Here is a 46,048-nt window from a genome sequence, read left to right on the forward strand (position 1 = left end):
ATAAACAAGTACCAGTAGTACAAAAAACAGAACCTTTAAAGTCATTATTTTTAACGATGGCCGTTTTACATTATTCATGTAGAATTGCATCGTCTTACGACATCGCTCCAGAAAGGAGGTGTTCCAGCCGCACCTTCCGGTACGGCTACCTTGTTACGACTTAGCCCCAATTACCAGTTTTACCCTAGGACGCTCCTTGCGGTTACGTACTTCAGGTACCCCCGGCTTTCATGGCTTGACGGGCGGTGTGTACAAGGCCCGGGAACGTATTCACCGCGCCATGGCTGATGCGCGATTACTAGCGAATCCAGCTTCACGAAGTCGGGTTGCAGACTTCGATCCGAACTGAGAGAGGTTTTTGGGATTAGCATCCTGTCGCCAGGTAGCTGCCTTCTGTACCCCCCATTGTAACACGTGTGTAGCCCCGGACGTAAGGGCCGTGCTGATTTGACGTCATCCCCACCTTCCTCACATCTTACGACGGCAGTCTCTCTAGAGTCCTCAGCATCACCTGTTAGTAACTAAAGATAAGGGTTGCGCTCGTTATGGCACTTAAGCCGACACCTCACGGCACGAGCTGACGACAACCATGCAGCACCTTCACATTTGCCTTGCGGCTAACCTGTTTCCAGATTATTCAAATGCAATTTAAGCCCGGGTAAGGTTCCTCGCGTATCATCGAATTAAACCACATGTTCCTCCGCTTGTGCGGGCCCCCGTCAATTCCTTTGAGTTTCACCGTTGCCGGCGTACTCCCCAGGTGGAATACTTAATGCTTTCGCTTGGCCGCTTACTGTATATCGCAAACAGCGAGTATTCATCGTTTACTGTGTGGACTACCAGGGTATCTAATCCTGTTTGATACCCACACTTTCGAGCATCAGTGTCAGTTGCAGTCTAGTGAGCTGCCTTCGCAATCGGAGTTCTTCGTGATATCTAAGCATTTCACCGCTACACCACGAATTCCGCCCACCTCTACTGTACTCAAGACTGCCAGTTTCAACTGCAATTTTACGGTTGAGCCGCAAACTTTCACAACTGACTTAACAATCCACCTACGCTCCCTTTAAACCCAATAAATCCGGATAACGCTCGGATCCTCCGTATTACCGCGGCTGCTGGCACGGAGTTAGCCGATCCTTATTCATATGGTACATACAAAATTCCACACGTGGAAAACTTTATTCCCATATAAAAGAAGTTTACAACCCATAGGGCAGTCATCCTTCACGCTACTTGGCTGGTTCAGACTCTCGTCCATTGACCAATATTCCTCACTGCTGCCTCCCGTAGGAGTTTGGACCGTGTCTCAGTTCCAATGTGGGGGACCTTCCTCTCAGAACCCCTATCCATCGTTGTCTTGGTGGGCCGTTACCCCGCCAACAAACTAATGGAACGCATCCCCATCGATAACCGAAATTCTTTAATAGTAAAACCATGCGGTTTTAATATACTATCGGATATTAATCTTTCTTTCGAAAGGCTATCCCCGAGTTATCGGCAGGTTGGATACGTGTTACTCACCCGTGCGCCGGTCGCCATCTTTAGTTTGCAAGCAAACTAAAATGCTGCCCCTCGACTTGCATGTGTTAAGCCTGTAGCTAGCGTTCATCCTGAGCCAGGATCAAACTCTTCATTGTAAAAGTATCTTTTTCATCTATTAAGATGTTTTTTGCTCTGTTCAGGATGCCGTAAATTTATTGACCTTATTCAAATACCTATTTTCTTCAAACGTATTGCTGCTCTCTCGGACAAGTATTGACGGTTCTATTTTTTTACTTGTACTACTTGTATTGTTTATCAATATTTCAAAGAACTTGCTGCTTTCGTTTCAAAAGCGGGTGCAAAGGTAAAGGCTTTATTTTTAACCACCAAACTTTTTCGGAAGTTTTTTTTATTTTTTTTCTTTTTACTCATTTCTCAGACTCTCTATGCGAAAGGGAAAGAATGTATAAAAGAAAAACAAAGGCCGTTTTCTTTGCGAATCGGACTGCAAAGATAAGAACTTTATTTATTATACTCCAAAACTTTTCGGAAGTTTTTTGTTCTTTTCTTTAAGCGCAATTTCGCTTTTTCACTATGTCAATTCTGCAAGGCTTTCTTCTCTTGGAAAGCGGATGCAAAAGTACACCCTTTTAGTATACAATCCAAATATATTAAACTCTTTTTTCTAAGTTTTTTTGAAAGAATCTGCTAAAGTGCTGAAGGATAATGATGTTGTAGAACATGATTTTTTATCATGAGTGGATTGGCGGCGGAAACGGTACACATGAGACACATTATTATATCACACGCGGGCGCGTAGGTGCACGCAAGAGAGAAAAAGATGCAGAAGAAAGAAATAACAAAATTACAGTCGAATTACAGCTGAGAAAAAGACAACAGGAAGAAAGAGACAAGAAGATGATATAGAAGGAAAACAAGAAAAAGAACGAAATGTAAAAAGAATACTAGGGATATACCACAAAGGGACATTACAAAAGGAGATTATTAAAGGGGTGGATTAAAGAGGATTATTAAAGAGGATGGATTAATTGGAATGGTTAATTGGGCATGACTAATAGAGTAATTAACAGGATATATAGAAAAATATTATAAAAGCAAGAGAATTTATTGTCAACCGTTAGAATACTTGTTCTAAGCAGTCTAACGGTTGACTATTCCATATAGATATGCCGGATAAATACTGAGTATACCGATCAGACTCTATATACAAAATCAGAATATCATTCTTTTTTAGGATTCTCGATCCGCAGGCTGACAAGTTCAACCCACTTCTTTATGCCCAAATCAAAGCCGCCTTTTTCTAATAGATGAAGAGCGCCCGCATAATGAAGGTAAATCCGGAAAAACCAGACGTGCCGCTTAACAAAAACGATGCGTTTCAAAAAGTACAAAAACGACGCGTACAAGAAAAACGGTGAGCGCGGTCCTATTCAGCATGATCAAAGCCCACCGTTTTTCTTTCACTTGAACCCTCTTTAAATGGCTTTAAAATATCATTTAAAAGCCATTGCAGATTCAAAATAATTTCCTATCTTTATGCAATTGTTAGGCTGCTATACCTGACACCTCATCCGGCTTCGTGTACAGCATCATGTCTGTATATTTAGCTTGATAGTTTACGCTTGCACTAAACTCCACTTTCCTGCATTCCTTGAATGGGCTGCCGACAAATGGGTTTCGGTCCATCCAGTCGCACAGTTCTAAAATGGAGGACTTGTTCGAGGTGAAGTACACGAACGAATGCCCTTTCAGAACGGTTAGTACATCCAGATAGTCAGCCAGACGCCAGAACATCTTGTAAGTACCCACCTCGGTGGAGAGGTACGGCGGATCAACCAGGAACACCACACCCGGAACATCTTTGTAACGTTTGAATACTTCCTTGTAGTCTTCGCTGGTTATAGTCAGTCCTTCCAGATAATCCTTTGCTTCGGGATAGTCTGTCTGCCGAATCCTATTGTAGATGGCTTCTTTCTTCATTCCTTCCAAACTGGTCACATATTTCATGGCGAACAACAAGGATGCGGAAACCGTGATATAATCCACGTAACCGTGCTCTTTTTCTTCCCTCTCAATACGAGCAAACATTTTATCGCGAACCTCCCCGGTTATACGTTTGTTTCTGGGTTCCCCTTCAGCTATCCGACGCAAATCGGATAACAGCACATTGGTGGCCGGGATATTTACAAGTCGGCAGCGGTAGTTGTCGAAGTCATTATACACAACGGTGGCATCAGGCCTGACACATTTGGTAATATGTGACAGCAGGCCCGAGCCGCCAAACAAGTCCACAAACACGGTGCTGTCCGGGAACTGTCCCAGCACCTTGATAAATTCCCTCGCAAACATGCGTTTCTGCCCCACGAAAGGAAGCGGGGCGGACAAATACATCTTTCTCATTTCATTCTGCTTTAAAACGGCCGCAAAGGTCCCCAGAATAAACGAAAAACAGCGGGAAACATGAACTGTTCCCGCTGCAAGACATATACAGCAAACTACACGTTCAACCCGAAGCGGACCGTCTCGTCACCGGCGATCAGCGCACGGGTGCCCGGGATATTATTCTCGTAGATATGTACATTGCCCAGATAGAGAGTGATCGACTTCAAGGGAAGTTCTATCTGCCGCGCCATCAGGTACAGGTGGTAAATATCGGAAGGTAGCCCGAGGTTTGCGTCACTGCTGCGCTGGTAGGCGGACAGAACCAGTTCACCGCCATCTAACTGGAACTGTACCAGACTCAAACAGGGTGCCTGGTTGCTCTCGGCACCGGTTTCGCCCAGAAAAAGCACGTAGTTCTTGCTGTTGCGCCTCTCCCGGTTAATTTTCGCTATCAACGGAGGCAGCTTCTCGAAATAGGTCGGGTAACTGTTCACCAGGATGGAGCCGCAATAGTCCCACCAGTTGATGCCGGCCTCCCGGTACTTCTCCACGTTGCGCTCACCCTGCATAAATAACTGCAACTCGCTGCGGAGCTTCTTGCGGGCGATATTATGCCCCTCGAATATGTCAAGCAGGTCCGCCGGTGTCAGTGACAGCTGCTCGTTCAGAAGGTATTGTATATTTCCCTTCTTGTTGGTCTGTGTTTTTCCCGTGGCAAGAATCTTGTCCAGAATACGGTAATACTTGTTCATAGCCATTTCCTCCTTCTAAATTTGAAACACCCTAAAGATAAGGGGAAACGGCACTCCCTACGACATAAAACAACCCGTTCACACTGCAAGCGTCTTGCAGTCGCTCTGGAATCGTTTCACCAAGGCATAAACCTTGCGTTCGCTCACCGAATACTTTTCGGACAATACGGCCACAGCATACGAGACTTTTTCACCTTGATCGAGTAGGCGGGTATAGTCCGCGTACAGGTCGATATACCGGGCATCTTCCAGACGGATGCCGGCCGCCTGAAGCCTTTTCAACAGCTCCCGGTTAAAGTTTAATATCTCAATCACTTTCATACAACAAAAAAATTATATCTTTGCATCGCCAATCATTTTTTAGACAACAAAAAAAACGTCAAACCGTGACAGAGGGTATTTGCCCCCGGTCGCGCGGTTTGGCGTTTCATGTTTATAAAAGTGATTGGCGTTACTTTTTAACAGGCCGGGGGCTTTTTTCTTATCCTCCCCCGAAGGATTTATTCCACCCGGTACTTCTCCGGATCAAAAGCGTCTTTCTTCCTCCAGCCGTCAGACAGCGTGTCCTGAACATGCTTCATGGCTTTCGTGTAGAAATCGGTCAGTTCCTCCAGTGTGACGAACTCCCGATATTGGGGAACCTCATCCGTACCGAACTTGAATGTCACGGGAAGCGTAGCACCACCAGTCTGTACGGCCAGATCATACGCTGCCTTATAATTGAACTGGTTTTCACTTGACAGCCATACCGGCATACCTTCATAGAGAAAACCGGAAAGTATCTCACGGTCAATTTGCTCATTACACCAGTCTGTAATGACGGACTTTATAGTATCCATGTGAGGTCTGCCGACAAAGCCTTCCTCCATGTAGGAGGCGGCTCCGTCCTCACGTTCCTGCACATCCCAGCGGATGCGCCATCTGTTGCGTGCCGGGCTCACGCACTCGATCAGTTTTATCCCGGATGTTCCTTCTACCCGTTTCATGTAAATATGTATTTAGTTCGACCCTTGCCGAAGGTTTCCGTCTTGATGGTGGTCTCGAACGGGAAGCCGTCGGGCATATCCTTCACTTGCAAGAGGATGTTCTTCATCTCCTCGCTGTTGGTAAAGAACTTTTTCGGTTCACCGTTCATCTCAATGGCCACGATACAGCGGTCCTCGCCCTGTTCGGTCTTGATGCCCGTCTCGAAGTCCTTCACCACAATCGGTAAGTTCACCAGCTCCCGGATGCTTACCACCACCCCGGGAAAACGTTTCTTGCCGTCCTCCGGCTTGTAGGAAACGTTCAAGTCTTTAAATGATCTCATGTCTTTGCCTGTTAATTTTTTAAACAACGTATGACAGTCGGCGTGCTTGGCCATCCCGTAGAACGACGCTATCAGCTCACGCCTCCTCCTTCTCGATTTTACCTCGTGCATTTTTCGGGCGAACTTCTGCTTGATGCGCTTGCGAAGGCGGACATGGTCCGCACCGAAAGTCACATACCCCAGAAAGTCGATGCCCTCGCCCGGCGGGAACACGCGCTCGTTCCCCTTCACCAGGAGACCGGCACACTCCATGCGCCCGTGGACGGCATCACGAATCTTCCACAGTTCCGCTTTCGTTTTACCCAGTACGACGCCGTCATCACAATAGCGGTAGAAATGACGCACGGCATACCTGTCCTTCAGATAATGGTCCAGATACACAGACAAAAGCAAATTGCCCAGCCCCTGCGAGCTGCGCAGGCCGATACTCAGACCTTCAGGCATCAGGCGGATAAAGCTCTCCAGCATGGTCACGAGCTTTGCGTCCTTGAACACCCGGCTGACGCAATACATCACAAAATCCTGCTTCACGCTCTCGTAGAATTTGGTGATGTCAAACTTGTAACAGTAACGTGTACCATCAGGGTCTTCGGCCATGTCACGGCGGACATACGCCAGGAGGTCGTGCATCCCCCGTCTCTTGATACTGGCGGAGGTGGTACGGATGAAACGTTTCCGCAGATGGCGGTCCACCACCGCCATGATGGCATGCACGGCGATGCGGTCCTTCATCGGGATCACCTGAATGCGGCGTAGCTTGCCGCCCTCGATGATCTCGCGTTCACGGTAGTCCTTCACGCGGAAAGTACCGGATGCGATCTGCGCGGCCAGCTCCTCCAACACCTCGGGCTTATGCGCGAGCAGATAGCACCCCTGGCGGCTGCGTTTACGCTTGCTGCCGCGAAGGACCTGCCGGAAGGAAGCCTCCATGTTGGAAGGCTCCACGATCTCCTCGATGATATACCCAACCCTGCGCATAAATTACTGTTTATTGCTTTTAATACGGGGCCTTCAATCCCCCGGGCCCGGCTTCTTCGAACCGTTTCCGGCCTACCAAACCCTACCCGACACTTTATTTTTCAGTTTTCCGGCCCTTACGGACCGCTGTTACTGCGGCTTGCCCCCCTCGGCACCACGGTGGGGACAAGTCCCCGGTGTTGTACGCCGATTAAAATTTCCTTTCGATTGTTGTTCAGACGAGAACCGATGTTCGTGTTCGTATTCGAGGAATCGTTGTTCGCATTCGACATCGAAACACCGCCATTCGGGTTCGCGTTGTTGTTGCCACGATAGACCACACGGCCTATGGGGAGGCGCCACCTTTCAAATGCAAAAGTACTATTTTCAAATTATTATTTAACAAACAGATACAAAACCTGACGTCAAAAAAATATTTTTCGACGGGCTGACGCCCGTAATGAACAGCGTTCCCCTGCTCGGGGAACACCGGATGTTTTGTCGCTTCGCTCCCGCTTTGACGCTTTACGCGGCCGATCATGCAACCTCGCTTATCGCTTTAAACGCCACGGCGCTCGACGCCTTAACGAGCCGGCCGCGGAAGGCCAGACGAGAACCGATGCTCGTGTACGTATTCGAGGAATCGTTGCTCGCATTCGACATCGAAACACCGCCATCCGGGTTCGCGCTGTAGCTGCCACGAAAGACCACACGGCTGGAGGCAGTGGATATGTAGTAGATGTCGCAGTAATTTGTCGAGGAGGAACCCGAAACGGAACCCACCGGAATCACGTCCATATATTTGCCATGCGCCACGGCGGTAATCCAGATACCGGAGCTCACGGAACCCTTAACCAGGCGGGTACTGCCGTCAGGCATCCAGATGCGCCACTTCCCGGAATTGCCCGTGTCATTAGGAAGATCCACGCCGTCCATCATGTCATATTTATGACCATAGATGTCCTCGTAGCCAAGGCAGCAAATATTATTCACCTGCGTAACCGTGGCCCCGCCGTAGTCATCCTTCTCACGGTACCACGCATACTGGTGGACGGAGTTTTCTATCAGGCTGTTCGTCACATTAGGGTTGATTGAGGAGGCTTCCTCGTAGCCGATCGTGTCCGTCATACCGCGGCTGGCAGTACCACCCGTAGTACGGTTGTTCGTGTGAGAGCCCGCGCCGCATTGTTCCTGGCTGTCACGACGACCGTACTTCGCGTAGAAAAGATTCGCGATGCGCGAGTGCATAAGGGCATCAATCTGCTGCATACCGCGCTGGACACTGTAATAGTGGAAATCAGCCCAGGTCATGCTCGCCGTAGTGCTCCCGCCGGTAATGCAGGCGCGAAGTTTGGAACCGACAACACTGCTGCCCACAACGGCACACAAGTGCTCGTCATTAGGCACCCATTCGGGTTCCATATCCTCGATCCTGTCACTGTTAGAAAGGACAACCTTATCGAACTCTGCCGTGTTCAGAATGGAGAAGTGAAGAGCAGTGGCACCCTCCGGAACATCGGCAATCAGGTACATACCGGCCTCGAACTTGTTGCTCAAGGTAGGGACGACGATTGAACTGATGACCGTGCCGGAATCGTCTGTGAAAATGCTTCCGACAAGGCTTGTACCGGGAACGCTCGGGAAACGCACACGCTTGTAACCGTCCACGTTCACCTTGCATACCGAATACGTACTGTCAGTACTGTAGCTGTTCGAAAGCGTATCCTTTCCGCTCATGATCTTACGACCGGAAAGATAACCGCCACTCGTGCCCTTAATGTCGTCAAGCGTAAGGACGTCAGCATCCGGAACGGAAGGCATGTTATCCGAACCGTTACTGCTGTAACAGGAGTAATGCTTGCCGTTCAGGTAATCATTGATACCCTTGCTCCAGAAGAAGGGCTCGTACATCATCCAGTCACCTTCAGTGCCGTCCAGTCTGGCAGCCGTGCCGTCGGCGTACTTGTTGCTGTCCGTGTCGTCCAGCGGGTAGTAGGTCATCTCACCGTCCAGGTTGTTCACCGTGGTATCAACGTTCGCCATGTTCACACCCCGCGTCGTCGCTTTTTTAGTCACTTTAGCAAGTACACGGTGACGCTGCTTCAGGATGGCGGAAATATGACCGCTCACCTCATACGCGTTGTCATACTTGTAGCCGGTACCGTTGTCAAGGTTGCTCACGTTCGCGTCATCCGATACCTCGTCGTCGAACTCGATCATCGTGTATTCCGGCTGCCGGATATTCAGTTCCGGGAAGTGCGCCTTCAGAGCGCTGTACGTATCGTCATCAATGTAGCGCGTGAGCTGTACCGTACCCACCAAGGCGCACGTGTCCGTAGTGTTGCCATCGGAATCCACACCGCCCATCCCGACAAACTTATCCAGCCACGTACCGTCATCCTCGCGGTCAATACCGGTTACTCTGATACGTTCCACACCCGTGCAACGGCCCAGCAGGGTTTCCCAGTCAATACCTGGACAACTGTCAAAGATGAAGGTCTTCACCTTGCTGTAGCTTTCCAATGTCAGCCCGCCGGTGGTCAGTCTGCCCAGATATTCCAGACGGAGGCTGGTCAGTGTACCGGGAAGGTGGAGCAGCGTCACGGGAGAACCCTTGGCTAGCACCACGCTCTGCACCTGCGTACCGCGGGCCTCAAGTTCTTCCAGCTTGGTCTGCGCACTCAAATCCAGCTCGGTACTGGTACTTCCCCCGGTTTTCGCCTGTGCCTGGTTACGAAGGTTGAGTTTACGTAGCTGCTTGCAGTTGCCGATGTTCAACCACCAGCCGGTACTGCCGTTGCCGAAACTTTGAAGGTTCAGTTCGCGCAGCACGGTACATTTGCCCAGGTCGAAAGCGTTTTTCAGGTGGTCGGCGGCCCCGCTCATATCCAGCACCTTCATACGGCTCGCGCCATAAACCCTCAAGGGATCGTTCACCGTATAGGCACCGGTGATGGAAAGGCTCGCAGCCGCATCTTTCTTGATGATGCCGGTATTCCCTATATTCGGGCTGTTGTTCGTACCGTAGCCGAAAGCATAAACCTCGTTGGCCGTAATCTTCAGCACGTCGGGGGTGTCAGCAGCCGTACGTGCCAGATAGAGGTCGATGTTGTCACTGGTGAAATTGCTCGTGCCGTACTTAGCATCCAGAAGGGCGAAACGATTACGCACGAAATATTCACGGTGCGCACGGTTACTGCCCTGAAGGGCGTAGATGAACGGCCACACCTTGCCGTACATCTCCTGCGTGGCGGGCAGGATGTACTTCAGCTCGCCGCTCTTGTTATAGGCACGGTCGCACCAGTTGCCCGCCTGCTCCACGTTCAGCATGTCCAGGACACGGCTGGTGGTAAGTACACCGCGAAGAGCCTGCGCCTGTGTCTTCAGGTCAGCGTCCAGGTTGGCCAGAACGAGGTTCCAAAGCCAGCTGTCACGGCCTTCAAAGGCATATTTCCCGGCCTCGGCGTCATAAGTGTCGCGGTCGGTGGTGTAGTCATACACCAGGAAACAGTCGTTACGTTTTCCCATCTGGGTATCACCGTCGTAGTAGGTGATGTACCATATCAGGCCGTCCCACGTGCGCAGCATCATGTTCTTCGCACGCTGGTCAACGGCAAGGAAATAGTCCGTCCAGAGGTAATACGTCAGCAGGAAAGCCTTGTCGAAATAGTCACTTATCTCGTCCCTGAACTTCTCGCTCTTAAAAGTGGAGAGGTCGGCGCTCGTCGCACCGTCCGGAACACACGAGCGTATCCATGCGTACAGCCGTTTCACGGCCGTACGCTGCGACTCGTCAAGGCCCGCCCATTTCACATCATCCGGAACGTTGGTCTCGGCACCGGCATCAAACACCTCCTCCAGATGAGCGTCACTTGTGGTCTTGAAAAGGCACATGGCCTCGGTATTGTTCAGCATTTCCAGAGTGAGGGGACAGGCAGGATCGTAACCCTCCACGCCACTAAGGCCGAACAGGTCGCCGCTCTTGCTTTTCTCGTTGTTGAAGTTGTATTGCCCCACATAGTTGTTCTCGCCGTCCTCCGCAGCCGCCACAAACATGTCGATAGGCACACCGTCGATAGCGGTACGCACGGTGACCGCGTTCAAATCGCTGCCGCCCGTCTCGTACTGGTAACGCTGCGGAGGGGTGAGAAGCCCCATCTCCTTCAGCACGTCGTTGAACAGTTTGGCACCGCCTGTGTTCAGCGACATGGACGAGTCGGAATAATCACTCTTCAGACAGATCAGGTTCATGGCGATGCCACCGGGACGGACGGGATATTTCTTTTCCGCCTGCTCCTTGCCGCCAACGGTGAAGCTAAGGTTCGTGCCGCCCTTGCTGATATAGATACGGATGTTCTTGCTCGGATATTTCGTGGAACTGGTACCCTGAATACGGATATAACAGTCACGAAGCACGAAGTCGTATTCGGATCCGAAAGGGGAGTAATAGAAGATATCCGCCGAAAAGTCCGTCTTCTTGTTGTTCTCGGCATACACGTCATCGAGCTTGTTCTGGCGCACGATACGCAGCACCCCCTTGCCCTTGGCACGCAGCTTGTCCATATCCACAGTGTCGGTATCACCCAGGATATCGTTCTCCTCATACAGCGCGATCATCTCCTCACCGTCCGCACTGTCCACCATCCGGTTCTCCAGTTCCTCGTCGTCACTCAACCGGCGGGTATAGATACGCACGCTCTTTACCTCCACGTCCGCCCCGGCGCTGTCAATGGTGATATATTTCGGATTGTCCTGGCGGAAGCTGAAGGCGTTGTCGTAGATGTCGGCACCGGTACGGTTGCCGTCCACATAAAGCTCCATCAGACGGCTCTCATTGCGGGTACCCACCATGAGGGCCACCTTGATCCACCGGTCTTCCACATAATTCGTGCCCAGCTTGATCTCACGCTCCACCAGCTCGTCGTCCTCGTTGGTATAGGACACTTTCTCACCGGTCTTGAAACTCGCTTCCGAAGGGGTGATATAAAGCCCCTTGCCACTGTCGAGACAGTCCACAACTGCGGTATCGCTGTCAGTGGGATTGCTTACCCGGAGGGTCAGTTCAATGGTCAGCCCCGTACTTTTCACATCGGTGGCAAAGGGCCGGTAGCCGATGACGGCTTTCGCACCGTTGGTCAGCTTCAGCGCCTCACCCGTCCAGCCGTTGCTGCTCCAGTCAAAACCCTCGAACGTGGTCTCCACGCCGTTCGACTCCCATGTTCCGGGGTTACTCTCCCCGTTGCTGCGGCCCGCCGCGTCAAGCTTGACCGCCAGGCCGTAGGTGGCCTCGCTGATATCGATACCGCTCTCACCCACGTCGATGCGCAAAGTGTACCCGGTCGGACCGGCTTTCAGGACAAGCGTCTGCGTGCCTTCCTCGGTAAACCGGTTACTGTAGGTCATCATGCTGCGGGGAGCGCTCACGGTACTGCTCTTGACGCCGTTTTTCCAGAACTCCACTTCAGCGGGCACACGGTCGGGATCATAGGCCACCCAGTCGAAAGTGAGCTTCTCGTAGCGGCCGGCTTCAAGGACCGGCTCCAGATGCTCGTCCCGTCCGAGGACATGCCCGTCGGCATGAATGAGCTTCAAACCGATGAAGGGCGCGCCGGTTCCGGCCTTCAGCAGGTCGATATGGATGCTCTCGCTTTTCAGCGTGAGGTCGTCAGTTTCCATCTCGGCCACCAGCTGGGCGGTATGCCGCCCCACGGACAGGCCGGTCATGGAAACCTCGAAACTGCCGTTCGTCGTGCCGCTGCGGGTGACCGTATGCGCGTTCTGCTGTACACCGTCCACGTACAGGCTGACGGTTTTCGTGCCGGTACCGCTCACGGCGTAGGGTATACTCGCGGAATCATAGGTACCGTAACCGCCGTTCTGGATGGTGGCCGCCAGGTTGTAACCGCAGGAAAGGGACAGGGTGACGCTCTTCACGCTCACGTACGCCTGCTTCTTCTGCGCCTTGCCCGTGGTGGGATCGGTAGTCTCGGCAATGACGTAGATATCGCTCGTACCCACCAGCAGGTATTTGGTCAGGTCAAGGGTATAGGTACCCTTGCTCACTTCCTTCAGCGAGGAGGAATAAGTGGTGGTCGTCCCGCGCTTCACCTGGATGGTGACGGTCGCTTTCTGTCCGGTACTGCTACCCTTGTCATCACCGCCGGCAACCTGGTGGTCATAGGTATAGGTAAGTTTCACCGCTCCGCCTTCCTTCACGGTTTTCTTGTCGGTCTCGGCAAGCAGCACGATCTTGGTGGTGGAGGACTCACCGCCGCCACCGCTGCCGGCCGGGATGTCAACGCTCGCGATCTCCGCCCCGCTCTTGTTGGTCAGCGCAAGGCGGACACTGCTCTCGTCGTCGCTCACTTCCGCGCTCATGCCGAACACGGTACCGGCTTCCACCTCCTGGAATTTGGCGGCGACGGTCTTGTTCTGGACGGGATTGGTACTGTCGGCATCCAGGCTCTCGTCCACTTCCAGCTTGTCGATGGTCAGATCCACGTTGCCCTCGCTGTCGGGAACTTTCTTCTCGCCGTTCACCGTCAGGCTCTTCATCGTTCCGGCACCGCCGAAGTCCTCCCAGCTCGCCTCCTGCTCCCAGCTCGACAGACTTGTCCCCACGAACTGTTTGGTCTCCCATTTGCCCTGCGAGACTTCATAGGTGATGCAACGGCCCTTGTAACGGTATTTCTCATCCACGGCACCGATCGCGGAGGAAAGGACATAATAACCGCTCTCCAAAGGGACTTCCGCCGTCACATTATACGTGTTACCGCCACCGCCCGTACCACCGGGAATATCAACGGAGGCAATCTCCGTCCCGGTCTTCCCCAGCAGGGTGAGTTTCACCGTGTCGTTCTCCTCATCAGGGACGACCGTCATGCCACCGACCAAACCGTCGTTCACACCGGCGGCGGCATCCTCCGCCTGTTTCGCAGCCGCGGATGCCGCTGCCGCGGCGGAATTTGCAGTTTCAGCAGCCTGATTGGCGGTACCGGCCGCATCAGACGCCATACCCGCAGCTTTATTCGCCAAAGCCGCAGCATTATCCGCTTTCGTGGCAGACGCATTCGCCGTGGCAGCGGCATCATCGGCCGGTTTACGCAAAAGGGTAAGCGGAGCACTCACCAGCTCACTGCCGCGAAGGGCGGGGAGACTTTTGATATTGTCAAGGGAGCTGACCTCCACAAGTTCATCAACGCTCTGGCTCTCGGCCTTGATAGCGTTCAGGATCTCCTGTTTTTCCGCATTTGTCATGGCTAATCCTCCATTACCCTTCTATCTGTTTCACTATTTGGGAATAACAGCCCGGAGTAAGACCGGTGACAGCTTCCTTTATCAAAACCGCATCCTCCGATGTCAGATCCACATCCGCATCGGAACCCATAATCCTCATGCAAAGACTGTAAGCATGTAATTTCTTTTCATTATCCGTCTGAATATTACCGCTCGGACGGAAACCGGTACCGTTGAACAGGCACTGGGAGACTATGACTCCCATACACTGGGGTTTCTTATCAATCAACAGCACGCTACCGTCGAAATCCTTAAAATACACATTAAAATTTACTTTCATATCCTTTATTTTTAGATATATGTCATCTTAACGACAATTCCATTAACAACCTCAAGGGTATAGTTATAAGTTATAAAATTACTCTTTACAGCCCACTGGAAGGTACCTGAAACACCCTTTCGGTAACTGTATGTCCCATCGCTGGCCAGGCTCCATCCCGTACCGTAATTGTTCGACAGGATATCACCACAATACACCGCCCCGTTCACATGCACACCACCGTCAAAATAGCCGGCATAAGTATTGGCTCTGATAGGATAGCTTTGACCAGAGGACTTGCTGGAGGCATAGATAGCGGCACCACCCAGATTCGAGCCTACGGCCTTGACACCGAACCGTCCCTGCGTGGCGGCATTAAAGGACACATCCACAATACCCTCCATGTCCGTTTGTGAGACACCAAGTTTCAGACTGCGGGAATCATTGCCGAAATAATCACCGGCTTTCCAGTACAACCGTCCGGAATCAATCGTAAAACCGCCGATTTTACCCTCATAGGCATACACTGTACCATAAATCTTGGCGTTGCGCGTCTCAATACTACCGTCTTCCAGAATCTTGAAATTATCATTAGCCGTAACAAGCCCCTCCAACGTGATATTATCGCCCTTGATTTTTACGCCGTCACCCCCAACACCTACAAGGGATTTCAAATTTCCATCACCGTCAATGGCATACAACCCGGAATATTTGGAAGTAACCATCAGGCCGGTCTCTTCCAGCAAGTTCTCGTCTTTGTCGAACACCGCCGCCGAAATCTTTACCAGACGCTCCGACTGCTCGAAAAGGGTTTTATAACGGTGTGTCAGGGATTCCACACGGTCGGTGCTCAATATGAGCATATACAGGTAAATATCACCGGTAAAACTCAATTTAAAATCACCTGTACCGTTCCAGAGTCCGCTACAGGTGTACTGTACGTACCCGTCGGTCGCGGACAGTTCTTCCTCCACCTCCATGCTGTTGAAATTGGCAAAGCCTGTCTTATCCACACCCACAAACTCCACACGCAGCGTGCCGGCCTTGGCACAGCGGTAAAAGAAAGTCAGGAACACTGGGACGGCTTCCTTCTCCCCACTGTCATTTTCAGGCATGGAGGGAATACTTTTCAGGTTCTCACGTTTCTGGAGGATGTACTTGTTACGAATCCGGACAACCGTACGGCCGTCATCCTCGGTCACGCTCGCGCTGTCACCCTTCCTCGTCAAGACGTTACCGTTCGCCCAGATCCACCGGTTGCCCACAAGGAAGAACACGGTCTCGTTCTCCGTGTTCCACTTCATAAGGCCGTCATCAAAGGCGGGGTTATTCAGGTAGCCGCGCTCGGTGGCGAAGTCATTCCGCAGGGCGGTGACGGAACTGACGATTTTCCCCTCGACTATCTCGAACTTCGTCTTGATATCCTCGCCCGTTACCAGAAGGAACGTACCACGCAGGTAGGCGTTGTCGCTGTACAGGCCATCACCGTGAGGCTGGTTGTCTGAAGGGAACCAGTCGTCACTGATACCGTCAAGGTTGCCCAGACGGGCACGCAGGCAGCCGGTGAAGTTCTTCGCCTTCACCACGTCCATCACGTCCACACGGGGCTGCCCGTCCTCGGTGGCGGAGATCAGGATCAGGTTCTGGCGCAACGGATTCTCCGTGTTGCCCATCAGCACGCACTCGTCACCAGACTCCGGAAGAGAAGCGCCGAACTCGTCCTCGCCCACGAGGATGGAACCACCCTCCACGCCGGCCACCTCAACCCAATAGCTTTTCAAATTCCCGCCGCTGAAGGTCTGGCAGCGCATGAGGTCATGGGCCACGAAAGTGTTCTCCTGCTCGAAGGTGATCCTCCAGTAACCGCCCTCAAGAACAGCGGTCTTTATTTTCCCGTTGGCGGCACTGACACAAAGCTGGCCGCCGACGCTGCGTACCTTCTCGATAAGCAGCTCCAATACTACCATGACCTGGCGTACCGTCAGTTTGTCGATGGTCAGATGGGACAAAGCGTCCTCCATCCACAGCTGCCACCCCTCACCGAAAAGACCGTCCACGAATTTCGGGCTGCGAAGGAACTCACGCACGACAAGGGTCAGCAGCCCGGCATTGCCCTTGTCATCAATACCCGCATTATCCTCCTGTCCGAAAGAGGCTCCCGCTTCGAAGGTGATCTTCCCCTTTGCACGGTCATTCTTTTTTTTGCTGATGTGTTCCGCCTGGCTTCTCCGCGCGGAAAAAAGATTGTTGTCCGTAGGCAGTGTCTTGTCCCAGCTACGGATAATGTCAGGAAGCGCGGCACCCTCCGCCTTTGACTTCGTATAGTTTTTCAGTTCCCCGATACTGTCATTCACCCGTTCAAACGCACCACTATGCAGGGCATCGCTGATCTCAATGTCCATCTCCCCGGGTTGGTTCACCTTCCGGGTAATTTTCGTGATGCGGCTGCTGCGATAACCGGTTTCGGGGAAATACTCCTCGCTTTCAAGTCTCACACGGCGGCCTACGGACAGGGAAACACCGTTCTCCTCAATCCACACATGGTCGGTCGGGGCCTTGTAAACGGCAAGATCCTGCCAGCATTCGGTATTGAACTGTTCCACCGCCGTAAGAAACTCCTCCTCGGCAAGCGGGTAATATTCGTCCGGCATACGGATATTCCAGAGAATATAACGGTCACCGGATTTCGGAATAAGTTTGCCGCCGGGGAGTTGCGTGTCATCATCATAGGGCCATATCGTAATAATCTCGAACTCACGGGTGGCACTGTTGAAATTCACCTCGAAATAGTGGTCCTCACCCTGCCCCAGTCCGGAAAGGTCACCGTCCTGGAACGATACACGTTTGGTCTCGTCGGGCAGCTCGTAATCGTTCGGATCGAAGTTCAGGCTGTCGTCCCTGAAATAATAGACCGTGAAAGGGTTGCCGTCGTCATCTTTCACATCTTCGCTGCGCACACTGCTGACAGCCCCGATCCTGCGGGGATAAATGCCGCTGAAGGCGTCTTGCTCGTAACGGTCATAGATGCCGTACTCCTCCGTATGTATCTCGACATATTGCCTGCCCCCCGGAAGCATCAGTCGGCTATGCCCGTATTTTGACGGATCTATGTTCCGCGTGCTGCCTACCGGGAACAACCGGGTATAAAAATTGTCGGTACCCGTCGTGTCGCGTTCGATTCCGGTCAGTCCCTTCCCGTAGCCCAGCGTTATTTCCTCGCCATGCTCACACCGGCACACGTTCACGGTCTGGCCTTCCACCCACCATTCAGCCTGCCCGCCGACCGCTTCGGCTATCTCTTTCAGGGCTTCGTTGCAGTACTTCCCCTCATAATCGATGACGATAAGGTCCGTACCGTCCACCCGCCCCACTTTCCAGTCGGTGGTGTGGTTCATTCCGTCATTGATACACTTCACGATCATGGCCACGTGTTCACGCGGAGTCGCTGTCAGCGTAAACACAGGCTCGGTGTTCCCGTCGGTGGTCTCCAGCACAAGAAAACGTCTCACCAGGCTCTCGATACCGTAAAACTTCAAATCATATACCCACTCCTGGCCACTCTTCTGCTTCGGGGTGTACCGTTCGGTCAGCCAGTAGCGCTCACCCTCAAAGTCCACCCGGTCATTCACGTCCAGGGCGATATATTCGTAATGCGTGAAAGAGAGTGTCAGGACATTGTCACCCTGCACCTCCTTCACCTGGGTGGAGCTGTCGCCCGCCTCGATATCGGTCCGTCTGTTGCCGTTGCTGTCATAGATGGTCAGCATGTCTGTATCTTGTTTAAACGTCGTTTGAATAGGGTTTGAATCACATTTATATGACCGGGACAGGTTCCCGGAACTTCACCTTGAACTTGCCGGCGTGCACGCCTTCCTTCCAGAGATAGGTCAGAGGCTGGAACTTGCTGCAATCCGTATATTTCACACGGAGAGTCAGGGCAAGTTGGGGAAAGGAAATCTCAAGCCACCCGTCACGGCCTTTCTTCAGGAAATTGATGAACTCGAAATACTTCTTCAGCCAGCCGGCCTGCGTTTTGCCAAACAGGGCGAAATGAAGCGTCACGTCACGGGCCTCGTTCCTGGGCGTCAGCACGGAGGAATATTTCTCCCCGTCCTCCTCCCGGATATTCACAGCCGTGTCCGTTTTCGTCTTGCTCGGGGTCAGGATGGCGGTCAGGTTATCCATCCCGCCGCGCTTGTCCTCAACGAGGAACACCCCGTATGTACTCCAGATGTCGGTACCGTTGACAAGTACCAGACCGCCTAATATCTTTTCCATATCATTTGCATTTTACTCCGTCACGATTGATTTTACGAATCTCTTCCTCTATTTTGCCAAGGTGCGACGCGCTCGTGCCGGTGTTCTCCTCGATACGGGCAAGATGCCCCTCGGCGGTGTTCATCTTGTCGATGACGCTCTCCATCTTCTCATCGATGCTCGACCAGTGTTGCAACCCGCTGGTGAACATGCCGTCCAGTTTTGTACCCTGGTCCTGTGTCATGGCTGAAAAACCGCCGGTTTTGGCGCTCTGGCTCGTACCGCCCGAGTTATCGTACCCGGTGGCCGCGGCAAGATTGTCACGAAGAGCGACGGCTTCCTCGACATACTTCATGTACTCGTCCTGGAGGGCCTTACGCTCGGCTTCTGTAAGGTCATTGTCTTCCATCGCCTTGCCGAATTTCTCCCACCAGCCTTTCAGCTTGTCGGAATACAGCTCACCGATCTTGTTTGACAGCATCGCACGCATGAAATACTCGGATATGTCCTCCGCCGCGGCTGCGGCATCATACTTCATATCCATCAGGTTATCCACGAAACTGCTGTACATGCTGTCGAAGGAAATACCGGTGAGACCTTCATACAGCTGGTCGGTAAGTTCCTCCAGCTTGCCCGCCTGGTCGATATAGTCATCCAGCTTCTCGGTCAGACGACCTCCATATCCGCCCTTGCCGGTATCCTGGATCTGCGTCCACATGTCCACGTTACTGCGCAACTTCTTCATCTCCTCCGGACTTAGGTTCCAGATGTCACCGTTCCAGCTACGCCCGATCTGACCGCTCAAACGGTCAATCTGTTCCTGTGAGAAACCGCCCCAGTAATAATTCCAGCTGTGATGCGAACCGTGATAGCCGGCCTGCGACATGGCCATGTCCAGATAGTTCGAGTTCGTCTCCTGCTGGAGCCTGTAGGCATCCCGGTAGGCGGCCACGGACTTTGTACCCTTGCTCGCCTTGATCTCCTCCGTCAGGTCCTCGATAGCCGTCTGCAAGGTCTCGTTGCGCTCGGTCAGCCGGTCGATGGTTTCCTGGACCTCTTTGGCATTGCTTGAAGTCGTCCAGGAGGAAAATCCGCCCCAGGTCAATGCGTCGAATATCTTGCCCACACCGGAAAGCAGCGATTTTCCGATAGTCACAAAAAGATCACCGGAAAGCATATCGTCAAGAATACCGCTCACGGCATTGAACACCGCGTCGAGCAGGCCACCGATGACCACACTCAAACCATCCTTGAAAAGGTCTATAATACTTACAATCCAGCCGACAACAGGCACATCCTCAAGTGTTTCGGAAACCTTTCCGAAAGCCTCGCCCAGTTTGCCGTCCACTTCCTTGGCACCTTTGCCGAGTGTGATCAGGCCATTATACGCCCCGCTGATACTGCCGGAGGCAATCTGCTGCAATCCGTCCCTCACATTCTCCATACTGGCCTTCAGACCGGAGGCAGTATTCGAGAGGGACTGCCGGGCACTGTCAGCCGTTTCCTGCAAGGCGTTTATATTCTCACTCGCGGCATCGGCATTGGCCTGCGCCGTTTCCAGGGCTTGCCGGGCGGACTCCTTCTCCTGTTCGGTTCCGGACTGTTGCGCCTCAATGTATGATTTCTGGGCGGCAATGAGTGCCGTATAGGTGTCCGCATACACCGCCTGTGCCTCCTTCAGGTCTGAAAGGGCTTTCTGGTAGGCAGTAACCTCGGCACCCAGTTTCTTGAAACTGACCTTGCCGGAACCGCCCAAAGCCCTCTCCATCTGCTGGACGGCAGAGACAAGCGCGTCCTGGCTGGCATGGTCGGCATTTCGGAACTCGTCAGTGAGCATGTATTTTCTGGCATCCGCCAATACAGGCTTTATCATATCGGAAAACATCCCGCCGAATTCACCGAAGACAGTACCCCAGTCAATACGGGCTTTCAGTTCCTGCACTTCGATGCCGGCAAGTTTGCTGTCACGTTCAACACCGAGAGAGAGCTTCTCGCTGCCGGATGTCGTCTTTTGTATCTTTTCCGCATATTCGGTCGCGATGGCGAGTTTCTGCTGCTGGAAGGTGCCGTAGGCCTGCAAATATTCCTGCATCACTCCGAACTCTTCCCGATAAGCTTCCGCTATTTTTTTCTGTCGGCCGGACTCGTTCAGCTCACGGGCCTTGTCTATTTCGGACTGCTGATCTTCCGACAGCGAACCGGACTGCCCCGCTTTCGCGTTGTCACGTTTCCAACCGGCTTCCTGCTTGGCTATTTCATCCTTGCGTGCCTGGTATTCATTGTCTATCTGGCGCAGCTTCTTCTCCAGCCCCTCGGTCATCATCTCAATCTCCGCCTCGTCATTCTTCCTTTGCAGCCCGGCGAGTTCCTGGCCCAGCTTTTCAGAAACCTGTTTGCGGCGTTGGGCTTCTTTCTCCGCCTTGTCCGCCTTCTTCCGTTCGGCCTCGGAATCCTTATCCTCACCGGGCTTGACCTTGTCGTACTCCTTTTTGGCGGTATCGACGGCATCCTTCAGTTCTTTCGCCTTCTTCTCAAACTCCTCACGGGAAAGGCTGTTGGACGTTTCCTGAAGAAAGGCGTTATAAGCCTTGAGCGCGTCCTGGTATTTCTCTTTTGCCGCAGCCACCCAGTCAGTGCTTGAATCCGTGGGCAGGTTACGCCGGTTTTGTTCCGAAACCAGTTTGTTCAGCTGATACTTCAGTTCGTCACGGGAATAAGTTCCGGTAAGATTTTCGTCACCCTGCGTAATCTTTCCGTGTTCCTTCTCCTGGACAGACATCCGGGCAAGCAGGGTTCTACGTTGCTTTATCTGCTGTGCAAGGGTCTCGTTACTCACACCGGTCAGGTTTTCGAAATAGGCATTTACCTCGTCCTTGCGGATTTGTCCGTTCAGGCTCTTGCGTTTTCCGTACAGATTCTGAAGCTCTGCCTCCTCATCCCTTGAACGTGCGGATTTCTGGACATATCGGGCTCTTTGCCGCCCGTAGCTGTCCTGGTAATATTCGGTTGCCAACCGGGTCTTGCCTTCAAGTTCTTTTATCCTGTCATCCACACGTTTCAATTCATTGGCGGGATTGGATATGGACTCACCGGCTTCCAATCGGGCTATCTCTTCCTTGATTTTCTTGATATTCTTCAGTTTCTCATACTCGGTGTCGTATTTGGAGAATATATCCGGATATTTCTGTTCCAGCTTGTTTAGCGCCTCACGCCGGGCATCCGTGGACACGGCTTCATCCCCGGCAATGGAACACAGCTCCTCTATTTTGCGCCTGTGCTCTTCCTCGGCCTCTATGGTTTTCTGCTTCTGCTGCTGATACCTTTCCTCGGATTCCTGCAAACGTTCGGTTTCCGTCTTCATGGAGATCAGTGCCACGGCAACACCGGCAAGCAGGGTCGCAACCAGCACATAGGGATTGGAAAGCATGGTCCGGTTGAGCATCTTCTGCGCTTTCTCAACCAGCAGGAGCCAGTTGTAATGCAACGCCTCCGCAGCCACCGCCCAGCCTTTCACGGCCGTGACTGTCATGACGGCGGTCCGGTACACACCATACGTGCCGACAAGCCCGAGCAGGATACGACCGAAACGTTCGTAATGCTCCACCATGTAGGAAACACCGGAAAGCGTGGTGTTGATGACACCTTCCGACTGTTGCCCGATTTCATTGAACATCATTGAAACGGCATCCTCTATATTGGAGATCTGTCCGGTTATCGTTTTGGATTGTGCCTCCATCAGACCACCGAATTTTCCGCCCTCGTCCGTCAGGCTCTCTATGACCTTCTGCACTTCGGGAAAACCGACCTTGCCTTCCTCCACAAGCTCCTTCACCTTGCTTTCAGCCACGCCGAACTGCTTGGCCAGTTCGGCGATCATAGGGATGCCCCGGCCGGTGAACTGGTTCAGGTCCTGTGTATAAAGCCGTCCCTGGGACATGGTGGTGCCGTAAAGATAGACCAGATCGTTCAAAGGGATGGAAAGTCCGGCAGCGATGTCACCCAAGCGGATCAGCGTCTCGTTCACTTTCTCCGCTCCAAACCCGTAGGCAAGAAGCTGCTTGGCACCCTGCGCGACATCCTCCAGGCCGAAAGGAGTGGTCGCGGCCGTATGTACCAACTGCTGCATCAGGGTGTCGGCCTTCTCCGCACTGCCGAGCATGGTCTGAAACGACACCTCCAGCTGCTGGAACTCGCCGCGTACCTTGGTGATGTTCGACACCAGCTCCTTGATAGTAAAGGCGGCCGCCAGCTTGCCGACGGTGTTGTTCAACAGGGAACCGCTCCTGTCAAGTTCCCGGATCTGTCTGTTGGCGGACGATGCCTGCTGGGACATCCGCTCGATCTTGCCCACGGCCTTGTCAAGACGGGCGCTCAAATGGTCCACCATAAGGAATTCTATTTGTACCGGTTTCATCTATTTTAGCTTGCTTTGAAAAAATCCTACTATTCCATCCGCTTCATCCTCGGCGCTCCGCTCATCCGCAGGACCGGAAGATCCGGACTTGTCACGGACATACCGGGGAGCGTCACTAAGCATCATGATCAGGGTCTGGTAATTCACCTTGTTCAGTATATAGTCCACGCTCCAGCCGGTGGCACTGGCAATCTGCCACACAAAACCGAAAGGGCTATGGGAGCCTTCATAACGGCTCTTTAACTCCCCTTCTTTCTTTGGCTCAGTCTCAAGCTCATCGGATTCGTCCGCTCGGCTGATCTGATAATAGGTATAAAAGGGTCGGTACCCATCAGGCTGACAAAACGCTTGATCGCACCCACCAGATAACGCTGTTCCATGAAGTTCCTTATGAGCCATGCCACCGGGCGCAAAAGCACGCAGCGGCTGAAAGGGCCACGACAAAGGGTATAGGCCACCATACGGCTCACCGCCTTGCCGTGAGAGGCCAGAAACTGCATTTCCTCCTCCTTGCTGAACCCCCACATCTCCTCACTGGTGATCCCCATCGACAAATATGTCCGGGCAAAAAGAATCTGACCGGACATATAAGGCCGCCTCATGGTCACGCGCAGCTCCAGCGGGGATTTCCTGAAAGGGATATGAAACGCTTTCAGCGGGACGCTCACACCGATATCCAGCAGCGCATCCGCACCCTCACGCTGGATCTGCTTGATGACAGCTTCGTCCATACGCTACTCCTCGGCCGGGTTAGTGGAAGCAGCAGCGGCAGATTCAGCAGGAGGCAGTTTATACTGTTTCCACTCTTCCGGGATAGAATCCGTATTGAATACGCCATGGGGCTGGGAGCCGTCTTCCGGCATGGCCACTTCCAGCGTGCATTCGATTTTCGCCGTTTCTGTCAGGGTCAGCTTGCCGCCGAGATTGGAAAGTAGCGTGCCATTGGGAATCAGGATGCTCTGCCCCGAAACAAGGGCTATTTCCCACGGACCGGTCAGCAACACGGCTGCCGTCGGGGCCGTCCAACCAATCGGGGTTTTCTTTTCCGAGTCCTCTTCCTTGTAGTGCATGGTACCACCCAGCAAGCTATGCAGGTTTTCGTAGTTCAGCTGGATAACGTTGAACGTGGGGGCGATGCTGCCATTCGACTGGGGAATGATAAGCACCGGGGTTCCCGGCACCTGCTCCGCCTCGATTTTGGCGGATTCGGGTTTCTGCCCGCCCATGTCAAACGAATTCTTCTCTATGTAACCCACCACAAAGTCCTTGTATTTCACGGCACCGACGCCGTACATGAAATTCTTATTCATTGTTTCTTGATTTTGAAAGTTAATACTATGCCGGCAACACATCCGGTTATAAAAGCGGCCAGCGCTATTTTAACGGGACTAAAGCGACGTTCAAATTCCGTTTCAACTGTGAATGAGTCCTCATGTGTCTCATTACGGATACGGGTCAGTTCCTCCTCATAACACAGTACCAGCCGCTGGAGGCTGTCGCAGGATGCCTCCGCTATGATATTGCCGGCCGCATCGCTCTTCACCGTCAGGCCCGCCTGCCCGTTCCTGGAATGGTAGGACGAACCGGAGGGAAGTTTACGGAGGCTGTCCGGAGGGATCGTCAGGCTCACCGCCGATTTCGGAATCCCCGCCATCAACAACCCCCGCCTCACGTTTGACACGTTGTCGGCGCTTGACGACAGGCTGCTGTTCCGGTTCACCTCCGTCCTGCTCTTTCGAGTACTCGCGCATCCCGTAAAGAACAGGACAATCATCATGATGCCTGCAACTGTTGGCAGTATCAATGGCTTTCCGGAGGCGTGCCATTTCACGCCGGGTCGCCTGCAAAGCTTTCCTGTTTTCATTCAGTTCCTCTTTTAAGGGTTCTACAATATTCTCGATCAGGATACGGGTGGCATGTTCGGTATTGTCAATCCGTACCGTCTCGGCTTCGGCGGTAGCCTTCTCCGCTTTCGCCCTCGCTTCCCTGACCGTTGATTTCAGGGTGATGATGGCTATTATCGTGGCTACCAGACCACCGCCCAGCACCAGATTCATGACAGCACTGAAGTCCATACGCACACTGGTCTTTCAGGTCAAAGCCTATTTACCGGCATCCTTACCCGCGAACAGTCCGATGAGCCACTGGACAAATCCCGTATCGGCAACACCATTGGACACAAGGGACGCACCGAACCCGTAACACAACGCGATATACCACGTGGCATCAGCGACAAAGCCCGCATCCAGCCACCATAAAAGCATGGCGGCCACAATGCCCACACACCAGCTGACAATCTGTGTCGCCAAGCCCTGCATTTTTGGAAACAGAGCCTTGATCCCTTCCGTGAGCAACACCACGCCACCGACAAAACCGGCAAAGGTGGTGATCATCGCGCTATAATCGACTTCCGGTACTGTACCGGTCTGGGCAAAAGTTGCTGACACGAATCCGAGTATCAGCACAAAGAATAAAAGAAATCTTTTCATGTTGTTGTTGATTTATTGAGTTATACCTATTTGTTTAAGCCATCTCTGTACATCAAAACTGGGGCAGGCTTTGGCCGCCAGTTCATTGTGACCGACGATTCTCACATCGGGAAAACGACGATGGAAATCCTTCACGTACTTCTCAAGCGCCTTTTTCTGCCAGGAGGTACGGGTGTCCGCAGGCGTTTTACCATCCTTTGCACACCCGCCGGCATAGACGATATGGCGGCTCACGGAATTGTAACCGGCCACGCCGTTGGTCACTTCCCACGGGTCCACATTCGCGTCCTCGTTATTGTTCACCAGGCGTTCCACTCCACCGTTCAGATGGAACAGGTCGGTATATCCGACCTGCTTCCAGCCGCGGCCGCCCTTTGAGACGGGGTTCGTATGCCAGGCGCGAATCTCCGCACCGCTTACCTCACGTCCTTCAGGAGTGGCCGTGCAATGGATGACAAGATACTTCAGCTTTCCCATCACTCACCGCCTTCCTCTTCATCAACGGCCGCCTGGGACAGTGCTATCTCCACCTTCTTCTCCGGATCGGCGTCCAGGCCCAGTACAAGTGTGCCGGATACCGCCTTGCCGCTACTGTTCACACCGGTGGTGACCGTCAGAAAGCCATCGGTACCGACTGCCGTGAAACCGGCAGGAATGGAAACCACGCTGTAATCACCGGAGGCAGTGACCTTCACCTCCTTGCTCTCACCGGCGGCCTTGAAAGAAAGAGCGGCCGGATCGGCAGAAATGCTGCGTTCCACTACCTTGAACACCGGAGTCTCACGGGTGTCAAGCACCACGAACTCCTCGCCGAAGGCGATTTCCGTGTCGGCCTTCATAAGCAGCTTGAAGAAGTACAGCTCGCTGGAGTTCATCCACTTGTCAATCTGGATCACCTCCTCATCGTCCTGGAGGTTCACACCGGCAAAAAGGTTGCCGTCAGCGCTCATCGAGCAGAGCGTGGCTACGATAAGGCCATCAGGCCAGGAATTCAGCGTCTCGATGGTGATACCCTTGTAACGCTTCTTGTTGATGTCCGTCTCGCTCGTGTTCTTGTACTCGCGTTCGGTCAGCTCGTCATCGTACTTGTCGAAGTCGTCAATACTCATCAGGATACGCAGGTTCGGATTCTCACGCAGGGCTTTTGGAATAGCCTTGCGGACAGCCTTCAACTTGCCGATCATGGAAGTATCGGAAGGAGCCGGAACCACGATCACATCCGGATCTTTAGCCGCCTGGGTCAGGATACCGTTGAAAAGGTGGTCGTCGTCCGAACCGAACTCGCCGTTCAGGTAATGCCAGCCCAGCTCGAACTTCACACTCTTGCTAAGTTCATCCAGAAGCGTGTTCTGCGCTTCGGGGGGAAGTTCGGCAAACACGAGGTTGCCCTTCGGCTGCCACTTGCGCCAAACATGCTCGAAGGCACGGGGATTGAAAGTCGTGAACGCCATGAAGTCCTCCGGATCCAGTGATTTCTCCGAGTAATTGAAATTGCCTTTCGAGTCTTCCAAAGTCGGGTTCTCCTTACGCTTCTGGAGCATCTTGCCGGTCTTGATACGCGGCAGGCTGATTTTTTTCTCCACACCGGGGATCACCATGATCAGACCTTTTTCTACAAGGTCATTCCCGGTGGTGGCCAGGACCAGTATTTTCTCCAGTACCTCGCCGTTGTAATTCGTGTTTCTTACTACTATTGCCATGGCAAATGTTTTTATTTATGGTTCAACTTGTCCTTAATCTCGCTCATGCGCTTGTTCCAGGGGCTTTCACCCGTCGGATTCACACGAAGGTCGGTCATGACACTACGTTTGGGGGAAAGCTTCTCCAATGCCTTTTCCCCGTTCTCCCGGTCTTTTGCCAGAAGGTTCTCATAGATGGGGCGGGTGGCGGCATCGATACGGCCGTCCTGTTCCGCATCATCAAGCAGTTTCTTACGCGCGGCAGCGTCATCCGCATCCGCCTTGTCCTGGAACACCTTCAGTTCGCCCTTCAGGCGGGTGACCTCGGCATCAAGGGCCGGGACTTTGCCAGCCTCCGTTTCCAGCAGTCCGATTTCACGCAGGAAATCGTCATCCGTCGCACAGTTCTTGAACCGCGGACGTCTCTTGAGTTCGTCTAAATTCATGCTATTCTCGTTTTGTGGCTTGTGCAGCCGGTTATTGAATATTTGAAATACTTGTTCGGGGGTACTGTCCTCCGGTACCGGGTCAGCGTCATAAATACCGTCGATAAGCCCCAGCGCCAGCGCCTCGTCGGCACGCAGCCAGTGATCCTTGCCGTCAAAATACATCGCGCGGATTTCCTCCTTGTCCTTGCCCATACGGGTGGCATACATCTCGCAAAGGGTATCCTCAAGCGCCTCGATCTCACGGATGCAGTCCTTCATCTCATCCTTGTTGCCGTAACAGCCGCCCTGGACACTGTGAAGCATCAGACGGGCATAACGGCTCATCTGCACGGGCTTGCCGCAAAGGGCGATGACGGAGGCCATGCTGGCGGCGATGCCGTCCACGTAGATGGTAATGTCGGCCTTGCTGTTCTTCAAGGCATTGAAAATGGCGATGCCCGAATAAACCTCGCCGCCGTTGCTGTTGATACGCACGTCCACCTTCCCGGTCAGGGCTTCCGCTTCCAGAAGTTCACGGGCAATATCACCGCTGCGCACGTTATCATCGTACTCACCGATGTCACCGTAAAGAAGGATGCAACAGGCATCGGTTCCGGGTATCATATTGAAAAATCTACTCATGTCACTATCGTTTTGGCAGGTCCTTCCCTGCAAAGTTTACGGTGCGAAATTAGGGGGATTAAAAGCCTTTTTCAAACCGCGTTTTCATCATGGAGACTTTAAAGGATTGCCATGACGCTTTAAAATGTCATCATGCGGAGCGCGTTTTTTTTCGCTCCTTTTCCTTATCAATTTTGCACGTAAAAAAGGAGGTAATATGGCCGAACTTACAAACGAGCAGAAAAAGGCATGGGCGAAAACGCTCTACACCCGCGAAACGCTCACGCAGACGGAAATAGCCGAGCGTGTGGGGGTTTCACGGGTGACTGTGAACAACTGGATAGGCAAAGGAAACTGGGAGCAGCTGAAGGCTTCCATAACCATCACACGGGAGGAGCAGCTGAAGAACCTGTACCGGCAGCTGGCGGAACTCAACAACGCCATCATGGGAAAGCCGGAAGGGGAACGGTTCCCGAACGCCGCGGAAGCGGACACCATTTCCAAACTGTCGAACGCCATCAAGAAACTGGAAACAGAAGTGGGGCTGGCGGACATCATCTCCGTGTTCTCCGACCTGCTCAAATGGGTGCGGACCTACGATTCCACGCAGGCGAAGGAGATCACCCCGCTTCTGGACGCGTTTGTCAAATCAAAATTATCCTGACATGGCAAAGAAAAGACTCACAACACAGGACAGGCTCGCGCTGGACAGCTGGAACGAGCTGGTGGCATCCGTGCGAGAACATTCGGACATCAACCCCACGGACACGGAAACGGAAATCAGGCAGAGGCGGGAAAGGCTGGAGAAGAACGACGAGGAGTGGTTCAAATACTACTTCGCCATGTATTGCACCTGCGAATCCGCCGCCTTCCATAAAAAAGCCACCGGACGGCTGATGAGGAACAAACGCTGGTACGAGGTAAGGGCCTGGTCACGCGAGCTGGCGAAATCCGCACGCTCCATGATGGAGATATCCAAACTGGCACTGACAAAAAAGATACGCAACGTGCTGCTGATCTCCAACTCGGCTGACAATGCGGAAAGGCTACTGCTGCCGTTCATGGCGAACTTCGAAGAGAACCAGCGGATCATACAGGACTACGGACAGCAGAAAAAACCGGGAGCGTGGGAAACCGGGGAATTCACCTGCATGTGCGGGTGCTCCTTCCGCGCCATCGGAGCCGGGCAATCACCGCGCGGTACACGTAACAAGAACTTCCGCCCGGACTTCATCCTGGTGGACGATATAGACACCGACGAGGAGTGCCGGAATCCGGAACGGATCAAAACCAAATGGAAATGGCTGGAGGAGGCGCTGATACCGACCATGTCCGTATCGGGAAACTACCGCATCCTGTTCAACGGGAACATCATCGCGCCGGACTGCTGCATCAAAAGGGCCATCGAAAAGGCCACCGAACTGAAAGCGAAAGGAATCGGGCACGTGGATATCATCAACATCCGGGGAAAGGACGGACTGTCCGTATGGCCCGAAAAGAACTCCGAGGAGGATATCGACCTCTTCCTTTCACTGGTGAGCGCGGCGGCGGCACAGAAAGAGTTCTTCAACAACCCGGTGGTGGACGGCGGCGTGTTCGCGGAAATCACCTACGGGAAAGTGCCGGCACTCTCCAGGTTCAAGTTCCTGGTGATATACGGGGACCCCGCACCGGGAGAGAACAAGACGAAAAAAAGTTCCACCAAAACGGTGTGCCTGCTCGGGAAACTCGCGGGAAGGCTTTATCTGATAAAAACGTTCCTGGACAGGGGGCTGAACGCGGAATTTGTAGAGTGGTACATCAAGCTGCTGGAGTTCGTGGGCGGAAAAACCACCGTGTACTGTTACATGGAGAACAACAAATTACAGGATCCTTTTTTCCAGCAGGTATTCCAGCCCATCGTGCGGCGGATACGCAGGGAAAGGAAAATATCACTGTACATCACCGGGGACGAGGAGAAGAAAACCGACAAGGCCACACGTATCGAGGCGAACCTGGAACCGCTCAACCGGGAGGGGAACCTGATACTCAACGAGGCCGAAAAGGACAACCCGCACATGAAACGGATGGCGGAACAGTTCAAGCTGTTCAACCTGCAACTGACCTATCCGGCAGACGGACCCGACTGCGTGGAGGGGGGAAACAGAATTATAGACCACAAGGCCAGACAGTCGGAAAAGCCCGTCATTGTCACAAGGAAAAGCACGCGGTCACAAAACAAGTACAGAGTGTAAACTTCAATACCTATCATTATGAGCAAATTTATCGAACTTTCAGACTACGACGCGAGCATACACCGCGAGATTCTGGACGCACTGACAAGGGAGGACGACGCCGTCGTGGAGATATGCGAGGACCGCGCCGTCGCCGAGATGCGCTGCTACCTTTCCAGACGTTACGACTGTGACAAAATATTCACGGCAACCGGTGACAAACGCAACCAGCTTGTCCTGATGATGGCCATCGACATAGCCGTGTACCACATTTTCTGCATACATAACCCGAGGAACCTGTCACCGCTGCGGAAGGAACGCCACGAAAGGGCGGTCGAATGGCTGAAAGCCGTGGCGGCCGAGGAGATATCGGTGGACGGCCTGCCCCTGCTGTCCGAAGAGACGAGGGCGGCAAAATCCAATTTCCTTATCAAAAGCAACCGTAAACGTGTAAACCATTGGTAATATGAGCAAAAGAAAGAAAGGGGCCGGAAAGATAACCCAAAGCGGGAACCTGCCGAGGCCCGGGCAGAAAGGACCCGCAACCATCATACTGACACAGCCCAGAAGGTTCGGTATAGACATAGCGGACTACATGCTCGCGGTAAGGGCTTTCGAGAATGTGGACTACTCCAGACGCTTCAGGCTGTACGACCTGTTCAGCGACATACTCATGGACACGCACCTGACAAGTGTCATAGAGAAACGGAAGAATGCCGCACTGGCATCTTCCATAGAATTCCGCAGGAACGGGAAGCCGGACGAGAAGGTGAACAAGCAGATCAGGTCCCCATGGTTCCGGAAGTTCATAGGGGACATCCTGGACGCCAAATTCTGGGGGTTCTCACTCGTGCAGTTCTACCGCAAGGGGGAATGGGTGAACTACGACCTGATACCGCGCAAACACGTCGATCCCGTGCGCAGGCTCATACTGCGGCACCAGACGGACACCACCGGGACGTCCTGGGACGAGTACCCCGACCTGTTGTTCATCGGTTCACCCGACGATCCCGGACTGCTGGTGAAAGCAGCCATCTGGGTGATATACAAACGTAACGACGTGGCGGACTGGGCACAGTTCGCGGAAGTGTTCGGAGCGCCCATCAGGGAGTACACGTATCCCACGGATGACGACGAGGCACGGCAGAAGGCGCTGGACGACGCGGACAGCACCGGAAGCCTGTCGGTTTTCGTGCACGCGGAGGATACGGTGCTCAAGCTCGTGGAAGCCGCGAACAAGACAGGGAGCGCGGACCTCTACGACAAACTCTGCGAGCGCTGCAACAACGAAATCTCAAAGCTGTTCCTCGGAAACACGCTCACCACCGAAGCCTCCGACAAGGGCACACAGGCACTGGGAACCGTACACAAGGACGTGGAGGAGAAAGTGACGCTCTCCGACAGGCAGGACATCCTCGACGTGCTCAACTATGACATGGCCGACATATTCGCAATGCTCGGAATAGACACCACAGGTGGGGAGTTCTGCTATCCGGAAAAGAAGCTTATCGAACCGGAGAAAAAGATGTCCATCCTCACACAGCTGCGCACGAACTTCAACCTGCCGGTAGGTGACGACTACCTCTACGAGGAATTCGGGATCGAGAAACCGGCAAACTATGACGAGCTGAAGAAACGCCAGGAGGAGAAAGCGGCGGAAATCGAGGCGGCGAAGGCCCGAGAGACCGAAAAGGCGGAAGAGGATGAACCGGATCCGGAAGAAGAACCGGAACTGGAAAAGCACGGTAAAGGAACACCCAAAGAAAAGAAAAATGCCCTTAAAAACGCATACAACTGGCTGAAACGTTTTTTCGGGAAAGCCCCGGGGAGAGACGGGGCAGCTTTAGAATGGTGATAAACGACCTCTACAGAATGGAGGACAAACAGGTGGAAACTTTATTCTCGTTCGATGAAGAGGTACTGAAGAAAGCCCTGAAGAACATATACAGCAAAGATTTCCATCCCATGACCGACATCGAGGAGAACCTGTTCGAGGCCACGTGGAAAACGATGAACAAAGCCACCGACAAGGGGTTTGGGACACGGAAAACCGATGATCCGGATTATGACTTCTACCGTGAAATTCGAATGAACAACGCCGTGTTCGCAGCTTTCAAGGTACACAGGGCACAGAACGACATGGCAGCGCTGCTGCTGGACAAAAACGGAAGTTTAAAGCCGTTTGAACAGTGGGTGAAGGAAGCCATGCCCATAGCCGACCACCAGATGATCCATTGGCTGCGTACAGAATACGACACGGCCGTCATACGGGCACACCAGGCCGCGGACTGGAGACAGTTCGAAAGGGAAAAGGACATATTGCCGAATCTCAAATGGATGCCGTCCACATCCATACATCCGGGAGCGGACCACAGAATATTCTGGGGAACCATACGCCCCGTCGATGATCCATTCTGGAACGAGCACAGACCGGGGGACCGGTGGAACTGCAAGTGTACGCTCTCATCAACGGATGAAGCGCCGACAGCAGTACCGGACGAAAACGGGCAGAACAAGGCACATGACGGTCTGGAAAACAATCCGGGAAAAGACGGCAAACTGTTTTCAGACAAACACCCCTACGTTACTGAAGCGCATCCGGGAGCAAGAAAAGCCGTGGACGCACTGACCAGGCGCATCAACGAAATGATAGCCGAAATGCCGGACAACCTGACGCTGGAGGAAAAAACCGATATCGCCTGCAACAATCTCAAGATAGAAAAGGCACTCGGCGTTACCAAAGGCAAGCCGATGACATACGAACAGGCGAACAAGGGAAAGGAGAACCCGAAATTCGGAAAAGAAGAAGGATACCGCGTGAATTGCCAGACCTGCACCGTGACACACATGCTCAGAAGGTTGGGGTTTGACATCGAGGCAAAACCCAACATCAGACAAAGCGCATACAATGAAATGGCAAAACAAGGTATCACATGGGAAGAACGTTTCCTGAACCGGGACGGAACAAAGCCGGATTATGACTATACCTATAAATGGCAGGTCAGAAAGGGATATCAAGTAATGAATGCAAACCGGCTGAAGGAATACTTCAGGGAAAAATTCAGAGAGGATGGAATATACGAGATATATTGTGCCTGGAAAGGCGGCTCCGCACACGTGTTCTGCGCGGAGGTGACTGAAGGAAAGACAAGGTTCTTCGACCCGCAAACCGGAAAGGATGATGCAAGCAATTACATACAGAGCATGAAAGCGGGCCGTGTGGGAGTGATAAGAATAGACAACAAACTGGTAAATCCCAAAATCATGGGACTATTCATCACCAAATAAACGGGAAGAAAGTGCCAGCCCCTCCTCACCGTCCACCAGACGGCAGGACTGGCCGTCGAACAGAATAAAGGCGGGAAGACCGACAGGCAACTCAAAACCATCCCCGTCAACACAGCCCACGGAATAGATGCTTCCTTCAGGGGAACTGGCTGATAAGACAACGGAGTTGTAACCGCTACTGTTTGCTAATTCCGACACTTGTTTAGGTATTTCCATAACGCAAAAAGGCACATAAAAAACGCCTTGCTGCAAAAGTATAAAATTATTTTTTAATTCAGTCATTCATGGACATAAAAGAATATTCAAAGCTGCTAAAAGCCAAACGGAAAGAACTGGATGGACTAATGAAACGGAAGATGCCGGTTATCGCCGGACGAATGGCAAAAGACCATTTCCAGGACAATTTCCGGCAGGGAGGATTCGTAAACGGGGGATTACACCCGTGGCCGAAAGCGAAAAGGCTGTCCTCGGGACGGACCGATGCGGCAGGGAACTACGGGACGCTGCTCTCCGGAAGGAACCATCTCTTCAGCTCCGTCAAATACATGCCGGGAGAATACCGGGTGAGGGTGGCAAACGAACTCGTCTATGCGCCGGTCAATAACTGGGGAGGAGAAGTGCATCCGACCGTTACGCCCCAAATGCGACGTTTTGCATGGGCGAAGTATTACCAGGCTTCAGGCAAGGCTAAAAAAGCCGCCACGGGCAAAAGAAAAGGCAAAAAGAAGGGTTCTGCCGCAAACAATGAACCGCAGGAAAATCAGGAAGCGCTGAAATGGAAAAGGCTGGCGCTGACCAAAAAGAAAAAGCTCCGGATAAAAATACCGCAACGCCAGTTTATCGGGGAAAGCCGGGAACTGTCCGAAAAGATAGACCGTAAAATGGAGAATGAAATCAGAAATATTTTAAACTTATAACAACATGGAAGAAATTTTTATCGCGATCATGGAACGCATCGCCGAAAAGATGCCTGAACTGTCATACATTGACGAGGACTACGGACAGCTTGAAGCCGGGGCGGAGGAGGACCACTATCCGGTAACCTTCCCCTGCGTGCTCGTCGGGAACGCCGAATCGGACTGGAATGACCTCGGTTACGGGGTACAGAAAAGCGAGTCACTCATCACCATACGACTGGCCATTGACTGCTACGATGACACCCACTACACCTCCGGAACCTATGACAAGGTAAGGGAACGGCAGCTGAAGGCCAAAGAGCTGTACAAGGCCTTGCAGGAGTTCCAGTGCACGGAAGAGACCAGCCCGCTGGTCAGGGTAAAGAGCCGGGACTATTCGCTGCCGGGAAACATCAAGGTGTACGAGACGGTTTATTCCTTCACGCTGCATGACGAGTCGGCCATGCAGTAAGGGGAAGGTTCATTCCCCCGTGAACAGGGAAAGCTGGACGGCTGTCAGGCGGGGTTTCTTAACCTTTGGGACGGGCTTCACCTCCAAGTCCTTCAGCTCCCGGCACTTGCACCGGATAATGGACATGATCCGCTCCTCGGAAATGAAAAACTCCTGACGGGACAACACTTTCAGGGCATCATCAAAACGCAGGCGCTGCACCTCCGTCCAGTAATAGTAACGGCGGCACAGGGCTTCATCACGGAGTTCTATCAGTTTTTTGTCTCGTCCTTTGGCCATAAGTTCAGGTATATGCTGCAAAATTAGGCATTTAACCGGGGATGTTAATAAAAAAACGCCGCATCGTGTATGAATGCGGCGTTTTTCTGTTTAGAGTGTGAACAAAATCACATGGTCATCAGTTCGGTGTCATCCTCACCCGGAACAAACGGCTCGATGCGGGTGATCACCTTGCTCTGTACCTTCACCCGCCCGCTGCCATTACAGACCGGACATTTTGCGGATAAAGGAGCTCCTCCCTGGTCCAGGTAAAAGATACGTCCCTTGCCTTCACAGCGCTTGCAGGCCATGACGTGCGGCGCGATGTTCTTCGTCTTTTCCATAACTACAACCGGCAGAATGAAGGCTCGATACGGCGCCAGACACCGTTCTCGTCACGTTTATGAAAATAGTAGTTCACCGCGGTCTTGTACACCACATTGCTCTCACGGAAGAGGTCCATGATCTCCGTGTATTCACTGTCGAAACGGTCCTCCAGCTCGTATAGCTTGCTCACCGACTTGTAGTCCAGATCACCCTGACGGTTACGCTCGATCATGGTCATACCGAGCTGGTACATCGGATCATCGGTACCGAGTTCCCGGCTCATGGCGTAACGCTTCAGGTAATCCACCAGACGCTCGGCGGCGAGGTTGGCACGCTCATCGAAGCTCTTCACCTTGTTACTCCTCACTTCCAGCTTCATGTCACCGTCCACGATGGTGAAACTCGCCTGGTCATCCTTGCGAAGTTGCCCATAGTCACGCATCAGGTCACGGAAAGAGGCGGCTTCCTTCTCTACCCAGTCACGGAAGGCCTTCACGTCATCCACAACTGGAAACAGCCTGTTCTTCACTTCAAGCATGAACTGCGCACGAAGCCCTTCGTAGGCATCGCGACGATTGCGCTTGTTTTCCTTCTCTTCCTGCTGGAGCTGTTTCAAAAGCTCCTTCCTGTCCTGGGCGGACAGGCTTTTTAATTGTTCTTTCAAGTCCATAACTGAAAAATTAAATGGTTATTACTGTTGTTTACTCTCACGTTTGCGGCGGATGGCGCGCAGCTTCACCTGCAACGCGTCCAGCGCCTCGCAGTCAAGTTCACGGAACTCCTTGCCGGCGATACGGCTGTCCCGGCAGAAGGCGTTCACCCGGTCCCAGTCGGCCGTATCGATGCCCAGCAGCTGCATCTGGTGAAGCACCGCCGAACGCTTCTGACGGAGAATCTTCAGGAGCTGTTCTTGATAAGTGGGCGGTACCAGCTTCTGCATGGCGGACACGGCGGCACTGTATTCCTTCAGTGTCATGTCACGCAGACTCGTGGTACGTCCCTCCGTGTACTGGGAAACGATGCTTTCCTTCAGTGCGTCACGATCCGATGTCGGAAGGCGGTTCAAAAGGCTGTAAAACGCCGCATAATTCTCGGGTTTATTTAACTGCTTGCGGCTGTTGATGTCTATCTGCATGGCTATACTGTTTTTTTGTTTATTTTAAGGTCATTGATTTCCTTAATCACTCTCTTTACTCTGATAGTACACAAATAATCAAGAAGATGCTCTTTTTCATTTTTTGTACACTTATACTGGTCGAAAAATTCAAGTATGCCCATTCTATTCAGATTTTCATTAACTCAAACTATTCATACCACATCAGCACAACTCTATGATTTCACCCACGGCAGAGCGTAGAAGAGTACGCAAAACCGAAGGGTTTCCGCTATCATAGATGACTTCCACACAACACTCATGGCGTGCGTTACGTGACACAACCAGCTCGCAAGTCATATTCTCACAGAGCCATTTTTCCACTACTTTACGGACACCAACTGCGGTGACCACAATTACCATTTTTTTACTCATAATATTGACCGTGCTGTATGTTATTCAACTCTTATCCTCCCGGTGTACTGGTTTCCCCGAAACTTCATCCCCTTGGTGAAGCCGCCCGGATATCCCAGTTCCTTGCTTCTCGCGTTTGCCAGCAACAAATGTTCCCGGCTAAGGGAGGCTACAAAACCTTTGTCCTTTTCCAGTCCCATCTCTCGGGCCTTCCGGGTGACGCTGCGTTCGGAAACACCGAGCATTTCAGCCAGCTCCCGGTTGAGGGTATTGTGATAGTGGCGACGCATGATGGAAAGCATATTACCGTTCCAAAAGATACGGGTGGAATATCCCTTATGCTCGACGAGCCGTCCCAGTGTCCGGTGCATGAAAGTACCGTCAGCAACCTTCCGGTGCTTGCGGTACTGTTCACGCTTGTACACCAGCACACATTCATGACACCAGGAACTCCGTCCCCCATTCTTCAACGGATAGAACTCACGCATCCACAACTTTCGGCCGCAATGCGGACAGACACGTTTACGTTTCTGCTTGTTGTTATTTTCACTCATAGCTGTTTATGCTGCATTCATCAGTTCATATTCAAATTTTCACCGAACGGAATAGTATTAATGTCAGCCTTTCTCGTGTAGGCCTGCATAAGTCCCACGGAAAGCAGCATATAGACATTCTTATTCGCTTTGACAACCCCGGAAATAGAGCCGACAATATGTTCAGTCTTGCCGGTAATGATTGAGCCGGCTATCTGCTCAAGCCCGTCTGGATGGTCCTCACTGGCCGCAACGCTCATAAAGGCACTAAGATCGTTTTCCTTACAAAAGTTATCCACGTATTGGCAGAGTTCCTTTACTGCCTCTTTCTGTTTTTCTGTAATCATTTCTGTTAAATTTTAATGGTTAATAATTATATGTTGAAATCGCGAAATCTCTTTTTTGATACTGGCTGTACATAGTTTCCTCCCAATCCGTCTCTTCCTCCTCCGGAAGGTCATCCTCATCAAGTTCTACCTCCTTACGGTAAATCAGATACCGTGCCTCCAGAAAGAAGAGGACCACGCGGCGCAGGAACTCACGGGCGGAGGCGATGCCGTGCTTTTCCATGAAGGAGGCGATACGGTCCGGACCGATAGTGTTCGTGCGGATGCTCACCAGACACTGCCGGCGGAAGTCCTTCAGCGTGCTGCCCCTCACCTCGAACACGCGGTCAGCGATACGGCCGAGACTCTCCGGAATATGGTATCCGGAACCTTCGTCATCCGTTCCCACCAGCAGTTCAGCAGCAGCCGTCAGCATACCCTCCACGCTCATGCGCTGGGCAGCGGCCGTCTCCTTCAGGAACACGTACTGGTAATTGCTCACGTAGGTATGTATGAGGTAGCCTTCAGGACGGCGGAACACCTCTTCGGAGGCAAGCTCCATCGAAAGGTTGTTCAATGTCACACCGGTACCGCAGCAGAAGGCGCACACCAGGCGGACGGCAAGACGCTGGCGGTTGCCCCAGCCGCCAGCGATGATGGCACGCTGCAGGCTGCCGGCAACGGCCGGATCCATCTCGAAGAACAGCACCGACTTCTCCTGACGGCGGAAGAAGAACGACATGTCCGGAATACGATCCATGCAGAGGAGGATGCGCCGGGTGGCCGTGGAGACCCTGCCACCATCCGTCATGCGGATGTAGGACTTCACCAGGTGGTTCATCACTACCGTCATGTCGGAAAAATGATAGTCGGCAACCTTCCCGCGGAACAGTTCATGAAGCAGAACGGGCAGCTTCACAACGTAGTTGTAATACTCCTTTCTCATGGCTCACTTGCTTGAAGGTTTCCAGTCCACTGTTATAATCGCATCCAGCTCACCGCTGCCGCCACACACCGGGCAGGATACATGCACGTCCTCGCGGCTGCCCTCTTCCGTTCCCCAGAACCAGCCGTTGCCCTTGCAGTAACCACACTTGTGGCCGGTACTGACGAAGTTCTCACGGTTAGGCCCCTTACACATATAGGCGGGAGGACAAATCTCCAGCTGTTTCTTTATCCTGCTCATGACTGGCCTCCTTTCTGTTTCGATCCCGCCACATTCCAATAGTCATAGGCGCCCTTCTCCCAGATTGTGTATTCACCAGTGGCCCCCTGATAACGTCCCTTACTGAAGGCAACGTAGCCCTCTACCCATATCTTCAGGTCGGCATCATACATCACGCTCGTGGCCGCATCACCTTTAGGATTCTTGCCACGGGCATGGCTGATGAAAACAAACAGCTTGTCCGGAAACTCCTCCTTCAGCTGGATATAGTCACGATACGTCATCTGTGTGTATTGGAAGCTGTCAATGATCACGATGTTGAAACTCTTATGACGCCGGAGCCTGATCTTCAAGGTGGGGATGTCCTCCCTGATGAACGCCAAATGGCGGCTTACCTCGGCCATACCAAAGCGCCGCAGGTTATTCTGGACTGTCAGAGAAGTTCCTTCCTCCAGGGAGTTGAACGCCACACGGTCATACTTGCAAAGTTCCTTGCAGAGCTGCATCACGAAAGAGGTCTTACCGTTACCGCTGTTGCCCCACACGAACCAGCAGCCCCGGACTTCCGGAGTGTCGAAGGCATCCTTCCATTTCCCTTCGAAAGGGAATACGTCATACTTCTTGTTCAGGATGTCCCTGACATTCAAGGCACGTCTCATGCCCGCTTTTTTATTATCCTTTTTCTCTTCTTCCATGGTCAGAACAGTGTTAGTTGTCGGATATTGTCAATTCGGTCAAGTACGGCCTGCCGTGCGGCACCCCGCAGTTTCTCGTGGCAGAGCATCCTGCCGAGTGCCCACAAAAGGGCATTCTCACGGGTGGCAAACTGTCCCCATTTACGTCCCGGGTTGAAACCACCGCCGGAACCGCCCACCTCCATGTGAACGCCGGCAACCCACCAGCCGTCCTGCTGTCCCACAAGGGCGTCCAGGTAGTCGCGACCATTCCGGTAAACGGTCACCGTCTCGTATTCCCTCAAGACTGGGTAATCGCTCCAGGGAGCGGGAAGCTGCTCGCGACCGTCGATCTTTAAGTATTCAAATTTGTTTTCCATATCCTTAAAATTACGTTTGAACGGTATTTGAACGGGGGTCATTCCCCCGTCATGCGTTTCACCTTGTGAATGGACTTCCTCACACGCCGCAAATCAAAGTCACATGTCGAAGCCTCCTTTATCACCTTATCGATGTCTTTCCTGTCAGTCACACCGTTGGCGGAACAGATCGCAAACACGTCGTTCACGTCCGTAGGCTCCAACTCATAAAATTTCCGTCCGATACGGCTGTAGAACTCCTTGTAGCCGGGCTTCTGGTACCGCAAGCCGTTGCTGATGCGCTTGGCAATATAATCGGTACTCAAGAACACGACACCGCATTTCTCCTCCAGCTTGTTGTACAGGCTGATGAAATAGTGGAACACCGGTTCGGTCAGCTTGTCCGCCTCGTCGAACACCAGCAGGGGCGCGTCCATCTGGATGATGTCATCCAATATAAGCCCCCACACCTCACGGATATTATACCCTTCGGTCCGGATTCCGACCGTACGGGCGATCTCGCGGACAAAGTCACCTTTCTTCATGTCCTCAGAGCAGAGGATATAGAAAACCTCCTTATGCTCCTGGAGGTAAACACGGGCGGTGGTACTCTTGCCACAACCGGCCTCGCCGGTCACCCAGATAACATTGCGCCAGCGCTGCGCATCGGAGAGTACAGCCGTGATCTCCTGGTAAGCACCGGTCTCCACGATCTGCCAGCCGGTAGCGCTTACACCACCGACCTGCGAGGCGACATTACGGAACATCTCGTCGCTGATATTCTCATAACGGCCATTCAGGATATTGCTAACAGTACCTACACTAACCCCCTTCAGGCTGCCAGCAGCCTTCGTCTGGCTCGGGTATTTCGCCACGTAAGCCCGGAGGCTTTCACTGATGGCGTCCTTTTCTTTCATTGTAATTTCCATAATCAATATTTTTTATCTTGTTATAAATCTGTTCCTTATAATTTCCCGACCACCTTGCGGATGCTCACTTCCTTCTTCTCAAAGCTGTCCCATGTCACGTTGCTGATGACTTTCATGTCTCGGCCGATGGAAGGACGGGCCGGCTGGCTGTATTTTCTTGTGCGACGGTCAATCTGGCGTTGCGCCTCCTTTCCGAGACCTTTCAGGTCAGGGGTACGCAGACCGTTCTGTTCCGGTGCGACACCATGTTCGTACTCGATGTCCTTGGCAACGACCTGGCGGTTTATACGCTCGTTGATGACGGCCTCCTGCTGGGCGCGGATGAAACGTTTCTCGGCTTCCGTCTGCTCCTGCTGGGCACGGTGGATCATCAGCGGGAACGAAGCCACACACTCAAAGCGCATCGCTCCGCCCTTATCCTTGTACAGCAGACGTACGCTGCTCATGTCATAAGGATCGTACTGGACATAGAACTTCTTGTAGGTGTTACGTCGGCGCCATTCCAGATCAGGCTCACCGGGGGCGGAGAAAACCTCGTAAGGGTATTTCTTTCCCTGTACCGTGATCTCGATACCGTTGGCGGTGAACAGCGACGGTTTCTCGGTCGTGTACCAGAACATCTCCACCATATCCGACACACTTACCGCATCGGTAGCCTCGTTCACGCTGGTATTGTACATCTCAATCCGGGAGATGCCGGTGGCAGGGTGTTTCATTGAATTCCACTGCTCACGGGCGGCGGCATACTGTTCCTTCAGTTCCTCCAATGTGGGGAGGGAGTCGATGTTCGCGTTGATGAATTCCAAATTCGGACGGCTTGTATCTCTCTTTGCCGTAATATTCTGCCCGGTGAAACCGAAACGTTTCTTCAATACCTGGCTCTGGAAGCGGTAGAAAATGTTCTCAATCGTCTTAGATTCGCCATTATACGGAGCTGTCGGGCGGTGGATACGGCTGATCTTCGAGAAAAGGCCCAGCGCCGCGTTCTTCTTATGACCGCCCTGGTTGTCGCACACGATCTCGTAGGGTTTGTGCCGGCTCGTCTGGATAGCCATGCGGAAAGCATGGTACTGGGCGATATAGTCCTCGTTGTCGCTGATGTAATAACCGAGCAGGACTTCACTATAGGCATCCACCACCTCGTACACGCTTGTAGTGCACTTGTTTCCGTTCTCGTCACGATAGTAGAGGTTCAGCTTCGTGCCGTCGCCATACCAGAGGCTGTCACGACGGCCCGGAAGGATGGTCCGGTGCTTGCGGTCATAACGCTGGTGTGCCTTCATTTCCCCATAAACGGCATCGTACCACAGAGGTTCGACACGCGGGCTGTTGAACCATTCGCGGAGGCTGCGGGGACTCTTCAGGGGCTTCCAGCCACGTTCCGGAGCGACACGGTTGTACTCCTCGAAGATCTCCATGTCAGTATAAACCGGAACGCGGCTGCGTTTCAATGCTACAAGGTAACGCCCGCCGTCCTCCTCGATCTTCAGCGTGTTGCTGTTGCCGTATTTACCGCTCACAAGCACACCGTAGTTGTCGGGACGGAACTTGTTTATCAGGGCTTTCAAACGCCCCACACTGCCCGGAAGACTGTGCCCGTACACCGGACGCCATTCCTCACTCGTGACAAGCAGAAGTTCCCAAAGGTTACGGCGGAAACCGGTCAGCTTGTTATTGGATGAACTCAAGCGTTTGAACTCTTCCATCAACGCGTTCAGCACCGAAGCGTTCCAGGTGTATTCCTTCTTCACATCCTCGGGAAGAGCGACCATCTCACCGTTCTTGTCGTAACGGTAATCCTCGAAAAAGTTCTCGGCCTTCTCGTCTTTCTTCACTATGTTACGGATCATTTCCTGTCTCATTTGTTTCTCGGGTTCGCCATGACGCTCAACCCAACGTTTCTTGTATTTCTCGGGAAGGGAGGAATAGGCATACAGAGCCGGATTATTTTCACCACCGCCACGGGAAACGACATCCAGTTTTTCTCGGGACAGCTGGCTATTCAAAGTGCCTTTGGGCATTATATCCAGCAACTCTTTGTAAGTTACACACAATATATTATCAAAGTATTCCATCTCCCAGCTTGATTATCAATCCTCTAAATCATTCAAAGGGACATGCTTCTTCAGCAGCCGCACGGAGATCCCGAAATTCAACACTACGAGAAGTTCCAGCAGCGGATTAATAAAAAAAATAGAGAGCAGGATCCCGAAACTCATACAGAAGTAAAGCACGCAAAAGCGCTGTTTTCGTTTCAGACGAGCAAACCAGTGCAGCTGGTCGCTGAATAATGTCATCAAATCATTTTTCATGGCTACTTGTATTTTGAGGATTACCACCTACTTTGGATCCACCGCGCTCAATGGCGAGCTTACGAATGGAACGGGCCAATTTGCTGTTCTTACGGAAGGCAAGCGCATGACTCACCATCACGTTTGTACAGCCCATCAGTTCGGCAATTTTATTCACCTCACCGTATTCTACAACTATTCGTTCTTTCATACTATCTAATATTTAAATTATCGTAGTGGGCAGTCGCGGATTCGAACCGCGGACCATAACCTCTCCATTATAGGAGTTTAGTTTGTTCTACCAGCTGAACTAACTGCCCGAGAAAATTATTAAAGCTCCTTTATCGCATCCTCCGGAACACATATTACAGTCCAAACCTGACCATTTTTCATATAATCGATATTATATTCCCGCACGAACGTACAAATGTTATAATCCCAGTCACGAACTATACCATCAATGATCTCACCATTTCTCTTGGTGATTCTCACACTTTGTCCCTTTTTAAATTTTACTTCCATTTTGCTTCTTTTTAAATTCTCATTGTTACCTCAAGCCTTTTTTGTAGCTTTGGGGCGTGTTTAAACTTTAATCACGTGGCAAATATAGTCTAAGTTTCTTAGACAACAAAGTATTAATCCAAATAATTTAGATTTATGAGCGTTTTTTCTAAGAATCTTAGATATTTAAGGGAGAGTAGGGGACTTAAATTAGATGAATTTGAGTTTCTGGGCATCAAAAAAGGTACAATGTCAAACTATGAACTGGGTAATACAGAACCTAAATTGAGTTTGTTATGTGAAATATCTAAGTTTTTTAGAATATCAATCGACGACTTTCTTTTAAAAGATATAGAAGCCGAAAAAATTACACCAGTAGTAACGGAAACAGCTCCTCCAGAAACAGCTAACAATAATTTTAGGGAGCTTCTGGATGTTTTAAGGGAAAAAGACTCCACCATTCGAGAAATGGCAGAGGAAATAGGGATGCTCAAACAGACAATTACACAACTTAAACAGGACAAGTCGGGGCGTGTTTCGGATGCAAGCGATTCTACGGTTGCCAATGCCATCTAAAACGTGTTTTATGGGGAAAGGGAGGTAAAAACAGTTAAATCACTATTTTACAGCAGAATATATAAAAATACAGGGGAGTAAATAAATATTATCTATATACAATTTACCCCCTACAATATTATAAAAACCGATGAATACCAAATAAAAAAAAGATATTTCCCCGTTTTATTAGAACAAAATAGGCACAAAAATGAATAACCAAATGAATAAGCAATCAAAACATTTCGTTTTTGTAATAGCTTAAATGAATAACCAAATGAATAAGCAAGTGAATAACCTTTCCACTTTTTAAGACGTTCAAAGCGTTCAAACGGATAAATACAGCCTTCCATCATAGTTTGACACTTATAAGGGCAAAAAAAGCCGCTTTTGCGGCTTTTAATTGCGTTCTAAGGCATTTTATCCCTTTCTGGTACATGTTATCAAGCGAGACTGAATAATCATTGCACGTTTCGTGTATTTGGCAATGTCATCAACCAGTCCAGCATGTAAAAGACTACTCTTAGTGATTCCGACCTGTTTCTCCGTCAGAGTTTCAAAAATGGCCGATATACTACCAAAGTAGATGTTCTTTTTCTCAAAAATCAAATGTACATGGATAACTTTACTCATGATATATAGTATTTATTTCACTGCAAATATACCAAATATCAGCTATATGGAATAATTTTAATAAATAAAAATAGGAGAGAAGCGAAGCGCTCCCCTACTCCACTTGCATAAATTACACCATTTGGTTATCTTTGTATATGGAAGTATGGCCTGGGCAAAGCATCGGAGTGAAATAATACCATACTGCCTGAATTCTCCCCTACTCCACTCCTAATGTAAAGAGATTCATTTGAACGGCGTTCAAACAAGGTTCAAATGTAAGCTCGATGTAAAGCGATGTAAACGCTTCGTTTTTCCACCCAGCTCACTCCTACCCCGTTCTAACGCTTTGAAAACCAAAGCAATCAGATATTTTCAGACCGACCGAACTTTGACACGCATCGTTTCTCCCCCCTTAAAGGGCAGTTTCCTCCCTACTACAGTTGATCTTACAAGACAACTCACCCAGATAATACTCCAGGCGAGCCATTTGGATATAGTCCAATAAAGTATAATCACCTTCAGTTGACAAATCAATCAATTCTCTTATCAAAGCATAGGCCAGTTCACATTCCGTATAGGTTAAATCCGAGAGAGGTTTGTGCATGACAGGATGCTGAACCAGCTGAACAACAATGCGATTAAAGTCTCCGTACATAGGTTGCGTTATTTACCGCATCAGTTCCCGATGGTGCGAGGGTTTATAAAAAAGAAAGAGCTCTAAGTTTGCAGTCGCAAGATAAGAGAGTGGAAAATTTATCTTAATAATACCAAGCGTGGCAGATAAATTTGT

46 protein-coding genes, 1 tRNA gene, 1 rRNA gene and 1 pseudogene are annotated in these 46,048 nt (G+C 51.8%); 9 read left to right on the forward strand and 40 right to left on the reverse strand.

Annotated features, from left to right (window positions below):
* Nucleotides 1-111: 111 nt before the first annotated feature.
* Nucleotides 112-1,640 (reverse strand): 16S ribosomal RNA (locus tag KFO40_RS19300).
* Nucleotides 1,641-2,226: 586 nt separating this feature from the next.
* Here KFO40_RS19300 and KFO40_RS19305 point away from each other — a divergent pair.
* Nucleotides 2,227-2,412, forward strand: coding sequence for a hypothetical protein (locus tag KFO40_RS19305; RefSeq protein ID WP_211146708.1), 186 nt, complete (start codon nt 2,227-2,229; stop codon nt 2,410-2,412).
* Between the two features lie 639 nt (nt 2,413-3,051).
* Here KFO40_RS19305 and KFO40_RS19310 read toward each other — a convergent pair.
* The 19 genes from KFO40_RS19310 to KFO40_RS19400 all read right to left on the reverse strand — a co-directional run bounded on the left by KFO40_RS19310 (nt 3,052) and on the right by KFO40_RS19400 (nt 28,370).
* Complete coding sequence (locus KFO40_RS19310) at nt 3,052-3,906, reverse strand: DNA adenine methylase (protein WP_004326018.1); 855 nt, start codon at nt 3,904-3,906, stop codon at nt 3,052-3,054.
* Between the two features lie 95 nt (nt 3,907-4,001).
* Nucleotides 4,002-4,646 (reverse strand): thymidylate synthase, encoded by a 645-nt coding sequence (locus KFO40_RS19315; protein WP_004326020.1) that lies wholly within the window; start codon nt 4,644-4,646, stop codon nt 4,002-4,004.
* Nucleotides 4,647-4,718: 72 nt separating this feature from the next.
* On the reverse strand, nt 4,719-4,961 hold the full coding sequence (locus KFO40_RS19320; protein WP_004326021.1) for a hypothetical protein: 243 nt from the start codon (nt 4,959-4,961) through the stop codon (nt 4,719-4,721).
* 179 nt (nt 4,962-5,140) lie between these two features.
* Nucleotides 5,141-5,626: a hypothetical protein gene (locus KFO40_RS19325; RefSeq protein ID WP_211146709.1), complete on the reverse strand. Its 486-nt coding sequence runs from the start codon at nt 5,624-5,626 to the stop codon at nt 5,141-5,143.
* A complete protein-coding gene (locus KFO40_RS19330) occupies nt 5,623-6,927 on the reverse strand; it encodes a reverse transcriptase domain-containing protein (protein ID WP_149936358.1) in 1,305 nt (434 codons plus the stop codon). The genes KFO40_RS19325 and KFO40_RS19330 overlap by 4 nt, the downstream gene beginning before the upstream one ends.
* Nucleotides 6,928-7,443: 516 nt before the next feature.
* Entirely contained in the window at nt 7,444-14,163 is a 6,720-nt protein-coding gene (locus KFO40_RS19335; protein ID WP_211146710.1) for a hypothetical protein, read from the reverse strand.
* 13 nt (nt 14,164-14,176) lie between these two features.
* Complete coding sequence (locus KFO40_RS19340) at nt 14,177-14,482, reverse strand: hypothetical protein (protein ID WP_005943920.1); 306 nt, start codon at nt 14,480-14,482, stop codon at nt 14,177-14,179.
* A gap of 11 nt (nt 14,483-14,493) precedes the next feature.
* Nucleotides 14,494-18,228, reverse strand: a complete 3,735-nt coding sequence (locus KFO40_RS19345) for a hypothetical protein (RefSeq protein ID WP_211146711.1) — start codon at nt 18,226-18,228, stop codon at nt 14,494-14,496.
* Between the two features lie 46 nt (nt 18,229-18,274).
* A complete protein-coding gene (locus tag KFO40_RS19350; protein ID WP_004326780.1) occupies nt 18,275-18,739 on the reverse strand; it encodes a hypothetical protein in 465 nt (154 codons plus the stop codon).
* Between the two features lies 1 nt (nt 18,740).
* Nucleotides 18,741-23,132, reverse strand: a complete 4,392-nt coding sequence (locus KFO40_RS19355) for a tape measure protein (RefSeq protein ID WP_195196114.1) — start codon at nt 23,130-23,132, stop codon at nt 18,741-18,743.
* Complete coding sequence (locus tag KFO40_RS19360; protein WP_005846360.1) at nt 23,133-23,333, reverse strand: hypothetical protein; 201 nt, start codon at nt 23,331-23,333, stop codon at nt 23,133-23,135.
* Nucleotides 23,334-23,371: 38 nt separating this feature from the next.
* Entirely contained in the window at nt 23,372-23,863 is a 492-nt protein-coding gene (locus KFO40_RS19365) for a hypothetical protein (protein ID WP_195196113.1), read from the reverse strand.
* A gap of 3 nt (nt 23,864-23,866) precedes the next feature.
* The gene (locus tag KFO40_RS19370) at nt 23,867-24,427 is read right to left on the reverse strand and encodes a hypothetical protein (RefSeq protein WP_008667129.1); all 561 of its coding nucleotides are present in this window, start codon (nt 24,425-24,427) and stop codon (nt 23,867-23,869) included.
* 11 nt (nt 24,428-24,438) lie between these two features.
* Nucleotides 24,439-24,762: a hypothetical protein gene (locus KFO40_RS19375; protein WP_025066778.1), complete on the reverse strand. Its 324-nt coding sequence runs from the start codon at nt 24,760-24,762 to the stop codon at nt 24,439-24,441.
* Complete coding sequence (locus KFO40_RS19380; protein WP_004327423.1) at nt 24,728-25,207, reverse strand: hypothetical protein; 480 nt, start codon at nt 25,205-25,207, stop codon at nt 24,728-24,730. The genes KFO40_RS19375 and KFO40_RS19380 overlap by 35 nt, the downstream gene beginning before the upstream one ends.
* 27 nt (nt 25,208-25,234) lie before the next feature.
* Entirely contained in the window at nt 25,235-25,621 is a 387-nt protein-coding gene (locus KFO40_RS19385) for a hypothetical protein (RefSeq protein ID WP_004327422.1), read from the reverse strand.
* A gap of 12 nt (nt 25,622-25,633) precedes the next feature.
* Nucleotides 25,634-26,098 carry an N-acetylmuramoyl-L-alanine amidase gene (locus KFO40_RS19390; RefSeq protein WP_004327421.1) on the reverse strand — a complete coding sequence of 155 codons (465 nt, stop codon included), beginning with the start codon at nt 26,096-26,098 and terminating at the stop codon, nt 25,634-25,636.
* Nucleotides 26,098-27,321, reverse strand: coding sequence for a BACON domain-containing protein (locus tag KFO40_RS19395; RefSeq protein WP_195196112.1), 1,224 nt, complete (start codon nt 27,319-27,321; stop codon nt 26,098-26,100). The genes KFO40_RS19390 and KFO40_RS19395 overlap by 1 nt, the downstream gene beginning before the upstream one ends.
* Before the next feature lie 11 nt (nt 27,322-27,332).
* The gene (locus tag KFO40_RS19400; protein WP_005846345.1) at nt 27,333-28,370 is read right to left on the reverse strand and encodes a head maturation protease, ClpP-related; all 1,038 of its coding nucleotides are present in this window, start codon (nt 28,368-28,370) and stop codon (nt 27,333-27,335) included.
* Nucleotides 28,371-28,566: 196 nt separating this feature from the next.
* Between KFO40_RS19400 and KFO40_RS19405 the strand changes: the two genes are divergently transcribed.
* Genes KFO40_RS19405 through KFO40_RS19425 form a run of 5 tightly spaced genes read left to right on the forward strand, consistent with a single transcriptional unit; the run spans nt 28,567 to nt 33,850 of the window.
* The gene (locus KFO40_RS19405; RefSeq protein ID WP_195196111.1) at nt 28,567-29,013 is read left to right on the forward strand and encodes a DDE transposase family protein; all 447 of its coding nucleotides are present in this window, start codon (nt 28,567-28,569) and stop codon (nt 29,011-29,013) included.
* A 1-nt stretch (nt 29,014) separates the two neighbouring features.
* Nucleotides 29,015-30,583, forward strand: coding sequence for a hypothetical protein (locus KFO40_RS19410; RefSeq protein ID WP_195196110.1), 1,569 nt, complete (start codon nt 29,015-29,017; stop codon nt 30,581-30,583).
* Between the two features lie 18 nt (nt 30,584-30,601).
* A complete protein-coding gene (locus tag KFO40_RS19415; protein ID WP_004327405.1) occupies nt 30,602-31,027 on the forward strand; it encodes a phage protein Gp36 family protein in 426 nt (141 codons plus the stop codon).
* 1 nt (nt 31,028) lies between these two features.
* Nucleotides 31,029-32,417, forward strand: a complete 1,389-nt coding sequence (locus tag KFO40_RS19420; RefSeq protein ID WP_008761787.1) for a DUF935 family protein — start codon at nt 31,029-31,031, stop codon at nt 32,415-32,417.
* 17 nt (nt 32,418-32,434) lie between these two features.
* A complete protein-coding gene (locus KFO40_RS19425; protein WP_004325662.1) occupies nt 32,435-33,850 on the forward strand; it encodes a toxin glutamine deamidase domain-containing protein in 1,416 nt (471 codons plus the stop codon).
* On the opposite strand, the gene KFO40_RS19430 is transcribed toward KFO40_RS19425, so the two are convergent.
* Nucleotides 33,833-34,066: a hypothetical protein gene (locus tag KFO40_RS19430; protein ID WP_005846335.1), complete on the reverse strand. Its 234-nt coding sequence runs from the start codon at nt 34,064-34,066 to the stop codon at nt 33,833-33,835. The genes KFO40_RS19425 and KFO40_RS19430 overlap by 18 nt on opposite strands.
* A gap of 68 nt (nt 34,067-34,134) precedes the next feature.
* Here KFO40_RS19430 and KFO40_RS19435 point away from each other — a divergent pair, with 68 nt between their 5' ends.
* Both KFO40_RS19435 and KFO40_RS19440 read left to right on the forward strand, forming a co-directional pair.
* Complete coding sequence (locus tag KFO40_RS19435) at nt 34,135-34,767, forward strand: hypothetical protein (protein WP_042971665.1); 633 nt, start codon at nt 34,135-34,137, stop codon at nt 34,765-34,767.
* Between the two features lie 4 nt (nt 34,768-34,771).
* The gene (locus KFO40_RS19440; protein WP_004327410.1) at nt 34,772-35,218 is read left to right on the forward strand and encodes a hypothetical protein; all 447 of its coding nucleotides are present in this window, start codon (nt 34,772-34,774) and stop codon (nt 35,216-35,218) included.
* A gap of 9 nt (nt 35,219-35,227) precedes the next feature.
* Here KFO40_RS19440 and KFO40_RS19445 read toward each other — a convergent pair whose 3' ends face one another.
* The 17 genes from KFO40_RS19445 to KFO40_RS19525 form a co-directional block, all read right to left on the reverse strand.
* A complete protein-coding gene (locus KFO40_RS19445; protein WP_008652653.1) occupies nt 35,228-35,497 on the reverse strand; it encodes a hypothetical protein in 270 nt (89 codons plus the stop codon).
* A 107-nt stretch (nt 35,498-35,604) separates the two neighbouring features.
* On the reverse strand, nt 35,605-35,820 hold the full coding sequence (locus KFO40_RS19450; protein WP_008652655.1) for a hypothetical protein: 216 nt from the start codon (nt 35,818-35,820) through the stop codon (nt 35,605-35,607).
* Between the two features lie 2 nt (nt 35,821-35,822).
* A complete protein-coding gene (locus tag KFO40_RS19455; RefSeq protein ID WP_057099463.1) occupies nt 35,823-36,473 on the reverse strand; it encodes a DUF3164 family protein in 651 nt (216 codons plus the stop codon).
* A gap of 21 nt (nt 36,474-36,494) precedes the next feature.
* Nucleotides 36,495-36,938 (reverse strand): hypothetical protein, encoded by a 444-nt coding sequence (locus tag KFO40_RS19460; protein WP_195196109.1) that lies wholly within the window; start codon nt 36,936-36,938, stop codon nt 36,495-36,497.
* Nucleotides 36,939-37,121: 183 nt separating this feature from the next.
* Nucleotides 37,122-37,331, reverse strand: a complete 210-nt coding sequence (locus tag KFO40_RS19465) for a hypothetical protein (RefSeq protein ID WP_008652657.1) — start codon at nt 37,329-37,331, stop codon at nt 37,122-37,124.
* Nucleotides 37,332-37,351: 20 nt separating this feature from the next.
* Nucleotides 37,352-37,864, reverse strand: a complete 513-nt coding sequence (locus KFO40_RS19470; RefSeq protein WP_004327414.1) for a hypothetical protein — start codon at nt 37,862-37,864, stop codon at nt 37,352-37,354.
* 20 nt (nt 37,865-37,884) lie between these two features.
* Nucleotides 37,885-38,190: a hypothetical protein gene (locus KFO40_RS19475; RefSeq protein ID WP_004327415.1), complete on the reverse strand. Its 306-nt coding sequence runs from the start codon at nt 38,188-38,190 to the stop codon at nt 37,885-37,887.
* Nucleotides 38,191-38,209: 19 nt separating this feature from the next.
* Nucleotides 38,210-39,115, reverse strand: coding sequence for a hypothetical protein (locus tag KFO40_RS19480; protein ID WP_195196108.1), 906 nt, complete (start codon nt 39,113-39,115; stop codon nt 38,210-38,212).
* Between the two features lie 3 nt (nt 39,116-39,118).
* On the reverse strand, nt 39,119-39,355 hold the full coding sequence (locus tag KFO40_RS19485; RefSeq protein ID WP_004326987.1) for a hypothetical protein: 237 nt from the start codon (nt 39,353-39,355) through the stop codon (nt 39,119-39,121).
* The gene (locus KFO40_RS19490; protein ID WP_195196107.1) at nt 39,352-40,029 is read right to left on the reverse strand and encodes a hypothetical protein; all 678 of its coding nucleotides are present in this window, start codon (nt 40,027-40,029) and stop codon (nt 39,352-39,354) included. The genes KFO40_RS19485 and KFO40_RS19490 overlap by 4 nt, the downstream gene beginning before the upstream one ends.
* Nucleotides 40,030-40,031: 2 nt before the next feature.
* Nucleotides 40,032-40,430 (reverse strand): hypothetical protein, encoded by a 399-nt coding sequence (locus KFO40_RS19495; RefSeq protein ID WP_005932412.1) that lies wholly within the window; start codon nt 40,428-40,430, stop codon nt 40,032-40,034.
* A complete protein-coding gene (locus KFO40_RS19500; RefSeq protein ID WP_149928483.1) occupies nt 40,427-41,296 on the reverse strand; it encodes an ATP-binding protein in 870 nt (289 codons plus the stop codon). The genes KFO40_RS19495 and KFO40_RS19500 overlap by 4 nt, the downstream gene beginning before the upstream one ends.
* 35 nt (nt 41,297-41,331) lie before the next feature.
* Nucleotides 41,332-43,371 (reverse strand): hypothetical protein, encoded by a 2,040-nt coding sequence (locus KFO40_RS19505; protein ID WP_004327299.1) that lies wholly within the window; start codon nt 43,369-43,371, stop codon nt 41,332-41,334.
* Between the two features lie 15 nt (nt 43,372-43,386).
* Nucleotides 43,387-43,608: a hypothetical protein gene (locus tag KFO40_RS19510; protein ID WP_005932418.1), complete on the reverse strand. Its 222-nt coding sequence runs from the start codon at nt 43,606-43,608 to the stop codon at nt 43,387-43,389.
* Nucleotides 43,598-43,798 carry a hypothetical protein gene (locus tag KFO40_RS19515; RefSeq protein ID WP_004327297.1) on the reverse strand — a complete coding sequence of 67 codons (201 nt, stop codon included), beginning with the start codon at nt 43,796-43,798 and terminating at the stop codon, nt 43,598-43,600. Before KFO40_RS19515 ends, KFO40_RS19510 begins: the two co-directional genes overlap by 11 nt.
* Before the next feature lie 26 nt (nt 43,799-43,824).
* Nucleotides 43,825-43,907, reverse strand: a tRNA-OTHER gene (locus KFO40_RS19520).
* A 10-nt stretch (nt 43,908-43,917) separates the two neighbouring features.
* Nucleotides 43,918-44,109: a hypothetical protein gene (locus tag KFO40_RS19525; protein ID WP_004327296.1), complete on the reverse strand. Its 192-nt coding sequence runs from the start codon at nt 44,107-44,109 to the stop codon at nt 43,918-43,920.
* A 135-nt stretch (nt 44,110-44,244) separates the two neighbouring features.
* On the opposite strand from KFO40_RS19525, the gene KFO40_RS19530 reads away from it, so the two are divergent.
* Nucleotides 44,245-44,664, forward strand: coding sequence for a helix-turn-helix domain-containing protein (locus KFO40_RS19530; RefSeq protein WP_004327295.1), 420 nt, complete (start codon nt 44,245-44,247; stop codon nt 44,662-44,664).
* A gap of 399 nt (nt 44,665-45,063) precedes the next feature.
* Here the strand turns inward: KFO40_RS19530 and KFO40_RS19535 are convergent, their stop codons facing one another.
* Both KFO40_RS19535 and KFO40_RS19540 read right to left on the reverse strand, forming a co-directional pair.
* Entirely contained in the window at nt 45,064-45,276 is a 213-nt protein-coding gene (locus KFO40_RS19535; RefSeq protein ID WP_004327294.1) for a hypothetical protein, read from the reverse strand.
* Nucleotides 45,277-45,673: 397 nt separating this feature from the next.
* Nucleotides 45,674-45,913, reverse strand: a pseudogene (locus KFO40_RS19540) (hypothetical protein); the annotation flags it as partial.
* Nucleotides 45,914-46,048: the final 135 nt, after the last annotated feature.

Origin of the sequence: Bacteroides sp. 1001302B_160321_D4 (assembly GCF_015667765.1) — a bacterium.
Taxonomy (GTDB): domain Bacteria; phylum Bacteroidota; class Bacteroidia; order Bacteroidales; family Bacteroidaceae; genus Bacteroides; species Bacteroides xylanisolvens.

Coding starts and splice junctions, on each gene's coding strand:
- KFO40_RS19305 (WP_211146708.1), top strand. CDS start 2,227: ATGATTTTTTATCATGAGTGGATTGGCGGCGGAAACGGTACACATGAG.
- KFO40_RS19310 (WP_004326018.1), bottom strand. CDS start 3,906: ATGAGAAAGATGTATTTGTCCGCCCCGCTTCCTTTCGTGGGGCAGAAA.
- KFO40_RS19315 (WP_004326020.1), bottom strand. CDS start 4,646: ATGGCTATGAACAAGTATTACCGTATTCTGGACAAGATTCTTGCCACG.
- KFO40_RS19320 (WP_004326021.1), bottom strand. CDS start 4,961: ATGAAAGTGATTGAGATATTAAACTTTAACCGGGAGCTGTTGAAAAGG.
- KFO40_RS19325 (WP_211146709.1), bottom strand. CDS start 5,626: ATGAAACGGGTAGAAGGAACATCCGGGATAAAACTGATCGAGTGCGTG.
- KFO40_RS19330 (WP_149936358.1), bottom strand. CDS start 6,927: ATGCGCAGGGTTGGGTATATCATCGAGGAGATCGTGGAGCCTTCCAAC.
- KFO40_RS19335 (WP_211146710.1), bottom strand. CDS start 14,163: ATGACAAATGCGGAAAAACAGGAGATCCTGAACGCTATCAAGGCCGAG.
- KFO40_RS19340 (WP_005943920.1), bottom strand. CDS start 14,482: ATGAAAGTAAATTTTAATGTGTATTTTAAGGATTTCGACGGTAGCGTG.
- KFO40_RS19345 (WP_211146711.1), bottom strand. CDS start 18,228: ATGCTGACCATCTATGACAGCAACGGCAACAGACGGACCGATATCGAG.
- KFO40_RS19350 (WP_004326780.1), bottom strand. CDS start 18,739: ATGGAAAAGATATTAGGCGGTCTGGTACTTGTCAACGGTACCGACATC.
- KFO40_RS19355 (WP_195196114.1), bottom strand. CDS start 23,132: ATGAAACCGGTACAAATAGAATTCCTTATGGTGGACCATTTGAGCGCC.
- KFO40_RS19365 (WP_195196113.1), bottom strand. CDS start 23,863: ATGGACGAAGCTGTCATCAAGCAGATCCAGCGTGAGGGTGCGGATGCG.
- KFO40_RS19370 (WP_008667129.1), bottom strand. CDS start 24,427: ATGTACGGCGTCGGTGCCGTGAAATACAAGGACTTTGTGGTGGGTTAC.
- KFO40_RS19380 (WP_004327423.1), bottom strand. CDS start 25,207: ATGGACTTCAGTGCTGTCATGAATCTGGTGCTGGGCGGTGGTCTGGTA.
- KFO40_RS19385 (WP_004327422.1), bottom strand. CDS start 25,621: ATGAAAAGATTTCTTTTATTCTTTGTGCTGATACTCGGATTCGTGTCA.
- KFO40_RS19390 (WP_004327421.1), bottom strand. CDS start 26,098: ATGGGAAAGCTGAAGTATCTTGTCATCCATTGCACGGCCACTCCTGAA.
- KFO40_RS19395 (WP_195196112.1), bottom strand. CDS start 27,321: ATGGCAATAGTAGTAAGAAACACGAATTACAACGGCGAGGTACTGGAG.
- KFO40_RS19400 (WP_005846345.1), bottom strand. CDS start 28,370: ATGAGTAGATTTTTCAATATGATACCCGGAACCGATGCCTGTTGCATC.
- KFO40_RS19405 (WP_195196111.1), top strand. CDS start 28,567: ATGGCCGAACTTACAAACGAGCAGAAAAAGGCATGGGCGAAAACGCTC.
- KFO40_RS19410 (WP_195196110.1), top strand. CDS start 29,015: ATGGCAAAGAAAAGACTCACAACACAGGACAGGCTCGCGCTGGACAGC.
- KFO40_RS19415 (WP_004327405.1), top strand. CDS start 30,602: ATGAGCAAATTTATCGAACTTTCAGACTACGACGCGAGCATACACCGC.
- KFO40_RS19420 (WP_008761787.1), top strand. CDS start 31,029: ATGAGCAAAAGAAAGAAAGGGGCCGGAAAGATAACCCAAAGCGGGAAC.
- KFO40_RS19425 (WP_004325662.1), top strand. CDS start 32,435: ATGGAGGACAAACAGGTGGAAACTTTATTCTCGTTCGATGAAGAGGTA.
- KFO40_RS19430 (WP_005846335.1), bottom strand. CDS start 34,066: ATGGAAATACCTAAACAAGTGTCGGAATTAGCAAACAGTAGCGGTTAC.
- KFO40_RS19435 (WP_042971665.1), top strand. CDS start 34,135: ATGGACATAAAAGAATATTCAAAGCTGCTAAAAGCCAAACGGAAAGAA.
- KFO40_RS19440 (WP_004327410.1), top strand. CDS start 34,772: ATGGAAGAAATTTTTATCGCGATCATGGAACGCATCGCCGAAAAGATG.
- KFO40_RS19445 (WP_008652653.1), bottom strand. CDS start 35,497: ATGGCCAAAGGACGAGACAAAAAACTGATAGAACTCCGTGATGAAGCC.
- KFO40_RS19450 (WP_008652655.1), bottom strand. CDS start 35,820: ATGGAAAAGACGAAGAACATCGCGCCGCACGTCATGGCCTGCAAGCGC.
- KFO40_RS19455 (WP_057099463.1), bottom strand. CDS start 36,473: ATGGACTTGAAAGAACAATTAAAAAGCCTGTCCGCCCAGGACAGGAAG.
- KFO40_RS19460 (WP_195196109.1), bottom strand. CDS start 36,938: ATGCAGATAGACATCAACAGCCGCAAGCAGTTAAATAAACCCGAGAAT.
- KFO40_RS19465 (WP_008652657.1), bottom strand. CDS start 37,331: ATGAGTAAAAAAATGGTAATTGTGGTCACCGCAGTTGGTGTCCGTAAA.
- KFO40_RS19470 (WP_004327414.1), bottom strand. CDS start 37,864: ATGAGTGAAAATAACAACAAGCAGAAACGTAAACGTGTCTGTCCGCAT.
- KFO40_RS19475 (WP_004327415.1), bottom strand. CDS start 38,190: ATGATTACAGAAAAACAGAAAGAGGCAGTAAAGGAACTCTGCCAATAC.
- KFO40_RS19480 (WP_195196108.1), bottom strand. CDS start 39,115: ATGAGAAAGGAGTATTACAACTACGTTGTGAAGCTGCCCGTTCTGCTT.
- KFO40_RS19485 (WP_004326987.1), bottom strand. CDS start 39,355: ATGAGCAGGATAAAGAAACAGCTGGAGATTTGTCCTCCCGCCTATATG.
- KFO40_RS19490 (WP_195196107.1), bottom strand. CDS start 40,029: ATGGAAGAAGAGAAAAAGGATAATAAAAAAGCGGGCATGAGACGTGCC.
- KFO40_RS19495 (WP_005932412.1), bottom strand. CDS start 40,430: ATGACCCCCGTTCAAATACCGTTCAAACGTAATTTTAAGGATATGGAA.
- KFO40_RS19500 (WP_149928483.1), bottom strand. CDS start 41,296: ATGGAAATTACAATGAAAGAAAAGGACGCCATCAGTGAAAGCCTCCGG.
- KFO40_RS19505 (WP_004327299.1), bottom strand. CDS start 43,371: ATGGAATACTTTGATAATATATTGTGTGTAACTTACAAAGAGTTGCTG.
- KFO40_RS19510 (WP_005932418.1), bottom strand. CDS start 43,608: ATGAAAAATGATTTGATGACATTATTCAGCGACCAGCTGCACTGGTTT.
- KFO40_RS19515 (WP_004327297.1), bottom strand. CDS start 43,798: ATGAAAGAACGAATAGTTGTAGAATACGGTGAGGTGAATAAAATTGCC.
- KFO40_RS19525 (WP_004327296.1), bottom strand. CDS start 44,109: ATGGAAGTAAAATTTAAAAAGGGACAAAGTGTGAGAATCACCAAGAGA.
- KFO40_RS19530 (WP_004327295.1), top strand. CDS start 44,245: ATGAGCGTTTTTTCTAAGAATCTTAGATATTTAAGGGAGAGTAGGGGA.
- KFO40_RS19535 (WP_004327294.1), bottom strand. CDS start 45,276: ATGAGTAAAGTTATCCATGTACATTTGATTTTTGAGAAAAAGAACATC.